The organism is Bathymodiolus japonicus methanotrophic gill symbiont (assembly GCF_019721995.1).
Lineage (GTDB): Bacteria > Pseudomonadota > Gammaproteobacteria > Methylococcales > Methylomonadaceae > Methyloprofundus.
In genome coordinates, this window is record NZ_BLYC01000029.1 from 1 (window position 1) to 41741 (window position 41741).

Below are 41741 nucleotides of genomic sequence, written 5' to 3' on the forward strand. Positions count from 1 at the left end.
CACATCTTTTCATTACTTGTGTACACCCCTGCTACCTTAATAATACTAGGGTTAGTAAGGGCATCTTGATTTCTTGAACTAGGCCAGCCAGGAATAAATTCGAGAGAACTTTCATTTATGATTACATTGTAAACATATTGAATACGTCCAGTATTTGCATCAGCCCAACATGGGGGGTGATCTAACCCATTACCTTCTTTAATAAGTTTAGCCCTTAAATTTTTATTTTGGCCTCTGAAGTTGTTGTTGTTTCGTAATAATTCTTTCACTTTCTCTAATAGCTCTTTTTCTCCCTCTTCACCTCCAAGTAATTCGTTTATATCGATCAACTCGGTTAACTTTTTAGTAATATCTTCCGGTGAATATTTTAGTTTTTCCTCTAGTTCTTTCAGTGAGTTTAAACGATCACTTAGTATTTTATTATCTGCTAAAGTCGTTTTAAGTTTTTCCTCAGCTTTCCGTCCTCTCGTTAACTCCTTAAATATTTCTTTAGGGTCAAAGTCTTTATCTCCTGTAAATACTTCAGCTGCAGTATCTAAACTAGCTTGAAGAAGTTTAACCTCTTCTTCCAGTTCTTTTTTTTCAGAATGTGCTTTATCAACTGTAAAGACTGAAAAAATCAATAGAATAAAAAAAAGTGAGAATGCAAGTTCAGCTAGAGATGTTTCAATTATCGAGTTATTGGGCTCATCGATGAGGTCACTCATTAAGAGTCATCTCTAATTTTTTGAATTTGGATAGTTAATTCCCCATAAACCTGCGTAATGTCCTTTGCAAGTTGCTTACTAGCTTCCTCTGTAGACTTTGCAGAACCTTCCATGGAAAAACCAGCATTTTGGCTTTGAGTAATCGTTTGATTCAATACTTCATTTAACCTTGTCATAACTTTCACTAAGTCAACCGCAGTTTCATTCATAGAACCTAGGCCTGTCATATTTTGTTGTGAACTAGCTATAGTTTGAGAAAGTTCTTTCGAAAGCGATGAAAAACCAGAGATGTTTTTTTTCATTTTTTCATTACTATCGCCAAGTAATTTACTTGATTCTTGAAGTGGCATACATGCCCTAGATAAGAGGCTAGATATTTCACTTATTCGTTGCCTTAAACCTTCGAGTTCTACAGATAAATTCTGTTCAGAATCAACCTGAAGAACCTTAATAGTATCAAAACTAGCCACTATTTCTTTACTTGTAGATCCTAGCGACTTTTCATAGGCTATCATTTGGCGATCAACAGCTTCAATTAACGCTACTTCTACTTTATCAACATGCACCTGGATTTGTGATCCAGAATTTTCAAGTTGTTTTGAAAGTTTCGCATTGGTTTTGGTCATTGTTTTACTCAACTCTCCGTAGCTTTCATTGTGGCTTTTTAAGGTTTCTAAAATTTCATTAAATGATTGTTTAATTGGATCTGAAACCATGTCAGGTGATACCTTAATTCCATCAATTCTCTCCGCTAACGATTTGATTGACTTTGATATGGTTTCCTCACCATTACACATTGATTTCCTGTAATTTTCTGACATTTCTTCATTAACATTCTCGTAAGTTTCAAGAACCTTTATTAATGTAGCTTCGGTATGTGTATGCACTTTAGTAAGTGATGAAATACTCATTGATGTGAGTGTTTCAAGTTGCTCTGAAAAGGTTGCTAACGATTTTTCTATACTGTCTTCTAAGCGCCTTCGTTGTCCAGTCGCTTTAAATGAAAATGATGTGGTAATTAAACGAGCTACTAGCCCTATCACTGTAGTAACCAAAGCTGCACCAAAACTTCCTACAATAGTATTTATATCAACATTATCATTTATGGATAAATAAAAGAGTGCAGAACCTAATGAAACAAGAGTGAAAACAAACCCCATATAATAATAGCTGTCACCAATTATAGATTGCGACAACTGAGTATCCTTATTTGCTACACCAATATAGAGCAGCATTACTGTTACAGGAGCTATTACAGCAAGTAATGTCGAGTTAAATAGTACTCCTACGCTTATTAGTGTACTGCCGATAAATAGCGCAATAATGAAATGAGTCGTAATTGATGCATATTTATGTTGAACAGCCGTACGTCCGCTAACTAAACCTTCATTTTTCATGTTTACCTCAGTTAACAGTTTTAACGGATGAAACGAATCCATTATTTACTAATATATGTTGGTTCCAAAATTCGATATGCCCTCGATTTTGAAGTGAAATATTTTTTTCTCTAATGAGATAAAAAATCTGAACATCAACCCCTTCAAGTAATGGTTGCATTGCCAGCGCATAAGATGTTTTTGAGAACTTTGTATAATCCATACTGCCTAGATAATGCGAGTATTGTTGTGTATGGTGGAGCATATCTGAAACAATTATTAAACGTTTGTTAATTGCTGGGCTATCTAAAAAGGTATTCACTGAAACAAACTTTATCATCTCAAGAATTGGGGATTGAATAGCTGTATGAGCCACCGTCAATTCATCGACAGCAGTTGTAAAGCGGTTATAAAACTGATTTTCCCAGTTCTTTTTTATTCTCCTCTTATTAGATGTTAGTTCACTTTTATTACTTCCATCTCCAGGATTACAAACACTAAATTTTTGGCTCCTCTGACCAATGGTTTCATCAAGAACATAAAGTGAGAAACGTTCATCAGTAATAGCCGAAGATAACATGAGTTCTATTTGTTTTTTAATCCTTAATGCTTGTGTCTCATTAAAATTATCAGTTGCATCAATAATAACAACTGTCTCCCTGGGTACCTTTTTATCTATTCTGCATGCAGTTTCAGAGTCGCGTTTTACCGTAGGCTTAACATAAAAATAAAATACAGAAATTCCGACTACTAATAATAAAATAACAGACCCTAGTAAAATAATTCCTTTTCGGTCTGCTTCTTGCTGTCTCTTTCTACGACTCATACACTTGCCTTTTTATTTACGATGTCTTGGTATTGCTCTCTAATTACAAGTAATTTTTGCCTGATTCCACTCAAATCTTCGGCAAGTCTCTCTCTATCTTTATGTAGTTCATCACGCTTACATTTATAATCAAACTCTAACTCTTTATAATCCAAACTTGCATCAATCGGTTGTTTGAAAATTATAGGTTTATCTGAACTTCTATTAGCCACATTTACATCTCTATAAAGTGTAATGATGTATTTTAGAGCCTTTTCTAAGTGCTTATGATATGACTTCAAAATTGTTTTTTGCTGTTCAAAACCACTAGCAAAATCGTTTACTTGCTTGCTTTTTAATTGGACTGATTTAAAACAACTAGCGAGATTTTCTACAAAATATTCATGCGCCTCTTGTATAGTGTCATCAGCACTACTCTTATCATCAGATAAATAACCATATTGCTTATCTCGCTTTCTTGCCAAAGAACCGTATCCAGGATAGACATCATCAGCCTTATAGCCTTTATATACAGCACCTAAGTAAAAAAGAATACCTAAAAGAAATAACAACCATGATTTCACATCCGAGATAGATAGTATTCCTTCTCTAAATGTTTCCACTGCCTGTAAAGCTGCGTTGTCAGGGTCAAGTATCATAGCTGTTCGATAATGCGAAACTAATAGATTAAGTATAACGGATATTATCATTCCAGAAGAAACTCCAATCCAGCCGACTACTACTTTCCAGTGTTGGTAATGGTTCTTATATCGTAATGCAAATGCTCCAACAGCCCCACCAAAAAAAACATTAAAAAGAGATATTATTAGTGCGGTACTAACACCGCCAATAAGTCCCGCATCACTACCTTCTGCAAAAAAAACTCCGTTTAAAATCGATTCTATGATGATTGCTATGATAAAAAAAGCATACGTTGAATATTGGCTATCGGGATAGTGATGCATTCGCCTAAGTTCATTTTTTTTCTTAAAAGAATGTAAATCATCACTTACCGACTGATACCTTTCCTTTTCTGCGCTAATACCCTCCAGCTTAGTACTTAATTTAGAAGATAAATGTTTGTCAAATTCATTAGATAGCTCATAAGCTGCATTTATTTCCTCTTTAGCGCTTAACATTAAAATAGCATCACGAAGGTGTCCCACAGATTCTTCTGCTCTATTTTGTGCTTGAAGCATGTCGTTTTCTAGTTTTGAACATAAATTCAATTCATTTGAATCCGGTTCACGGGCTGTTGAATCTGGAATATTTTGACGAGCGGCTTGTTTAGCAATGGCTTCTACATCTAGTTCGAGTGCTAATTCATCATTATTATTTATAGGTAATTCAACTGGCTTATAGATTGATAAAACCGTTTTATTTGCATTATTTTTGAACACTAATAAAGTCTCAATTTATTAAAATTTAGAGTAAATATTACACAGCATAAAATATTTCTTGAAGATAAACCCTCATTACTTAATTGTGTAAACCCTAGTATACCTATGTAGCAGACTATGTAAGTAGCTAATTAATTGAATTAGCTACTCTCAGTATACCTACACCCATTTTTTGAGTAGTTACTACACCCATAAAAATCACCGTTTTTCCCTTTTTTCAAATTCATAAACCCACCACATCGAACACATATCCGAGGGGAAAAATCACATAAGTGACATGAGTGATCACCTGTCGTTTTATTTGTCTGAATAATACCTACGAAACACTCAGGACAAGAATTAACAGGCTTAGTATAAGTACACCCTGATTTAAAATTAGAGCAACCGTAAAAGAGGCCATAGTTTCCTTGCCTGATACTGACCAACCCACTGGAACAATTAGGGCAATGCTCAGGAAGAATTTTATTAGACGTTACATGTAAAACCTCTTCTTCATATTCATCACTTAGAATTTCTTTGCTAAAAGGGGAGACGTTTGATTGGTCACCTAAAATGAAAATAGTCTTTTTTGCCCTGGTTAGCGCAACATAAAATAGCCGTCTCTCTTCTGCTTGCTCAAACTCTTCGCCATCAGATAACACTAAATCAATAACGGGGTCATCTTCTATATTTGATGGAAATCCATATTTACCACCTTCTAATCCTAATATAACAACAAAATCAGCTTCAAGGCCTTTTGATCCATGTACTGTCATTTGTCTTAGCGTTAGGTTGGTATGCTTATCTTGTAGTGTTTTAAAGTTTTCTAATAACTTAAATCTATACCTGGCTAGAATTAATACACTAGCATCGTCTTGTTTCTCTGTAATTCGCCGTAAAATATTATCGACAGTGTTATGAATATCATTTACATCCCAAAACAGTAAAACAGGCTTTTCTACAGCCTTTGTTAGTGTCTTAATTTCCTTTTTTATTTGATATGGATTTGTTTCTACAAACTTCTGAGATACGTTAGATATTTTATCGCTATATCGAAAAGAGTAATCCAGCTTTACGACCTCTGAAAATCCAAAGAACTCAGAAAAGTCTCTAAAAATTGATATATCACTACCTGAAAATCTATTGATAGATTGCCAGTCATCACCTACTGCAGTTAAAACACAGTCCTCTTTTTGCTTTAACAATGACTGTATTAGTTCTGCTCTTGCCACTGAAATATCTTGAAACTCATCAGCTAAAATAAACTTATAAGGCGACTTGTACTTACCTGACTTTACATAGTTTGTTGCAAGCTCAATCATGTCATTAAAATCTATAACGCCCTTTTCTTTTTTAATCTGTTCGTATCGTTCTAGTGTTGGTTCAGCAATATCTATAAATAATTGTGACCGCTCATCATGCAAAGCCCTTTCGCGTAAAGTAGCAAAGCTATGCTTGTTAGACCTCACATGATTAATAAAGGTTGCCATAATCTTAGCAAATGTTGAAACTCGCCCTGAATCCTTTAACTGCTTAAGTGCCTCTTCATAAGGCATTGGGTTAAGCGCTATATCATTTTCTTTTAATATTCTCTCTAGACTTTCAAGTAAGTGACCTTCACTTCTCATCCAGCTAAATGTTTCGATTAACGTCGTATCATTTTCTTGGTGTAAATTACGTTTCCACTTAATTCCTTCATTATATTTTTCTCTATCAATGAATGGAGCGGTATTTCCTTTCTTATCTATTCCAAAATGCTCTAAATATATTTCATACTCTGGCAAGTAAAAATCAGGGTGATATTGGCCATACTGCTCAGTCGCGGTATCAAACTCATAAGCACGCTCGTACTCATAGTCGATTCCATTTATAAATAAGAAATTTGCTATTTCAAGTTCTTCAAAACTTTTTACTCTTTCCGCATTCTTCAGCGTAATTAAAGTTTCTCTTATGGGCAGTAGATTACTATCATAAATATAATTATTGTATTCGACTTCATTCTCAAAATCGAAGTCACTTTTATACGTTGAAACATGATAAACAAAGAATTTAAGTAACTTTGCATACAACTCAACATCTGTTACTTGTTCTTCAATAATGCCCCAAATCAACTTTTCTAGTGCTAAGGAGCTTTGTTCCCAAGGTGCTAATGATGGCTTTTTATTCGTTGATTTAGCAATGATTTCTAAGCCTAAAGAATGAAATGTTTTAGCCTTAATATCCTCTAGTTGTAATTTCTCATATACTCGCTCTTTTATCTCAGTGGCGGCTGATTTGTTAAAGGCAACTAATAATATTTCATCCTCAAAAGCTAAGCCTTTTTTGACTAAATACCCTGCTCTGGCAACCATGACACTTGTTTTTCCTGACCCCGCACCAGCAATAACTAAATTAGCCGTTTCATTAATAATTGAAGCCTCAACCTGACGTTCTGTTAGAGGGTTCTTTTCAACCTCGGAAAAAAAAGAATGGTACTTATTTTTCTCATCTTGCATAAAAAGATGATTGTGCTTACCTCTAACAAGCTCTCCTTTACTTTCAAGCAAGACTACAAAATCAAAAACATTACTACAAACTTGATCTTCTGGTGGTCTGTCGAGATAAGTAAATGAATGACCAAAACTAGAAATGTCTATGAGTACCTTATCTAGCGTTATTTTTTTGAAATACTGATCTTTTTTAGGGTAGTTATGAAAAGCTTCACAAGCCTCTAAGAGTTTTTCATAGTAATAAATTTCAAATAAGGATCGTGATAATAGCTCATGAAATTTCCGTGAATGCTTTTTCGGAATCCCTGTGAAGTTTAGATTTTCACCCGTATTGAGAGTTATTTGTAACCTACTCCAAATGATCCCTTCGGATAAAGAAACATCATCTATTGCACTCAATCCAATTAAATTATTTTCCCCATTTTTTGTATGGCTGGATAATTTTGTTTTATCGAGATTGATCTCTTTATGTTTAGTGACATTAAATAATTTCGAAAAATACCCTGGAAACAATGATTTCTCATACCGTCCAATAAACTTAACTTTTGCTAAAGATTTAAAATTTGGGGTTTCCGGTAATTTTTCATATTCTTTAAGTAAGATCCGTTTGTCTTCTTTAGAGATGATTTGCTTACTTATATTGGGTATTCCATCACCCTGCTTAGTCACCGTAAAATTATCTTTATTTAACCAAGTTCCTATTACTACGGTTATAAGTAATACGTGTGGCATTGCTGCAATTAAACAGATAGGGTTTAAGCAAAAACCAAAAAACAAAAACTGATTTAATACCATAACAACAACAAAAGTACCCGTATACATTGAAGCCACTTCTTTTGTTTTTTCTGATAGTTTTTTAAACCACTCCATTACAAACTACAATTCGCAATTTGGTTTGTATTCATTACCAAGATAAGTACATTTACCGTTGTATTTAGCATTACATCTAGCCCATGCAGCCTTATATTGATTTGCACAATCTGAATTTCTTTTACCTTCTATATTTAGATCGCAAGTAGGCTTATATTTTTTACCTAAAAACTTACATTTTCCATAATAATCAGCATTGCATTCAGACCATGCATCTTTATACTGTTGTTCACAACTTTTCCCAAAATAAGATGTGTCTGCATTTGCATTGCTAGCTATTCCTATCAGAATAACCATAATTAATTTGTTCATTACTTATTGCCTTTTATATCTAGATAGCTGACTCAGTATTTTAACTTAATTTGTACCAATAAACCTTAGAAATGGTACTAATACCAATCCCAGAATATTCATGCTGTAATTAGATTATAATTAATCTCCCCCTTACTATTTAGATAAAGAGAGCCAAGAAAATAGCACGTCCAAGAAAGTTACCAATAGAACTGCAAGATTATGATTTTCATGATTTTGCACGAAAAGAAAAACATTCCCGTACTCGTATTCGCTGGTTAGGAATGGCACACCTACAAGAGGGGCGAGAATACTACGAGGTTGCACAATTTTTATGTGTCAGTACCGAAACAGTTCAAAAATGGGTCAAACGATTTAAAGTCTCTGGACTTGATGGGCTTAGAGAATCACCCCGAAGCGGGGCAAAGCGAAAGCTTAAGGAGAATCAAGAAATTGATTTTAAAAATGCAGTGATTGCACTTCAAGAAAATCGTTCCGGTGGTCGAATAACGGGACATGATATACAGCAGTTACTTGCAGACCAGTTTGAAGTTAAGTGTTGTCTCAATAGTGTATACAACCTTCGGGGAGTCGCTATTTTTGCGAAAGCTTGTTTTGGGCATCCCAGCCCAAGCAAGCAGCAAAAACTTAACGCGACCACTTATGCCTCCGGCGGCCCCGATTCGTCCTCGTCACCTCGTCCCGACCCAACAAGGGGTCGGAACATAGGCTCCAAATGACTTGACGCCGTGTCGGATGGCCTTTTATTTTGTCTCCACCTTCGCTAACGCTCAGACTCCGACAAAACAACGGCCCTACGGCTATCGCGGACTAAAAATCATCACTTCGCTTAGGCTACGTTTCCCTGATTTTCAGCGAATGAATCGATTAGATTTAGTTTGGATAACCGTTCGATCAAAACACCCGCAGCAAAGCCAAGAAAAACAAGATGATTTTAAAAAAAATTTAGAGACAGTGCAATAGACTTATTACCAAACGATATTGATTTAACTCAGATCGAGGTATGGTTTCAAGATGAAGCGCGAGTCGGACAGCGCGGTACAGTCAGTCGTATTTGGGCAGAAAAAGGCACACGTCCGCGTATTGTTCAGCAACAACAATTTACAGCCGCTTATATTTTTGGTGCCGTCTGTCCAGAGAATAGCAAAACGGCGGGGTTAATTATGCCAAAAGCGAATACTGAAGGTATGCAGCACCACCTTAATATTATTTCAACGACGGTAACATCAAGTAAACATGCTCTACTTATTGTTGACCGCGCTGCTTGGCACCTCACTGAAAAACTTGATATGCCTACTAATATAACGATAATGCCGTTACCTCCTTATTCACCAGAGCTCAACCCAGTCGAGCAAATTTGGCAACAATTACGACGGTCAGACTTTTCAAATCGGTGTTTTGAAGATTATGATGAAATTGTATCGGTATGTTGCCAAGCATGGAATAAGTTTGCGAAATGTGCTGAGGCTGTTCATAGTTTATGCTCACGTAAATGGGCATTGTTGGAGTAGGAATTTATTGGGATTGGTATAACCTACCGTCTCTCTTTTATTCTTTTTATTAGCTTCTAACTGAGTTGACCTTGGTTAACGCTTACAAAATCACTATCACAACCATTATGGTATTTTTAACAAATTATTTATTTAAAAAACATTCTATTTTATTCCCTCTAAAATCTCTGCAACCCACGTTACAACGGACTCTTCCGTGTGTCGGTCTGCATCATAATTTACGCGATAAGTATGATTTTTACCAGGTATTTTAATGTCTTTTAACGCTTTAATCTCTGGAAATAAATGCTGATTAAAGTTAATCTCTTCCCCTGGTTTACTTGCATCACTCAATGCTTTGCAGCATTGAATATCCCACTCACTCATCGGTAAAATGTATTGCTTGTTATCGTTCTTGATTCGATTGGCCCAGCCATCCTGAGAACAGCTGTCATCTAATTCAGATAGCACCTTAGCCGCCCGTAAAAATCTGCCATCATGTTGTGTGTAACAATTAATCACATCTGTTTGCTGATTTTTTACATCCAGTTCTTGCCAGGTAACAACACGATCTATTTTTAAATCAATAGCAAGTGATCCTAAAATAAGTACTTGTTTATGATGCGGTGATCTAACATCTCTTATCCGTGCAATGGCTTGTGTTATTTCATGCTCTCGTGTCTGAGCTAAAATAGCATCTGTATATGGGTTATTAAAATATCGACCCTTTCCTCTCGATCTTTCTCTATCTATAATCCCCCAGCAAATCCAGACAAGAAATCAAAGCAATCTTATTCCAAATTAGTTACTATTTGTAAAAAATTGGAGTATTAAAATGAGCAGAAAAAGAACGGTCTACAGTGCTGAATTTAAAAGCAAGTTGGTATTAGAAGTTTTAAAGAATGAAAAAACACTGCAAGAAATTGCCAGTGCAAATAACATCACACCTAAGAACCTACAAAACTGGAAAAAAATATTCTTAGACAATGCAGAAATAGCAATGGAGCCCTCCAAAGCCGTTAAAGATTACAAAGAGGATCTATTAGCAGCTCAAGAACAAAATGAGATGCTCACAAAAATCGTAGGAAAAATGACGGTTGAAAAGGAGTGGCTCGAAAAAAAGCTAAAAAGCTTGGACTCATCTGATAGAAAACAGTTGATTGAGCCCAAGCTTAACACTCTACCTCTAACACAGCAGTGTGCATTATTAGGATTAAATAGAAGCAATCTCTATTACAAAAAAAGAGAGAATAAAAAGAAAGAAGAGATCAAAACTCAGATTAATCACATTTTTAAAGACATCCCTATTTATGGTGCGGCTAAAGTACACCAGCAGTTGCTTGAGGATGGTTTTAAAGTCAGTTTAAACACGGTGGCGAGTTATCGGCAGCAGATGGGCTTGAAAGCCGTATTAGCGGTAAAACAAGTCAATACAACGATCCCCATAAAAGAACATAAAAAATATACTTATAAGCTTAGAGATCTTGATATATCACACGCTAACCAAGTTTGGAGCACAGATATAACCTATATTAAAACCAAAGAAGGGATGGTTTATTTAGCGGCGATTATTGATTGGCACTCAAAAGCAGTGCTCGCCCATAAAATATCAAACACAATGGATTCTTTTTTAGTTATGGATGTATTAGATGAAGCGCTTTCTCTCTACGGAACACCTGAAATTTTTAATACGGATCAAGGTAGTCAATACACCAGTGAAATTCATACCCAACGACTAAAAAACAAAGGCATCACTATTTCTATGGGTGGAAAAGGACGAGCAACGGATAATATTTGTATTGAACGGTTTTGGCGAAGTGCAAAATGTGAGCGTATTTATTTAAATGAATATGGTTCAATTAGAGCGTTAATAGAAGATGTTGATGACTATATTGAGTTTTATAATCATCAACGGTTTCATGAAACCCTGGACTATAAAAAACCAATGAATGTATATAGAGAAAGTATTTTAGCTAATGAACAGCAGAATGAAGCGGCTTAGGAATATGGAATAAGGATTGTTGAAAAATCTGTCTTGACTCTTTGGGGTGCTATACAACGTACTTTACCCGACCTTAGACAAGTTCCAGATCATGTACCATTAAGTTCTGATTTCTTTGCCGTGCTTGATGATGTGCTTCGTAAGCAGGATTGGTATCTTGAATACCTGCAGGAACAAGGTGCTGAAAAACTGGCTTTTGTCGGCAAATATCCCTTTAGTCGTCAACTAGAGGTAGAAGCCATTGCGACTAATATTGTAGAAACTTTAGATTTAACAGAGCAGGAGAGGAAGCAGTGCAAAGATTCTAAAGACTTCTTTTCCTTACTCAGCAGAAAGGCGGAAAAAATCGGTATTCTGGTTTTTAAAAGTAGCATTGTACAAAGTAATACTGGAAGAAGTTTATCTGTCAATGAATTTCGGGGTTTTGCTATTGCTGATCCTTTAGCACCTTTAATTTTTATTAATGGTAAAGACAGTGAGGCCGCCTGGATATTTACCTTGGCGCATGAAATTGCCCATATCTGGTTAGGTGAAAGTGGTGTGTCTGATATACCTGTAAAAAAGCAGCCTGACAATAATAAAGTAGAAGTATTGTGTAACCGTATAGCTGCTGAGATACTCACTCCTCGTAAACAGTTTTTAAAATCCTGGAATGAAACCAAGATGCCGGATTTTACGCAACTGAGTAAATATTTTAATGTCAGTCAGTTAGTGATTGCCCGTCGCGCATTTGATTTGGGAAAAATTAACTGGCAAACATACCAGGATATTGCCGAAAAGAGCAAAGCACGCAAGACTGCAGGTGGTGGTGACGCTTATAGGAATTATCCTATCAGAAACAGTAAGCGTTTTACTAAAGCAATTGTCACCCAGGAGATGAGTGGTCATACCATGCTACGAGAAGTCGCTAGTTTATTAAATGTTAAGCCGGATACTGTGATGGAACTCAGCAAACGTTTAAGTTTACAATGATTGAAAAGACTGGCTACACCCATGAACTAAGTAATCCACAATCCAAAAAACGCATTTTAATACCGGATGCCGCTAATGCTATGCAGGTTGATAGTATTCAGATATACGATTTACTCAGCCAACACGCAAAAGACAACTTCACTTTTAGCTTATAAACAACCAATATCAGGGAAGATGATGTCAGATAAAAAAGTCACTGCCTACCAAGGACAGACAGAGAAAATAAGGTTCTGTCGCAATAACTATCCTGCTAAAGCGATAAACTGCTTATAAGCAGGCGTATTTTCCTTAGACAATTTGATAACTCTACAATTTGACACTCACTAGATAGGGAATATCTACGCTGTTTAGAGATGTAAAAAAACAAGTGTATTATTAACTCCGTCATAATCACCAATAATCTTCTTCAAATTGCCATGATTCTACGTAAATAGAGTTAATAAACGCTGTAAAAAAACTAAAGGGCTGAAATTGTTAATAAATCCCCTGTTAAAGAATGGCTTTAAAGATCAGGGTACGGACTACGGCAGATTTTAGAGGTAATATTTAGTTTCCATTTTGCCACCGCTTACCTCCGGCAATGAAAAAGGTTCTGTCGCAATAAGGTATATACCAAAACTACTTGAAGGTGCAGGAATTACCCCGACCGTCATTCCCGAGGGTTTTCCCGGGAATCCATGTATATTCAATAGATCCCTGCTAAAAGCATGCAGGGATGACGAGATAAAATAACCTGCATCTTGATTTCGTTTGGGTATAGGTACAAAAATAGTTTCTAACCAGTTTTTTTTAAAAAGGGTTACAATATTTTAAAATTTAATATCACAATAGTGTAATTACATAATTACACTTGTTATTTTAAGCCTGGGTTAATACAGACTAATGATCTAAGTGGTTTGGTACGTCCATTTTTTTATGCAAAATACGAACAACGGTAATAGAATCTTCATTGCTTAAATAAATAATCAAATGCTGCTTATGACCGTTAATTCTAATAGGCGGTGTAAGTTCTCTTCTCTCATGAGAAAGTTTGGGGTTAGTCGCTAAGAACTGACACTTTTCTTTTAAGCTCTGAAGGTATTGTTCTGCTTGATGTTTACCATGCGCTAGAAAACCAGAGCGATAAATATCAATAAGATCTTTCTCAGCTTCTTTAGAAAAGAAATACTGACTCATAACGCATGAGACTTAAGACTCTTACGCGCTACCTCAATAATTTCATCAAATGACTTCTCACTTATTCCACTATCTAATCCTTTAGTAATGGCAGCCTGTAACGCCAGTGTCTTATCGTTTTTGATTTGATCTTGTCGAATTAAATCACGAACATAATCACTGGTGTTTGCATAAACTCCAGTACTCACTTGAGATTGAACCCAGTTTTTCATTAGATCGGGAACCGAAATATTCATCGTAGCCATTTCATTACCTGCTTTAAAATAAGATAGTGCTATTTATGACATACTTTGGCAATCTTTGTCATAATTTTTTTAAAAATAACTAATTTGCAACTAAGCCTATTAAATGGTTCTGTCGCATAACCCAGCCCTGACGCATGAAATAAAACCCGCATACAATACCAAGGTATTGGCATAAAAAGCCATTTTATATTTGCTATATAATGCTTTCCTATCCTAAATACTACCCCCAATAGAAATCATGAGTAAAGTTAGCAAACGGCCTAACCGAGAAGCGCGCAAAGCGCATAAAAAAAGAGACGGGGAGTCGCTATTTTTGCGAAAGCTTGTTTTGGGCATCCCAGCCCAAGCAAGCGGCAAAAACTTAACGCGACCACTAATGCCTTCGGCGCCCCAGACGTCCTGCGTACGTGCCACTTCGCCATTACCATCATAAACTCGGTGCTGGCTTCGTAACACTCCCTCAAATGACTGGACGGCGTTTCGGAATGCCTTTTATTTTGTCTACACCTACGCTAGCGCTACGATTCCGACAAAACAACGGCCCTACGCCTTCTGGGGACTACCAGCCCTCGCGTTCGCTCTCCATGGCTGGCAGCGAGGGCGAAGTGCAAGAAAGCTTTTTGAAGAATTTCCAGAATTAAAAAAGCGGTACTGGGGGAAGCACTTTTGGGCTAGGGGTTACTTTTGTGTCACGGTAGGGCAAATGACTGAGGAAATGATAAATAATTATCTTGAGCATCATTTTGAAGCTAACCCGAATGACAATTTTAAAACAGAGTATGGAGAGCTGAAATAACAGGGCTATTTGCCCTGTATCCCGACTTTCAGTCGCCAGTCTCTCTAACCCACCCGCTTTTAGCGGGTGGGTGTTTAGTTTTATCATAGATGTTATATTAAATTAAAATATATAAATTCTATTCTAAATATCTAAAAAACTAGAATTTTTAAGTAAATGCTCAAAGGTTTTGTAGACCGTTTCTCTTTTCTCAATAATTGCAATTAGTAAGATTTCTTCTTGGAGAGTGTAAATCAGCCTAAATTTACCGACACGGATTTTTTTGAATTTACTGTATCCTTGTAAGCTTTCACCACTGATTAAATCTTTTCTTAATTGAATTATGACATCTTTGAGCTTTTTTGCTGTTTTGATTTCATTTTTTGCAAGCAATTTTAACTGTTTTAAAGCTTGCCTGGTTAATTTGTAATCTCTCATTTTTAGATGCTATCAAGTAAATCCTCTGTTTCTTTTTGAGAAGCGAACCCCTCTTTTATAGCTAATTCCGCCGCTTTTCCATATAAAATATCTTCTAGTTTTTTAAGTTCTTTATATCTAGCAAAAGAAATAACAACAGCAACTTCCTTATCTTGTTTAGAAATACTAACTGGCTCATGGGATACAGTAGAAAGCATAGTGCTAAAGCCCTGCCTAGCTTCTGATGATGTCATTGTTTTCATTGTCTGCATACTCTTTTAAATAATAGACTAAATGTACAAAATACCTATCGGTTTGTACATTTAGTCTATTCTATTTCTTGTTTATGTCAATTTAATTTTCTGAAATTCAACTGTCTTGCTACAAGGAGCCAGTTGAATTTATTTTCCATTCGCAAGGTTAAAACCTTCGCCTTTCAGGCGAACAGATTTATCTCAAATATTACAATCTAAAGATGGATTATCATTATGGCAGTCATACAGTCTACAATATTGAATATCATTTTGTTTGGGTAACAAAATACAGATACCAAGTTTTAAAAGGTGATATCAGCTTGGGTGTAAGAGAGTTGGTAAGGAAAACTTGCGAAGCATTTGAAATCAATAGGTACTAGGGGAAGCACTTTTGGGCTAGGGGTTACTTTTGTGTCACGGTAGGGCAAATGACTGAGGAAATGATAAAGAATTATCTTGATCACCATTTTGACGCCAACCCGAATGACAATTTTAAAACAGAGTATGGAGAGCTGAAATAACAGGGCTATTTGCCCTGTATCCCGACTTTCAGTCGCCAGTCTCTCTAACCCACCCGCTTTTAGCGGGTGGTTGTTTAGTTGAAAATAGTTACAATGTAAGTAACTACTCAGCGTAAATAATTAAAAAAGTTCTTGACAGAGTTTTAGCCTTATTTTTGTGGTTTTTAGTCTCCTGCAGAATAGCCCTCAAATAGGCCATTTATTGGTCCTGTCTTAATAGTCAGCCGCATGATGCTTTTAAATGGTTCTGTCGCAATAATCATCAAAAGCGCAGACCTCCTAGTATTCAGGCATAACTATCCTGCTAAAGCCATAAACTGCTTATAAGCAAGAATATTTTCCTCAGACAATTGTCCCTTTCGGATCATATGTGCCGTTTCAATTCCATCAATGTTGCTTGAGCGGAGTGAAACGCTTTAAAGCCCATCATTGGCTTTGTTATTTTTTTGATAAATCGATGATCCTGTTCGATGATGTTATTCAAATATTTAACCTGTATTATGTCGATCATAGTGGCAAACCCAGCGAGGATTAACAAGAGGTTAATATTGGCTAATCCTGCATAGTTAGCGCCACTTTTATCCATAACGACCTTCGCTGCCAGCCATGGAGAGCGTTAGCGAGGGCTGGTAGTCCCCAGTAGGCGTAGGGCCGTTGTTTTGTCGGAATCTAAGCGTTAGCGCAGGTGGAGACAAAATAAAAGGTTTCCCGAAACGCCGTCTAGTCATTTGAGGGAGTGCTACGTAGCCTGCGCCGAGTTTACGATGGTGTGGCGAAGTGGCACGTACGCAGGACGGCTGGGGCGCCGAAGGCAATAGTGGTCGCGTTAAGTTTTTGCCGCTTGCTTGGGCTGGGATGCCCAAAACAAGCTTTCGCAAAAATAGCGACTCCCCTAATCAGGAAAGCCATTATTGTTAATCGTTTGTTTGAAAAATGCGGTTGCAGCCTCTTCATCACGGTGCTCAGAAAGCATGAAATCAAGCGTATCACCGTGACTATCAACAGCTCGGTATAAATAGGTCCACTGTCCCTTAACTTTGATATACGTTTCATCCATGCGCCACGATTTATTGGTTTCTCGTTTCTGAGATTTAGCGTTTACAGCAATGTCAGGAGAATAACGGATAACCCAACGATTGAGCGTAGCATGATCCACTTCAACACCTCTTTCTTCCATAATTTCTTCAAGGTCGCGATACGAAACACCATACCTGACATAAAAGAAAACAGCATAAAGAATGACATCTTTTGGAAAGTGAGTGCCTTTGAAGCTGAGCATATGATCCACCTTTATATTGAAATTGAGAATTATGATAGCAGATAACGTCGGGAAGGTGGGAGTTATGCGACAGAACCCCATTGGCTGGTTTGTTGAGCTGACGAACAGGACGAACTGAATTTCTTTTTGTAATAACTAAAGATATGCGGCTTGATATCATGCGCTTTGCAATACTCGGACTGCGTTAAACGGCTGGCTCGCCATTGCGGTATGTGCTCTTGCATAGCTGCCATATTTTGAGATGGACTCATAAATACCTCTGGAGTTAATTGGAGGTATTATCTTGCCCTTTTTTAAAGGGGTTTAGAATGTGTGGTTTAATTGACGCTTACAGACATAAAACATTGTAGGTTTTTAAAACCATATTGAATGACAAATAGTATTAAACACACGCAATTACCCAGAGTTGGATACACATACCAAGATTTTATGTGTATCCAACTATTAGTGGAATGGTTTCATAATCCGGATAAATATCAGTGGGTCTGTATTGAAGGAACAAAAACTGAGGGCAATTTCAAAGGTCTTGACGATATTATTGCTCTCAATAAAGAGGGGTATTACGAACTTTTTCAAGTAAAGTTTACAATAGATTCTAAACGGGAGGACTTGAAACTTAGTTTTGACTGGTTATTAGATAAAACTAAGCGGGGCACATCATTTTTACAAAAGTGGGAAAGTGATACTGCAAAATATAATGCAGAAAATCTTTTATCTATTGCAGCCTTAAAAACTAATCGTATTCCTGACAATGAAGTTGCCAAGTCCCTCCATAACAACAAAATTAATATTGATCTAATCCCAGAAAGGTATTTAGAAAAGATAAAAGAACAGCTCGAAGGGTACCAAAAAGCCAAGAAATTTTTTGATATCTTTACATTTGATCATAGTCAGCCAGAAATAGAGGATCTTGAAAACAAATTAAAAGATGAGCTGATACCAGATCACTGCCCTACTGAAGAAGGATGGCTCCGCTTTTTAAAAGCTGTTGAAAGATGGGCTACACGAAAAAATGAACCTGCCCCTGTTGGAAAAATTAAAATTGACCATATACGAGAGCTTCTAACAGCAGGTGTTTCTCGTTCAATATCTCAGTTTTTTGAAATCCCAGAAGGCTATACGCCTCCTTCGGAAGAATTTCATTTGGATATTCTTGAGAAAATAAAATCAACTGGTTGTTGGGTTATTTCAGGACTCCCTGGTATGGGGAAAAGCACTTACCTCTCCTATTTGACTGAAAAAATAATAGAACAAGACATTCCTGTAATTAGACATCATTATTCACTATCTGCGCAAAGCGTGATTGATAGAGTTTCTTATCCTAATGCAGCACGCTCTTTGCAAAACCAATTACAGCTATTGTTCTCTTCACTGTTCATTTCTCGTGATTATGATCTGGAAAATCTCGACGAATGGATAAGAATGGCTTCAGATGAAGCTAACCAACAAAGCAAAAAATTAATTGTAATTATTGACGGGCTGGACCATGTAGGAAGAGAGCGTCCAAACATTAGTCAACTTGGACATTTGATAAATAGACTCATACCATTACGTGACAAAATTTGCCTAATTTTAGGAACACAGCCGGTCAGTGACACGCATCTTCCCTCCTCACTGACCTCTAATGTGCCTAGAGATCAATACTGGCTAAATTTACCACTAATGGATCTGAGTGCAATTAAATGCTGGATAGAGGGCCTATCAAATAGCAAAAAAGTCACCTTAATCGGAACGGAGGATTATAAAGCAAGAGAACTGGTCGAAATATCTGAGGCATTTCTTAAAGTTTCGGGTGGGTATCCTTTGCATTTAATTTACTCAATAAAAAGCCTCACATCATATAAGAAACATTTAAATAAATACGACATAGAAAGACTTCCAACTTGTCCAGATGGAGACATTCATAACTATTACGCAACTTTGTGGTCTAACTTATCCGCAAGCGCAAGAGAAATACTTTTATTAATTGCCTGTGTCGAATTTCCTTGGCCTAACGAGAATAGTATTGGTTCCTGCTTTCAAGATAGTCTGCTTTTTAAAGAAGCTTTTCACGAGATACAGCACCTAGTTGAAAAAAGGCGCAGTGGAATTATTCCTTTTCATGGAAGCATCTTGGTTTTTCTTAAAAACAAGCAGGAATACCAAGATTCCCTCAATGAACTATTACTAAAAGTACAAAAATGGTTGGCAGAGTCCGCACCTGAGTATTGGCGATGGGGTTGGGAATGGATAGTTGAAGCAAACTTGGAAGAAGTAAAGCCTCTGATCAACGGGATTAACCGTGAATGGTTAGTAGAATCTTTTTGTAAAGGTTATCCCTTACAGCATATTGAACATATTATCTCAATGGCTGAAAAAGTTGCGCTTGAATATAATATGTTTCCGGAATTGGTTGGCCTACGCCTTATTAAGATCAGGCTAATAAATGGTCCAGAATACCAGCTACAAGAATATGATGAATTTTTAAAATGTGCGCTTAAATGGAATCCTGAAAGCTATGGGCTTTTATGGAGAGCAGATAACTTACGGCTACTTGATGATAAAGAAATTCCAGTTGTATCTCTTCTCTTTAAAGACAGAGATAACTTAGTAGCTGAAGATTGCCTAGAAGAAGTTTTGAGACGGTTAAAATTTTACGCCCGGATCAGGGATTCATCACAAAGTGACAAAATTGATACATTAACCAATGCCGTTATTGACATTCTGGTTAATATTTCTAGTCTGGATATAAGAAGGATACTCGCCTTTCTAAACCAGCTGAGAGACAAAGAAACTTTCTTTAAAAAAACACTCAATCAGTTAGTTGTAGCTGGAAATGGCCATTTAATATTGGAGATTCCATCATCCGTAGTACCTGATGGATTTAAATATCTGTATTGGGATTATTTCGTATTGGCATGCTGTAACGAAGGGATAGAGCTTACCAATCGTCCTGAAAAAAATCAGATTGGATCAAGCGCACTGGGAGTTATCGCTCTATTGTTAGAAAAGCAGTCTATAGATACCAAGCTTCTGGAAAAACCTTCGCTTCCAGATAAGCATGAAAATGCCACTGATGACTACTTTTATAACCTTTTCTTTATCTCTTTAGCTAAACAGTTAGAGAAAAAGGTCAATATAGAGAACCCCGTCAATGTGTCAGTTGATAGCGTAGAATTATTTATCAGTAAGGCCTCATCCGCTTTCAAATATGCGGCACACTATATTGCCACAAAAGTAGAAAAAGAAGATGGCATAGATATTTTTGAAATATATAAATTAATCAAGCAGGCAAAATTACCTGCTCGTAAGGAATGCGATTTTGATAGCACAAGAATTTGGCATTTTATTTCCAAAACACTTACCCGCATATCCTTGGATATGTACCTCTTGCTAAGCAATACCAGAAGCCTTAAAAAGCTAAATTCGGAATCTTTTGAAACATTGAAAGATAATAGCTGGTGGCATTCTCAATCTTGGCTGGAGCAGGCAAACTACAAATCCATACATATTATTCCAAAAGAGGTTTCAGAACAGGAAATCCGAACCTCTTTATCTTCTTTAGTTGCCAAACAGGACAACACCTCAAGGTTGGCAAACGATAGCCTTGACCTTGCAAAGTTATCCTGCTTACTAAGTTTAAACAAAGAAACGCAACAGTGCCTAAAGTGGGCAGCTCAACATACATTAGGATATGGGTGGAGAAAAGATACTACTTTCAGTGAACTATACGAAGCCATGGAGGCATGCTCTGAATATGGTGTAGGCAATATCCCTGATTGGTTACGCCGTGTAGCCCCCTTTACAAACGATATATTTGATTATACAGAGAAGGAAATCAGGCATATTCCTGGCTGGTATATAGACTTATTGGCAAAGCACTCTCCTGAAAGATTAGTTGATGAGTTTGACTATCACTTAAGCAACCAAAACTGGTCTATAGCACACGATATTTTAGAAAAATTTGTTGAACATTTCCCCCTAAACACTCCTGCCGAACATGCTTTTTTACGATGCCTTACTTCTTATGAAGCTCTATCAAAATTAAGAGATAGAGCGGAGAAAAACCCTTCGTTGTCGCCACTCTATAAATCACAATGCGATTTTCTTGGAGGGTTTCCTCCCGCACCAAAAGAACATTCTTCAAATTCTTTTGAAGAAAAGAATATCGATATAAAACCAGAAACTTACCCGCCAGAGCAGTTAGATGATCTAGATGAAGAACTTAATGATAGAGGTCTCTACTTGGCAGATGAGTTTCTTGAGTCTTGGATATCCTATTGGGTAGAACAAGATCGTGGCCTCGATGTCATTAAAGCGTTTGAAAAAGTTTGGAATGACGAACATAGCGACTCAATACGTTTGGGACGCAGCCTGCATGTCATATTCTCAATAAGCCAGAAGCTTCAAGGAACAAAAAAAGCCTATCAATGGGCTATTCGGGATATACGTACAAATAACCATTGGGGACGATGGTCGGGGTCAAGGGCCGAAGAATGCTTAAATAAATATGCAAAGATTTATAAATCCGATTGGAAAACTCTTTTAATTGATACAACAAAGGGAGAGCTCATAACACTCAGAAGAAACGAATGGGTTGTTGTTCCTACGAGCCAATTAGTGAGCTATTTGCTATCCGCCGAACAACCTGATTTAGCTTGCCGCATAACTGAGGTGATGTTAGAAAGCCTGGAAAATGAAATTGCACACCTTCCTATCTCATCCCTTCATTGGTATGAACAGCCAGTGCTATCAGATCAAGTCGCTTCCCGTTTGCTGCTTCTGTATTCTAAATGGCCCGACCGCTTAGCGCGTTTAAGGACAGCAAATGAATTTTCTCTTCTGCTTAATAGTAGTCCTGACTTTAGAAAGCTGTATTTGGAACATCTAGGAAAGCAAAATTACGAGATTGAAATAACAGACTTACTATCAATTCTTCTTTTAACAGAAGGGCAGATATTTTCAGATGAGGAGTTACTGGATTTCATTAAATACCCTTCCATTCTTTCTGATGAAATATTACGCAGGCTTGGATATAAAGATGACGATCAAAGAGAAATAGCTTGTTATCACTCTAAGTTAACTTCTGATAGTTACGTTGAGTCAGACAGGTTTGAAAAATCAAAAGACGGAATGGCTCCAGTTTACTTTGGTATTATAAATGAATTGGGTGACCGCTTGGGTTATCCTCTCTACCAGCATATGTCATCTGAGTGGGATATAATTTCTACTAGACAAGATTTCTTTTATTTTAATCCTTACGATTTTTGTGGTGATCAGTTTTATCGGCAAGACAGGATTTCATGCAGTTTTTCTACTCAGATAGAAAGTGTTGTACTATCAGCTTATCTAAGAACACTTTCTTTTGCCTATACTAACTTAAAAGCATCGTATGATGAGGTTTCCGCCTTAGGACTTCAGGTGGCTCCTTTTGGTGGGCTTTGTAGCTCATTATTACCGTCATCTAAACCTGATAATTGGCCTATTATATCAAAGTTAAGTAAAGAAGATGAGCTTCCAACTAACTCGGACCTCTCAAACTACCTAGATGGCTTGATAAATTGTGAACCAATCATTCTAAGAGCAAATGGCCCAGTTTTACACGATCTTTCAGGAGTTTGTTATGATCTTGAGGTTAGTTTTGTTTTTGATGTAGATACCCCAGTGGCACAATCGGTGTTATCTTGAATGGGGGTGTTTTTATGTAGTTTATTCATACTTTTTAGCAGAACAACTAGACTTTCTTGAAATACATGATATAATGCACTTGTAGTATTGGAAAATCTTGTTAGATGCTCTGTGTTGTCCTCATAGTTGTCTAGCAATTAAAGCCCTATAAAGAATCTCCCGGCTAAAGGTTTCATCTTTATAGTGCGTAGTAAAAATAAGTCCTGCTCCCCATTAATTTATTTTGATGGGGAGCAGGACTTATTCCATATATCTATCTGTTTCTCACAGCTATTATATAATATAATAGCTACTTTATTTTGGATTGCAAGTCTTTTTCAAGATATTTTAACACTTATCCCAAAACCAAGCCTCCTGCCCCACTTATATAAAAACAGACACCGGTCTAACCCATGCCGGCTTTGCGGTTCTGATGTATTGAATTAATAATCCCCCGATTAGATCTCTTCACCTGCTCTACCCACTCAAAAAATATAGTGAAGCCTGGAGTCCCCTCGTGTTTGCTGGAAAGGGGGACAGATGAATAAGTTGTGTTATATAAACAGTTTATCTGTCCCCTGTTTTTATAAATACGTGGGGTATAGGCTCTTGCTCTGTAATAAACTCACAGATGAACCTTACGGCATAATTAAGTCTGTACGACAAAGCCACCAAGGACACCTGTTGGGATGTAAAGCTAGAGTGAGATATGCTCGGATAGCGGGGGAGAGTAGGTCTTGCTTTATGACTCGAGTGAGCGGCATACCTAAGGGAGGGATAAATAAAGTATGCTTCAAAGATTCGGGGACTGCTCTCGATAGAGTGGCAGAGGTTATCGAGATAGCTACATTCGCTGAAAATCCTGGAAACGGAGCTTTAGCGAAGTGAAGATTTTTAGTCCGCGATAGCCGTAGGGCCGTTATTTTGTCGGAGTCTGAGCGTTAGCGAAGGTGGAGACAAAATAAAAGGCCATCCGACACGGCGTCAAGTCATTTGGAGCCTATGTTCCGACCCCTTGTTGGGTCGGGACGAGGTGACGAGGACGAATCGGGGCCGCCGGAGGCATAAGTGGTCGCGTTAATGTTTTTGCTGCTTGCTTGGGCTGGGATGCCCAAAACAAGCTTTCGCAAAAATAGCGACTCCCCGAAAGACTATTTATTTCCTTCGCTGAAAATCAGGGAAACGTAGCCTAAGCGAAGTGATGATTTCTAGTCCCCGATTATCATTCAACAATACTCTTCGCTGTTGATACGTACCATTTGCCACCGCACCTAGTTTATTCATTCTTTAACTACGCATCCCCTTGGCAGCCCTAACAATCGCTGTCAGCCCCGGACGGGCTGATAGTCTCCAGAAGGCGCAGGGAAATTTGCCAATCCGAAGTGCGCGATAGCGCGCGAGGGAGGCTAAAATTTTATCCCGAATAGTTGTAGAGCCATTTGTGGTAGCCATGACTGAGCTGCTTTGTGCTCAGTCTGTGGCGGACGCAGGGCGGCTGGAGCATCTCCTATTCGCTGCGTAGGTGAACGAATTACGGCGACAGGAGTCCCGGAATTTCGTGAGGTAGCATGGCGCGCCTGTTGTTGGGTCGGGACGAGGTGACGAGGACGAATCGGGGCCGCCGGAGGCATAAGTGGTCGCGTTAAGTTTTTGCTGCTTGCTTGGGCTGGGATGCCCAAAACAAGCTTTCGCAAAAATAGCGACTCCCCCGCTGTCAGCCCCGGACGGGCTGATAGTCTCCAGAAGGCGCAGGGAAATTTGCCAATCCGAAGTGCGCGATAGCGCGCGAGGGAGGCTAAAATTTTATCCCGAATAGCCGTAGAGCCATTTGTGGTAGCCATGACTGAGCTGCTTTGTGCTCAGTCTGTGGCGGACGCAGGGCGGCTGGAGCATCTCCTATTCGCTGCGTAGGTGAACGAATTACGGCGACAGGAGTCCCGGAATTTCGTGAGGTAGCATGGCGCGCCTGTATGTCAGGTATGGCGTTTCGTATCGCGACCTTGAAGAAATTATGGAAGAAAGAGGTGTTGAAGTGGATCATGCTACGCTCAATCGTTGGGTTATCCGTTATTCTCCTGCCATTGCTGTGAAAGCTAAATCTCAGAAACGAGGAACCAATAAATCGTGGCGCATGGATGAAACGTATATCAAAGTTATCGGGGAGTCGCTATTTTTGCGAAAGCTTGTTTTGGGCATCCCAGCCCAAGCAAGCAGCAAAAACTTAACGCGACCACTTATGCCTCCGGCGGCCCCGATTCGTCCTCGTCACCTCGTCCCGACCCAACAAGGGGTCGGAACATAGGCTCCAAATGACTTGACGCCGTGTCGGATGGCCTTTTATTTTGTCTCCACCTTCGCTAACGCTCAGACTCCGACAAAACAACGGCCCTACGGCTATCGCGGACTAAAAATCTTCACTTCGCTAAAGCTCCGTTTCCAGGATTTTCAGCGAGGGTCAGTGGACCTATTTATACCGAGCTGTTGATAGTCACGGGGATACGCTTGATTTCATGCTTTCTGAGTACCGTGATGAAGAGGTTGCAACCGAATTTTTCAAACAAACGATTAACAATAATGGCTTTCTTGATAAGGTCGTTATGGATAAAAGTGGCGCTAACTATGCAGGATTAGCCAATATTAACCTCTTGTTAATCCTCGCTGGATTTGCCACTATGATCGACATATTACAGGTTAAATATTTGAATAACATCATCGAACAGGATCATCGATTTATCAAAAAAATAACAAAGCCAATGATGTGCTTTAAAGCGTTTCACTCCGCTCAAGCAACCATTGATGGAATTGAAACAGCACATATGATCCGAAAGGGGCAATTGTCTGAGGAAAATATTCCTGCTTATAAGCAGTTTATGGCTTTAGCAGGATAGTTATGCCTGAAGACCAGGAGGTCTGTGCTTTTGATAATTATTGCGACAGAACCAGGTATATTAATCACCATCGCAGGAGAAAACCATTCTCACCACATTGTTAAAATTACGATAACCTAGTGTTAAAGCCAAGTACCATGTGGTATTTAGAAAAGCAATGGCTTGAAAAATAGAACCATTTTTAGATGAACATGCGAACCTTATTTGGCTTAAATTTAATCTTATGATCGTAGGTAATATGGTGATTTGTTTTTTGCGACAGAACCAAAAACGTGCTAAATTATAATTTTATTGGTCCCAGATAGCTAGTCAAAACTATGCACTTTAGTGCAAAGTGCTTTAGCTGCTACACACTTATGTTAAACCTTGTTCTATGAATGAGCAAAGGCGAAGTGGTGATACAGTTACGCGATTCACGGCTCACGCCTCACTTGGTATGGGTAACAAAGTATCGATATCCGATATTAAAGGGCGATATTAAAAAGCGTTGTCGTGAATTGATAATTCAGGTATGTGATGCAGAGGATGTCCAGATCTTAAAAGGAGGGTAAGTAAAGATCATGTCCACATGCATATAGAATATCCTCCAAAATTATGTATCAGTTATTTAGTAAAGCGGTTGAAAGGTTGTACTTCTCGCATGTTGCAGTAGGAATATCCTGCCTTAAAGAAACGCTATTGGGGGCGGCACTTTTGGGCGATAGGTTATGGAGGTTGGTCGACAGGAAACATTACTGAAGAAATGGTTCAGGAATATCTTGAGCACCACCGCGATCCTTCAAACAAAGATAGTGGAAGCATGATTCTTGAATAGTTAGTTTTGGACTTTCAGTCCAGTCGCAACCTATGCACTTTCAGTGCATAGTGGTTGAGTAAAATATTTGTAGAGTAACGTCAAAAGAGTTTCTGTACATAGGAAATTGTAGAAACACGTAGAAGTAAAATCACGATAAAACATTTGACGAGAATAGTATGAAAGCAACCTTTATTGGCCATCAGTCATGGCTTATATCATCTAAAAAAACATATATTTTGATTGATCCCCTACTAAAATCCGTTTTTGGTGCGAGCGAAAGATCATTCTGTTCAATTTTTCCATTCAGGAATATAGATATTGCGGAAATGCCGAAAATTGATGCTATTTTTTTAAGCCACGAACACGCTGATCATTTTTGCATCGAATCACTAAACGAAATTTCCCCAAAGCCTCCAGTCTATGTTGGAGCATTAATGCTAAACAATGTTAAGTATGCATGCAAGAAGATGGGGTATGATGTCAAAATTGTTAATGAGTTAACACCAATTACTATCGGATCTATCAAAATAACACTATTTCATGCGGATCAGAGCACGCCTTACTGGGAAAACAGAGTTTATCAGCTATTATTTGAAGATTTGAATTCAGAGGCTAGCTTCTTTTTAGCAGTAGATGCAGCTATGTCGTCGAACTATGAAGGAATGATCGAACGAAACGACAAAAAAAAACCAGATATTGTTGCAGTTTCTAATAATGCACAAATAACAGACTATGGTCGAAGATCAGCATTTGAGAATGCTTTGTCCTTAGAATCCGAAGTTCCTGCTAAAAATGGCCCGGCTTTGTTGAATGTTTATGACCAGTTATTAGTTTCTTACTTGAAAGGTCTCCCAGAGATTGAAAATATTGCGATTTGTGGTGGTGGATTTATAAAAGGTACAGAGGACTTGAGTCCCCCACCTTTTTCGGACGGTGCTTTGATTGTGGAAAAATTGAACCACGTATTCAGTTCAGGAAAAATCTGGAATTTAATACCAGGCCAGGTGATATCAATAAAAAACCACATTGTCTCTACGGCGCAGAGAGTATCTTGGATCACTCTAACGACGAAAGATAAAATCATCGAAGATTTTGGATTGCCTAAACCAGTATCCACTGAAAAATTATTTTATCCTTATATTCAAGAAGAAATAACCGAATGTGAATTAAGCGATGCAAAAATCAGGATACGCCAATGTATTGAAGATATGCTCCCAGGGATATTATTGTCTGAACCTGGAAAATTTGCTTTCAATCGATACATTATTTCTAATAACTTTTCACCGCAGATTGATTTCATTTTTTCCACACCTGATTTAAATATATCTTTTAAACTTAGTGTCGACCTATGTACTGGCTCTATTAGCGAAAGCCACTCATCTTGTACGGCACCGAGTAAAGTAACAATGTTTATTTCTGATTTCATCGCGGTTTTGGATGGTGCCGTAGAAATATGGGACCTTACAGGTTCTTCAGTTAAGATTGAATATGAAAATGAAAACTGCAACCCAATCCCTTTTTTCTACGCATATTTCGGTGAGCACAATCAACAAAACCTTGCAATTAAGATGGTAGATAAAAAAATTTCGATGGGAGGTCGAAAATGAAACTAACCCATCTAGGACATGAGAGTTGGATCATTGAGTTAAATGGAAAAAATTATTTACTAGATCCTTTGTTACGTGAAACATTTGGAACGTGCGACGAACTACCTTTTTATGTAACTCCTGGCAGATCGATTGAACACAAATTATATGAATCAATCGACGGTGTATTTTTAACAACTGAGTATTTCCAGCATTTCGATTTAAAATCCCTAGAACTGCTTCCTAAAAGGGTAAATTATTTTTTTCCTAATACTTTTTCAAAGGAAGCACAGAAGGCACTTTGCCGAATCGCAGGCTGTGAGAAAAGACTGAAAGCTCTAAGAATCGCTGAAGAGTTCAAGAGCGAATCCATGGGGTTGAAGTTCGTTCCGCCAAGCTCAGATACTGTTTTTTGGGATAGTCGGGTGTGCAGCCTGATGGTTAGTGAGTCTAACGTTTTGACAGATTCACAAGACTGGATATATATCCAGTCAGACACAGCTATTCCAGATAGTATTCTAGAATTCATACCTAAATCTTGGAACTCTATTCCGGCAGGAATAATTGTAGTGAACCATTTCCAGAAATGGGAGGAAGTAGGATATTCGGCGAATGATAACTTTATTGGTGATCAATTACAGCACTGGACACCACAATCATATTTCCGGTTCATGTCAAATGTCTTTCCTCTGCATATCAACCCATTGAATGCAACCAAAGCTTATTTCTTAACTGGCGGTCAATACGACTTAGTAAATGTTCAGAGACCTAGATCGACATTCAGTAATTTACTCCTAGCTAAGGATGTGGAATCGATGAGTTTGAATGTACTTGTAGATGCCCCAGAAGCTGGACACTTCTACTCTTGGAATGGAATTAGGTGGTTAAGAGAGGTTGATTCAGAATTCGTCATAAAATGTGATGCACCATCAGGGGATGTTAGAAAACCATTTAGCATTACACAGCAGATTAGTGCCAATCGGGAAGAATCGGATGATACAGATTTAAAGATCACACAGTGGCTTGCGTATTTGAAACAAATTCTTCTATTTTCTAGCTGTGGGCACCGACTTATATTTACTGACTCGTACATTAATGGTGCATTAGGCCCCAGAAGATTTTGTGTTCAGCTAGTAAACGGATCTCAATCGTGTCAATACGTATTCGATTTCTCAAAATCTGAATTTGAATACGAAGAATTCACTGATCAACTAGCTTTGATTCAATATCCATCTGGATTCAAGATTCACACACATGATTTAGTAGCAGCTATAAATGGCAAAGCTACAATCGCTGAGATAGCCCATGCTGGAATCTTTCAATGGTACGTGGGAACGCCAATAGATTCTGTTATCGGAATGCTCTACACCGCTTTTGCTGAATTTATGCCGAATGGAATAGCAGCTAAGAAATATGATACATATTTATGAATGTCGACTAAAAAAATAGATAATAGTATTTTTTGTACTCTGCTAAAAGGGCGCTTTATCGAGGGACTAAATAATTTACCTTCTAAATGGAAAATCGAAAAATTTAAAACCATTGCTGATCGCTATCTAGGAACCAAGAGCGAATCACTCACCGCGATTAAATTCAGTAATGAAAGCGGTATTTTCAGAATCGGAAATAGTGCAGTGATCAAAATTTTCTCATCACGAAAAGAATATGAGCGAGAACTTCTTGCAAATTTGATCCTGTCAGGTGAGGGTATTTGTCAAATGTTAGATTCGTCGGATGATCTGTTAGTTATTAAGTTCGAGTTTCTCGAGACGGAAAAAATAAAAGCCAATGATATAGAAAATGCTTTCTCCTTACTGGGGAGATTACATTTTCGAGGGATATCCGCACTGGTTGAAAGTGCTAATGTCATCCCCCCTGATTTTGATGAAGCAGGTCTCCCATTAATAAAGGCTGCCCTTGATGATTGGAATATAGAGCCATCATTTTCTATAAATGACCATAAAGCCGAAAATTATAGAATGTCTAACGGTGTGCTAACAAGGATTGATTTGGGCACTATAAATTTTCGATACCCCCGATGGATTGACCTATTTACAATTGTTGATTTTGTATCAGATACTTCTTCTTTATCTATAGATATAAAAGAATTATGTGGTGTATATTTCGATTCCTGTAAAATTTCCTGCTCAAAAAGGAAATATGCAGTAGAAATATTGGATGCATTAGCGAGCGACTTAGGGTTTGAGTCACTTGAACACTTTTGGAGCAAGGGAATTGAATTGATTGAAATTAATGGTTCTGTCGGACAGTGATTGAATTTGTCGATTCTGTTGCATAAAGTTAACTTCTCCACGTTATCTGCTATCATAATTCTCAATTTCACTAAACAACCACCCGCTAAACAGGCGCGCCATGCTACCTCACGAAATTACGGGACTCCTGTCGCCATAATTCGTTCACCTACGCAGCGGATGGGAGATGCCCTGAACGCCCTGCGTCCGCAACGACTACGCACAAAAGCCGCTTCGTCATTACTACCTCACTGGCTGTTTACTTTACACCTATGTCTTGTCTTAATTCAACTGGTATATTGCTAGCTACTACTTCCAGAGGGTTATGCACTTATTATACGAATTCAGGGGTATTGATAATTGAAAAATTTTAAAATAACGACTTTAAAAATTCTTCAACGTCAGGCTGACCTATGGGTCCTTTTGCTTTTTATAGCTAGTATTGCCTCATCTTCAATTCCTGTTGCAATGGGTTTTAGTTTTTCCAGGTTGGTTACTGAAGAAACTTTTAACACGCAGGATATATATTTTGTAGCATTTCTTACATTTTTAGAAGTTCCGATTACCCTAGCTAGACTTTTCGCATCAAGAAAAATACTAAATCGATCTGGAGAAATTTTCAGAAAACGATTTACATACAGGAATATATCAACCCCTGGGTCAGGAAAAATTATATATCGGAATTACAATCTTTACACCGACCACCTTATTGAAAGTTACCAGTTTATTTTTGATTGTTTTTTTATTGTTGTCCTAAGCATTTTATCCACTATTGAATTCGGCTTCTTACCAACTTTGGTAATACTGGGGTTAGTTCCTTTTGTTCCATTTATAAACCAATTGGTGAAAAAATCTAATTTCTACTACCGCCACGTTCAAAAACTGACAGACCTAAGAACAGGAAAACTTAATTCGTTTACGAAATTTCGCACCAGCTATCAAGGCGTCAATAAACGTTCGGGCGCACAGTTTCGCCAACTATCAAAAATATTTAAATTTGAAATGTTTTGTCGTAATGCCGATTCTTTTCTCAAGTCACTTGAAATATACGTTAACGCATTTTCTAGATTTGCTCCATTTATAGTGGTTTCGATCATCCACTCTTATGTAGCCCCGGACGAGCTTCTCAATTCCAAGCAACTCTTCTGGGTCGGTCTTCCCATAGTATCGAGTTTTTTTCGGCTTCCAAGGGGAATTGTGGCTCTAAAGATGCTAAAAAGAATCAAATTGGAGATGGATAACCGGTTGGGTTCTTTAATCAACTCGAAACTTGACCAACCTGTGATAATAGGTGATAGTCAGGAGCTTTGGGAAGGAACTCTTACTGATAATGTGATTTTCCCAAATGCCGATGCAAGAAATGTAATTAATCACATGGGGCTTTGCGTTGAACTTGAGTTGGACGACCCTTTTTCAAATGATTACATAATACACAAAAAGGGAGGCAATATATCTGCTGGTCAAAGAACGCGGTTAATATTTGCTAGGGCAGTAGCAATTGCTGGTGAATCAAATATTCGGGTTGAATTAGATATCAGTTTTGATTCGCTAGACAACAATAACAAGTTATTGATAAAAAAATGGCTTGATTCAAATTTGGTTGCTAGATTTATTTATTTAACAAGACGTAGTGCCGACACACTCAGAACTGACTCCGAATCAGAAGCGACTTACTCGGATTTACAAAAAGATAAATACTATACAGAAGGAGAAAGTTCCGTTTCGGAAAAAGAAGTATTTGGTGGATTCAACAAATTTATATTTTTCGCGAAATTAGTAAAATATACTTTTTTTCCAGCCATTTTGGCGGCAACCCTCAATGCTTTTATTTATATGCAAGCTGGCTCAACCGATAACCTTTCAGCTAAATGGATTACAGCTATTACTGCAATGTTTTTTGGTATACTTCTGATTTTAATTTCAGGGTGTTTAGTTGAGATGAAAATACGGAAAATTTCCGTTGCAAATATATTTTCTGGACTAACATCGACAAGCACTACCGAGCAGGATTGGAACACATCATTGTTTGTTGAACTCAATTATGTCGTAGAAGCATTCGCCTTCTATTGCCATGATTTAGTTTGGATAATTTCTTTATTTTCTGTGGCAGCCATAATGATGTACTGGAATATCGGAATTATAGGTCTTTTTTTTGCCACCGCCTTGCTTATTTTCTTTACTATGATTTATTTGTTTATATACCCTGACTTATCAAAAGCAAGGCAGCTTCTCGTCACCTCTTCCTCTAAATTCATCGAAGACCTTGATAACGTAACGTTGATTCAATCTGCTCCAAATACCACACCTATTCATTTAGTAACACTGGCTTTAAGAGAACAAATTTTATTAAAGGGAATTGTCTCTTGGACAGAGGCTAAATTCCACCTAATTTCAGTGAAGGAAAAAATAGGCTTATATGGAAATATAGGTTTAGGAATCATATATGTTTGTGTTTTTATTTCATTTGGCATCGTTGAAGTTAGCAGCCCTATCCGGGCACTAATTTTAGGTTCTCTACTGGCAATTGATTCTGAGTGTATTCGCCTGTTTGCCGCAACTTCTGGATTCTCGGTTCAATTTGACGCATACAAAAAAATTGAATTATTTAGCAAAGATAGTGAATCTAATCATAAAATTAGTACATTTTCCCAAAAAGATTCAATTCAAATAGAATCAATGCTTATTGAAAATATTCAATGCCAATCAAAAGAATTTTCTCTTAATCAAGGACTAAACAAACTTGATGCCCAGTCTGGAGCTGGAAAAAGTAGCCTAATGAAACAAATATTCTTAAATAAAAACAATGGGGTATTGTATTCGGCACAATATTATGATTGCGAATTTTTACAAGCCATCAAATGGATCGAGTGCCAACAGTTTGGAACTAGTGTTGATGATGTTTTTGAAATCATTCGTGAAGAATCGGGAAATACCAAGCTTCTTTTATTGGACGAATGCTTTTTGCAGTTTGATAGGTATAGCAGTTCAGAATTATACGACAAATTGGAAAAATGGGCCATGGTTACAGGCAAGTCAGTGCTTTATGTCGATCATCGCATGACCAAAGGAATTGTTTTGAAGCTTACTGATCTTCTGTTAATCTGAATCAGATAACTAAAAAAATATGGCTCTATGTGAATCCTAGTGGGTAGTGCGATAATAATACCATGAATAATGAATCTTTATTTAGTATGGCTTTAGGCTCATCTCCTTACACACAAGTCTGATATAAGAGTGTAAAATCTCATTATTTTAGTAACGATGACTGAGACTTGGGCAGAAATGGAATTTTGTAATTTAGATTTAGGTGATTCACGGCTTAATAAAAGAGCAGTTAAATTGATAGAAACTTTTGTAAAAGCGCCTAAACTAAGCATTCCTCAGGCTTGCCAAGGCTGGGCTGAAACACAAGCGACTTATCGATTTTATGCAAATGAAAATGTGACATGGGAAAAGTTGTTAGTCGCCCATACAGATCAAGTTGAACAGCGCATTATAGTCAGTGAAGAGCCCGTTATTTTATGCTTACAAGATACGACAGAATTAGATTTTAATGGACAAGAAACTGAGGATTTAGGTCGCTTATCTTACGATGCCCAAAGAGGCATGTACTTGCATCCGACACTCTGCATTACACCAGACCGGCTCCCTTTAGGGGTTAGTGATGCGTGGATGTGGGCAAGAGGAAAAAGCAAAGCAGAAGATCAAAATAATCCCACGATAAAAGAAAGTGATCGCTGGATAGAAGGTTATGAACGTGTCGCTGAAATGGCCGAACGTTGCCCTAAAAGTCGGCTCGTTTATGTGGCCGATAGAGAAGGTGATATTTTAAGTCTTATGCAGAGAAGTAAGGCGTTAAATACGCCTGCTGACTGGCTAGTAAGAGCCAGGCATAACCGTAAATTATCAGCGGATGAAACACTGTGGGATAGCGTCGATAAGCAAGAGGTTATGAGTCGCGTTAGTTTTATTAAGCCACGAAAAAAAGGCGAAAAATCGCGACAAGTTCAGCAAGAAATTAAAGTGTTACGCTGCACTTTCCCCGTAAAAGGGAAAGAAGGTATTGAAGTAACTTTGGTTCAGGCAAAAGAAATCAACCCGCCTAAAGGGAAGTCACCGCTCATATGGCGCTTATTAAGCAATCGAAGGGTAGAAAGTGAAGATCAAGCCTGTGAGTTGATTGACTGGTATCGCTGTCGCTGGGAAATAGAAATGTTTTTTGATATTTTGAAAGTGGGCTGCAAGGTTGAAAAGCTTCAATTATCCAGTAAAGAGCGCATTGAAAAAGCCTTAGTCATGGCCATGGTTATTGCTTGGCGGGTGATGTATCTTATGCGCTTAGGTCGCATCTGTCCTGACTTGCCTGCTGAATTAATCTTTGATCCTTTAGAATGGAAATCATCTTATGGTTTATTGGACAAAAAGATACCCAAAAAAGTGCCTACACTGAATGCCGTGTTAAGAAATTTAGCGACATTGGGTGGTTTTTTAGGGCGTAAATCAGATGGTGACCCTGGTGCGAAAAGTATTTGGATCGGTTTTCAGAGGATTCAGGACTGCGTATATGGTATTCAAATGGCCAGAAAGCTAAAAGGCGTATTTTAGGACTTGTGTGTAAGGAGGTGCTTTAGGCTATAGCACCCCAAAGAGTCAAGACAGATTTTTCAACAATCCTTATTCCATATTCCTAAGCCGCTTCATTCTGCTGTTCATTAGCTAAAATACTTTCTCTCTATACATTCATTGGTTTTTTATAGTCCAGGGTTTCATGAAACCGTTGATGATTATAAAACTCAATATAGTCATCAACATCTTCTATTAACGCTCTAATTGAACCATATTCATTTAAATAAATACGCTCACATTTTGCACTTCGCCAAAACCGTTCAATATAGCACCCCAAAGAGTCAAGACAGATTTTTCAACAATCCTTATTCCATATTCCTAAGCCGCTTCATTCTGCTGTTCATTAGCTAAAATACTTTCTCTATATACATTCATTGGTTTTTTATAGTCCAGGGTTTCATGAAACCGTTGATGATTATAAAACTCAATATAGTCATCAACATCTTCTATTAACGCTCTAATTGAACCATATTCATTTAAATAAATACGCTCACATTTTGCACTTCGCCAAAACCGTTCAATACAAATATTATCCGTTGCTCGTCCTTTTCCATCCATAGAAATAGTAATGCCTTTGTTTTTTAGTCGTTGGGTATGAATTTCACTGGTGTATTGACTGCCTTGATCCGTATTAAAAATTTCAGGTGTTCCGTAGAGAGAAAGCGCTTCATCTAATACATCCATAACTAAAAAAGAATCCATTGTGTTTGATATTTTATGGGCGAGCACTGCTTTTGAGTGCCAATCAATAATCGCCGCTAAATAAACCATCCCTTCTTTGGTTTTAATATAGGTTATATCTGTGCTCCAAACTTGGTTAGCGTGTGATATATCAAGATCTCTAAGCTTATAAGTATATTTTTTATGTTCTTTTATGGGGATCGTTGTATTGACTTGTTTTACCGCTAATACGGCTTTCAAGCCCATCTGCTGCCGATAACTCGCCACCGTGTTTAAACTGACTTTAAAACCACCTTCAAGCAACTGCTGGTGTACTTTAGCCGCACCATAAATAGGGATGTCTTTAAAAATGTGATTAATCTGAGTTTTGATCTCTTCTTTCTTTTTATTCTCTCTTTTTTTGTAATAGAGATTGCTTCTATTTAATCCTAATAATGCACACTGCTGTGTTAGAGGTAGAGTGTTAAGCTTGGGCTCAATCAACTGTTTTCTATCAGATGAGTCCAAGCTTTTTAGCTTTTTTTCGAGCCACTCCTTTTCAACCGTCATTTTTCCTACGATTTTTGTGAGCATCTCATTTTGTTCTTGAGCTGCTAATAGATCCTCTTTGTAATCTTTAACGGCTTTGGAGGGCTCCATTGCTATTTCTGCATTGTCTAAGAATATTTTTTTCCAGTTTTGTAGGTTCTTAGCCTATCTTCGTGACATATACAGTCAATTTCCCATTATTTCAATGAGTTGAATTTTTCAATCGGCCCCAGTTGGCACTACAGGTTTCATATCAACGATCGTTTTAACTTTTCCAATCGGGTCGGGGTTAATATTCAACGCAGTGTATATTTGTTTTTGTCTGGTTTCTGCTTTGCTTGTGGTTCGCAGGTGAATGATTGTATCGTTATCCGTGGGTAAAGTAATGGTCATGCGTTGCTGGGTCGACATCCTGTTGCGAATGCTTTCCCAGCTTAGATGGATGTCCTGCAATCTAAGTTGATAACGCAGTACATGTACCAGGTGGTAAGCTAATAATGTGATGAATAGGTGTCCGGTAACCCGCTCTTCTTTTTTGTGATAGACAGGGCGCAAGCCTAGCTCGGTTTTCAGGCTTCTAAAGGTCGCTTCAATCTCAGTCAGCATGGTATAGGTTAGCCATAACTGTTCTTCCGACCAGTCAGGGATATTCGTTCTTAGGCAGTAAACACCACAGTGCTTATCTTTTTGGTCACTTTCAGGTTTACGTTGCCATTCTATACCGATGGCTTTGTTTTTTTTGTCATCCGCGATAACGTTAATGGTGTAATCTGCAGCAACACGGCTATGTTTTTCACGTAGTCGTCCGATACGTTCCAGTATTTTGTCGTATTTTTTAAGGGTGCCTTTTTTGCTCAGACCTGTGTGCAGTTTTTCCAGGGCCTCTTCCAGACGAGCATGGAAGCGATTACGGATACCTTGTTCTTTTTTTGCTTTTTGTTCTGAATGACAATAGAGTCGGGTTTCCCCGGTTTCTTGATCAACTTCACGATAAACAACAACATTGCTGTCCCGGGTATCCCTGACCGCTACCGGAGTTTTCTGATCTCTTGGGTTTTTTACATGTTGTTCTCGACTGACAACGAGATAATGATAATCTTGTTCGATTAACCAGGCAATATTGTCAGCGCTGGCAATGCCGGCATCCATGATAACCACCGGCTTTATTTGATGAAAGGGATCCTTGTCTCGCAGTTCGTCAAGCATCAGTTTCAAGGTCGCGGGCTCACTGGCGTTGCCGGGAAAAACCTGACTACTCAATGGAAAGCCGTCACCATCCAGAACCAGCCCCAGAGTAACCAACGGGCAATCAGTGCGTTTCTCTTTAGAGCGACCGAATTTCGCTTTCGGGTTTCGGGCGCACTGGCCTTCAAAATAAGTATTGGTCAGATCGTACAATACAATCTTGCGGTTTAAATTGAACAACGTCTGCTCTCGGTCAGCCAGAAAATATTCAAGAGTTGCCTGATGTTTGAGTAGCTTGTCACTGACTGTATATAATCGCGTCAGGCTGGTGTTACCGTAGTCATGACCCAGTAATTCGCCCAGGCCTGTTCGATTTTGCAACCAGTCATGTGTTTGCAGTTCACTGCCGGGTGAAACCATACGTCCTATGATAGTGCCCAGGGCCGTCGCCGTATCTACTTTATTAAAGCCCAGCGCCATGAGTTTTTCGTCTAGCTGTAACTGCTGTGCGGCATGCAGTGCCAGGGTTTCAACACCAATACTACGGGCATTAATGGCTTCGACATGATTAATATCGACATGATGAAAATCTCGCGTTGTTGTTTTTGAATCTAGCGGTTGTGACAGTTTTGCAGTCATCAGTGAGCTATAGCGCTGGGCTGTTGCTTCCAGAAGTTGATTTAAATCATCGGCTAAATTGAATAGCTCTTCCTGATGTGGTTCCAAACCTTGCTGTAATTGTTCGATTCTGGCCGTCAGCAAGGGCCAGTACTTTTTATCAATCGTAAAGTCCGCACCTATATTGAGCAATGTACGTTGCTTGACTTGTTTTCCTATACGCACAGATTCTACAATGCGGTAAGTGAAATAAGCTGAGCCGTCTTCAAGGCTTTTTGTTTTGGTTCTTCGAATATACATACCACTAGCATCGGTGAAAAATCAGGGAAAATCAAGGGTCAGAGCAAGTTAAGATGGCACTACAGAGACCCTCAAAAAAACACCATTGATTCTAAAGGGATTTTTACGATGAATTTTTAATGCGAATTATAAATCAATGACTTGAAGGGTATAGCACCCCAAAGAGTCAAGACAGATTTTTCAACAATCCTTATTCCATATTCCTAAGCCGCTTCATTCTGCTGTTCATTAGCTAAAATACTTTCTCTATATACATTCATTGGTTTTTTATAGTCCAGGGTTTCATGAAACCGTTGATGATTATAAAACTCAATATAGTCATCAACATCTTCTATTAACGCTCTAATTGAACCATATTCATTTAAATAAATACGCTCACATTTTGCACTTCGCCAAAACCGTTCAATACAAATATTATCCGTTGCTCGTCCTTTTCCATCCATAGAAATAGTAATGCCTTTGTTTTTTAGTCGTTGGGTATGAATTTCACTGGTGTATTGACTGCCTTGATCCGTATTAAAAATTTCAGGTGTTCCGTAGAGAGAAAGCGCTTCATCTAATACATCCATAACTAAAAAAGAATCCATTGTGTTTGATATTTTATGGGCGAGCACTGCTTTTGAGTGCCAATCAATAATCGCCGCTAAATAAACCATCCCTTCTTTGGTTTTAATATAGGTTATATCTGTACTCCAAACTTGGTTAGCGTGTGATATATCAAGATCTCTAAGCTTATAAGTATATTTTTTATGTTCTTTTATGGGGATCGTTGTATTGACTTGTTTTACCGCTAATACGGCTTTCAAGCCCATCTGCTGCCGATAACTCGCCACCGTGTTTAAACTGACTTTAAAACCACCTTCAAGCAACTGCTGGTGTACTTTAGCCGCACCATAAATAGGGATGTCTTTAAAAATGTGATTAATCTGAGTTTTGATCTCTTCTTTCTTTTTATTCTCTCTTTTTTTGTAATAGAGATTGCTTCTATTTAATCCTAATAATGCACACTGCTGTGTTAGAGGTAGAGTGTTAAGCTTGGGCTCAATCAACTGTTTTCTATCAGATGAGTCCAAGCTTTTTAGCTTTTTTTCGAGCCACTCCTTTTCAACCGTCATTTTTCCTACGATTTTTGTGAGCATCTCATTTTGTTCTTGAGCTGCTAATAGATCCTCTTTGTAATCTTTAACGGCTTTGGAGGGCTCCATTGCTATTTCTGCATTGTCTAAGAATATTTTTTTCCAGTTTTGTAGGTTCTTAGGTGTGATGTTATTTGCACTGGCAATTTCTTGCAGTGTTTTTTCATTCTTTAAAACTTCTAATACCAACTTGCTTTTAAATTCAGCACTGTAGACCGTTCTTTTTCTGCTCATTTTAATACTCCAATTTTTTACAAATAGTAACTAATTTGGAATAAGATTGCTTTGATTTCTTGTCTGGATTTGCTGGGGGATTATACTTTATCTTTCTAAGCTATTGATTCATCGGTTTAAGCGATTTTTTGTCGAAAAATTCTCTTTAAAATCAATGGTGTTTTTTTTGAAAGTTTTATAGTGCCATTTATATTATTTTTGTCGATAAATTCATTGACTTTTGTCAAAAAAATCATCATTATTTGAGTGTAATTTACATTCGACAAAAATACTCTAAAAAATTCAACATTTTATACAAAAAACACAAAATCTGTAGTGCCAACTGGCTATTTTTAAAATTTCAACCAATTGATTTATAACAACTACATCATCAATAGTGACGAAGATGGGTTAGGGCCAACAGCATCATTAAAGTATTGTTCTGCTGGGTGAAGGTAAGAGTTTGATGGCAATGGGATGGAAAAACTTGAACATCGAGTGTTAATTTATATAGGCGTAAGATTGTCATTTTTGGCTTAAATTTAACTTTGCGAAGGTATTGTGCTATAGTAAAATAGAATTTTTTTAAAATTCTATTTATAGTGAGTGAATCTATTCCCTCTTAAATCTTAGACAATTTTTTTGTAAGGAAAAGAAAATGAAAACTGAAATAAATTTTCAAAAAAAGACTTAGAGAAAATTCGTGGCCTTGTAAAAAACATACAGGCGAAAGAACGTAAAAATGGCATTGGACCAATGTCATATACACGCTAATTATTTCCAATAACTGAAGTTTCCCAATTATTGAGTAGCTGAAATACACAATGCTGGTGTATCGAGGTTTATTTTAGGTGGTTTTGCCATGTTTATAGCAAACCCCTACTTAATTCCCCTTAGGCAATAGCATTTGAAACGAATGAAAAGACTATTTTTTTCATATAGTTGTAGCATAGCTTCAATTTTACCATAAATAATTATTGGGAAACTTCAGTTTCCAATAATATACGTGATGAAATACAAATTTCATCACGTATATTATTGGCTCTATGTGAAATACAGTGGGTAGTCGAATTTTAACTTACCACAAAGAAAGTAAATCATATTGATAAAATTATTAATATTACGATAACCTCTTGCTCGCCGTTTGGCCAGTTGGACCTTGCTATTAATTCCCCAAGAATTCCATTTGTAATCTTCGTTTCAACGAAATGAATAATGCCAGACCAATGGCTCGAACGGTCTTTACAAACTTCATAAATGCTGAGATTTTAGGTTTTTCTACTTCTTCACACCACTGCTTTAGAAAGGCTTCAGCCGATACTTTATCGGGCATTGACCATAAATCATTAAAAAGCTCTTTCAATCGATATGCCTGCCCTAACGTAGGATATATACTCAAAATTATTGAAGGTGCTTGAAAAATTAATGAAATCAATGCAAGCTACAGATCATGAAAATTACACTGAGTTCAAAGGATAAAAAAGCGTTAGAGTTACATCACAGTAAAGTGCGTGATGTGCGCGAGAGCGACCGAATTAAAGCGGTCTTATTAAGCTCAGAAAACTGGTCAGTTTCTCAGATTTCTCAAGCATTACGCAAACATGAAACAACGATTCTTCGTCATCTCCGTGACTTCCAAAAAACACAAAAATTGAAACCTGAAAATGGTGTTTCAAAGAGTTATTTGTCATCAGAGCAAACCGATGAATTAACAGGTTATTTATTAGGTATTACCTATGTCCATGTACACCATATTGTTTGATTATGTCGTCAAGACGTTTGGGGAGTCGCTATTTTTGCGAAAGCTTGTTTTGGGCATCCCAGCCCAAGCAAGCAGCAAAAACTTAACGCGACCACTTATGCCTCCGGCGGCCCCGATTCGTCCTCGTCCCTCGTCCCGACCCAACAAGGGGTCGGAACATAGGCTCCAAATGACTTGACGCCGTGTCGGATGGCCTTTTATTTTGTCTCCACCTTCGCTAACGCTCAGACTCCGACAAAACAACGGCCCTACGGCTATCGCGGACTAAAAATCATCACTTCGCTTAGGCTACGTTTCCCTGATTTTCAGCGATAGCGTTCAATACAGTGTCTCTGGCATGACTCAATGGTTACATCAGAATGGATTTAGTTATAAACAGCCTAAAGGAGTTCCACGCAAATTTAATCCTGAGAAACAGGCTCAATTTATCCATGACTATAAAAAGCTCAGGCTGA

General features: G+C 37.8%; 37 protein-coding genes and 10 pseudogenes. 24 read left to right on the forward strand and 23 right to left on the reverse strand.

Annotated features, from left to right (window positions below):
• The 6 genes from K6984_RS22825 to K6984_RS22850 form a co-directional block, all read right to left on the reverse strand.
• Positions 1-707, reverse strand: a 707-nt coding sequence (locus K6984_RS22825; protein WP_221897563.1) for a hypothetical protein, incomplete at its 3' end; no start/stop codon positions are given.
• A complete protein-coding gene (locus tag K6984_RS22830; protein ID WP_221897564.1) occupies positions 707-2104 on the reverse strand; it encodes a hypothetical protein in 1398 nt (465 codons plus the stop codon). The genes K6984_RS22825 and K6984_RS22830, both read right to left, overlap by 1 nt.
• Positions 2105-2111: 7 nt before the next feature.
• A complete protein-coding gene (locus K6984_RS22835; RefSeq protein WP_221897565.1) occupies positions 2112-2909 on the reverse strand; it encodes a hypothetical protein in 798 nt (265 codons plus the stop codon).
• Positions 2906-4288 carry a hypothetical protein gene (locus K6984_RS22840; RefSeq protein WP_221897566.1) on the reverse strand — a complete coding sequence of 461 codons (1383 nt, stop codon included), beginning with the start codon at positions 4286-4288 and terminating at the stop codon, positions 2906-2908. Before K6984_RS22840 ends, K6984_RS22835 begins: the two co-directional genes overlap by 4 nt.
• A gap of 140 nt (positions 4289-4428) precedes the next feature.
• Positions 4429-7626 carry a UvrD-helicase domain-containing protein gene (locus K6984_RS22845; protein WP_221897567.1) on the reverse strand — a complete coding sequence of 1066 codons (3198 nt, stop codon included), beginning with the start codon at positions 7624-7626 and terminating at the stop codon, positions 4429-4431.
• A 6-nt stretch (positions 7627-7632) separates the two neighbouring features.
• Positions 7633-7938 carry a hypothetical protein gene (locus tag K6984_RS22850; protein ID WP_221897568.1) on the reverse strand — a complete coding sequence of 102 codons (306 nt, stop codon included), beginning with the start codon at positions 7936-7938 and terminating at the stop codon, positions 7633-7635.
• 248 nt (positions 7939-8186) lie between these two features.
• Between K6984_RS22850 and K6984_RS36530 the strand changes: the two are divergent.
• The 4 genes and pseudogenes from K6984_RS36530 to K6984_RS22865 all read left to right on the forward strand — a co-directional run.
• Positions 8187-8486: pseudogene (locus K6984_RS36530) on the forward strand (helix-turn-helix domain-containing protein); the annotation flags it as partial.
• Positions 8487-8517: 31 nt separating this feature from the next.
• The gene (locus tag K6984_RS34605; protein ID WP_263458596.1) at positions 8518-8646 is read left to right on the forward strand and encodes a hypothetical protein; all 129 of its coding nucleotides are present in this window, start codon (positions 8518-8520) and stop codon (positions 8644-8646) included.
• 27 nt (positions 8647-8673) lie between these two features.
• On the forward strand, positions 8674-8901 hold the full coding sequence (locus K6984_RS22860) for a hypothetical protein (protein ID WP_221897570.1): 228 nt from the start codon (positions 8674-8676) through the stop codon (positions 8899-8901).
• A gap of 32 nt (positions 8902-8933) precedes the next feature.
• Entirely contained in the window at positions 8934-9449 is a 516-nt protein-coding gene (locus K6984_RS22865) for an IS630 family transposase (protein ID WP_230988258.1), read from the forward strand.
• 144 nt (positions 9450-9593) lie between these two features.
• Here the strand turns inward: K6984_RS22865 and K6984_RS22870 are convergent, their stop codons facing one another.
• Positions 9594-9950 carry a hypothetical protein gene (locus K6984_RS22870; RefSeq protein ID WP_221897571.1) on the reverse strand — a complete coding sequence of 119 codons (357 nt, stop codon included), beginning with the start codon at positions 9948-9950 and terminating at the stop codon, positions 9594-9596.
• A 313-nt stretch (positions 9951-10263) separates the two neighbouring features.
• Between K6984_RS22870 and K6984_RS22875 the strand changes: the two genes are divergently transcribed.
• Together K6984_RS22875 and K6984_RS22880 are read left to right on the forward strand one after the other, a co-directional pair.
• Positions 10264-11430: an IS3 family transposase gene (locus K6984_RS22875; protein WP_221897572.1), complete on the forward strand. Its 1167-nt coding sequence runs from the start codon at positions 10264-10266 to the stop codon at positions 11428-11430.
• 33 nt (positions 11431-11463) lie between these two features.
• Positions 11464-12402, forward strand: a complete 939-nt coding sequence (locus K6984_RS22880; protein WP_230988255.1) for an ImmA/IrrE family metallo-endopeptidase — start codon at positions 11464-11466, stop codon at positions 12400-12402.
• Positions 12403-13281: 879 nt separating this feature from the next.
• Here the strand turns inward: K6984_RS22880 and K6984_RS22885 are convergent.
• A complete protein-coding gene (locus tag K6984_RS22885) occupies positions 13282-13578 on the reverse strand; it encodes a type II toxin-antitoxin system RelE/ParE family toxin (protein WP_221897573.1) in 297 nt (98 codons plus the stop codon).
• Entirely contained in the window at positions 13575-13823 is a 249-nt protein-coding gene (locus K6984_RS22890) for a type II toxin-antitoxin system ParD family antitoxin (protein WP_087870275.1), read from the reverse strand. The genes K6984_RS22885 and K6984_RS22890 overlap by 4 nt, the downstream gene beginning before the upstream one ends.
• A 595-nt stretch (positions 13824-14418) precedes the next feature.
• On the opposite strand from K6984_RS22890, the pseudogene tnpA (K6984_RS22895) reads away from it, so the two are divergent.
• Positions 14419-14619: pseudogene (gene tnpA, locus K6984_RS22895) on the forward strand (IS200/IS605 family transposase); the annotation flags it as partial.
• Positions 14620-14742: 123 nt separating this feature from the next.
• Here the strand turns inward: tnpA (K6984_RS22895) and K6984_RS22900 are convergent.
• Both K6984_RS22900 and K6984_RS22905 read right to left on the reverse strand, forming a co-directional pair.
• Positions 14743-15036 (reverse strand): type II toxin-antitoxin system RelE family toxin, encoded by a 294-nt coding sequence (locus tag K6984_RS22900; RefSeq protein WP_263458843.1) that lies wholly within the window; start codon positions 15034-15036, stop codon positions 14743-14745.
• Between the two features lie 2 nt (positions 15037-15038).
• Positions 15039-15278 (reverse strand): type II toxin-antitoxin system Phd/YefM family antitoxin, encoded by a 240-nt coding sequence (locus tag K6984_RS22905; protein ID WP_221897575.1) that lies wholly within the window; start codon positions 15276-15278, stop codon positions 15039-15041.
• Between the two features lie 212 nt (positions 15279-15490).
• On the opposite strand from K6984_RS22905, the pseudogene K6984_RS22910 reads away from it, so the two are divergent.
• Positions 15491-15790: pseudogene (locus K6984_RS22910) on the forward strand (transposase).
• A 296-nt stretch (positions 15791-16086) separates the two neighbouring features.
• Here K6984_RS22910 and K6984_RS22915 read toward each other — a convergent pair.
• From K6984_RS22915 to tnpA (K6984_RS36535), 4 genes and pseudogenes are all read right to left on the reverse strand, one after another.
• Positions 16087-16385, reverse strand: a pseudogene (locus K6984_RS22915) (DDE-type integrase/transposase/recombinase); the annotation flags it as partial.
• On the reverse strand, positions 16369-16668 hold the full coding sequence (locus K6984_RS22920) for a hypothetical protein (protein ID WP_221897576.1): 300 nt from the start codon (positions 16666-16668) through the stop codon (positions 16369-16371). The gene K6984_RS22920 and the pseudogene K6984_RS22915, both read right to left, overlap by 17 nt.
• 17 nt (positions 16669-16685) lie before the next feature.
• Positions 16686-17069: pseudogene (locus tag K6984_RS22925) on the reverse strand (IS6 family transposase); the annotation flags it as partial.
• A 62-nt stretch (positions 17070-17131) separates the two neighbouring features.
• On the reverse strand, positions 17132-17320 hold the full coding sequence (tnpA, locus tag K6984_RS36535; RefSeq protein ID WP_420831702.1) for an IS66 family insertion sequence element accessory protein TnpA: 189 nt from the start codon (positions 17318-17320) through the stop codon (positions 17132-17134).
• A 118-nt stretch (positions 17321-17438) separates the two neighbouring features.
• Here tnpA (K6984_RS36535) and K6984_RS22930 point away from each other — a divergent pair, with 118 nt between their 5' ends.
• On the forward strand, positions 17439-22736 hold the full coding sequence (locus tag K6984_RS22930) for an ATP-binding protein (protein WP_221897577.1): 5298 nt from the start codon (positions 17439-17441) through the stop codon (positions 22734-22736).
• Positions 22737-23870: 1134 nt separating this feature from the next.
• Here K6984_RS22930 and K6984_RS34610 read toward each other — a convergent pair.
• The 3 genes from K6984_RS34610 to K6984_RS22940 are packed head-to-tail and all read right to left on the reverse strand — an operon-like array spanning position 23871 to position 24556.
• Positions 23871-23999: a hypothetical protein gene (locus tag K6984_RS34610; protein ID WP_263458844.1), complete on the reverse strand. Its 129-nt coding sequence runs from the start codon at positions 23997-23999 to the stop codon at positions 23871-23873.
• A gap of 3 nt (positions 24000-24002) precedes the next feature.
• Entirely contained in the window at positions 24003-24167 is a 165-nt protein-coding gene (locus tag K6984_RS22935) for a hypothetical protein (protein ID WP_221897578.1), read from the reverse strand.
• A complete protein-coding gene (locus tag K6984_RS22940; protein WP_221897579.1) occupies positions 24122-24556 on the reverse strand; it encodes a hypothetical protein in 435 nt (144 codons plus the stop codon). Before K6984_RS22940 ends, K6984_RS22935 begins: the two co-directional genes overlap by 46 nt.
• A 116-nt stretch (positions 24557-24672) precedes the next feature.
• Here K6984_RS22940 and K6984_RS22945 point away from each other — a divergent pair.
• From K6984_RS22945 to K6984_RS22985, 11 genes and pseudogenes are all read left to right on the forward strand, one after another.
• Positions 24673-24903 (forward strand): annotated as a pseudogene (locus K6984_RS22945) (IS6 family transposase); the annotation flags it as partial.
• The gene (locus tag K6984_RS34615) at positions 24889-25017 is read left to right on the forward strand and encodes a hypothetical protein (RefSeq protein WP_263458596.1); all 129 of its coding nucleotides are present in this window, start codon (positions 24889-24891) and stop codon (positions 25015-25017) included. The pseudogene K6984_RS22945 and the gene K6984_RS34615, both read left to right, overlap by 15 nt.
• Before the next feature lie 27 nt (positions 25018-25044).
• Complete coding sequence (locus tag K6984_RS22950) at positions 25045-25200, forward strand: hypothetical protein (protein WP_221897580.1); 156 nt, start codon at positions 25045-25047, stop codon at positions 25198-25200.
• Positions 25166-25603, forward strand: a pseudogene (locus K6984_RS22955) (IS6 family transposase); the annotation flags it as partial. The gene K6984_RS22950 and the pseudogene K6984_RS22955, both read left to right, overlap by 35 nt.
• A gap of 373 nt (positions 25604-25976) precedes the next feature.
• Positions 25977-26417, forward strand: a pseudogene (tnpA, locus tag K6984_RS22960) (IS200/IS605 family transposase).
• A 158-nt stretch (positions 26418-26575) separates the two neighbouring features.
• The gene (locus K6984_RS22965) at positions 26576-28006 is read left to right on the forward strand and encodes an MBL fold metallo-hydrolase (RefSeq protein ID WP_221897581.1); all 1431 of its coding nucleotides are present in this window, start codon (positions 26576-26578) and stop codon (positions 28004-28006) included.
• Positions 28003-29415, forward strand: a complete 1413-nt coding sequence (locus tag K6984_RS22970; RefSeq protein WP_221897582.1) for an MBL fold metallo-hydrolase — start codon at positions 28003-28005, stop codon at positions 29413-29415. Before K6984_RS22965 ends, K6984_RS22970 begins: the two co-directional genes overlap by 4 nt.
• Positions 29416-30258, forward strand: coding sequence for a hypothetical protein (locus K6984_RS22975; protein ID WP_221897583.1), 843 nt, complete (start codon positions 29416-29418; stop codon positions 30256-30258).
• Positions 30259-30417: 159 nt separating this feature from the next.
• A complete protein-coding gene (locus tag K6984_RS34620) occupies positions 30418-30543 on the forward strand; it encodes a hypothetical protein (RefSeq protein ID WP_263458822.1) in 126 nt (41 codons plus the stop codon).
• 54 nt (positions 30544-30597) lie between these two features.
• A complete protein-coding gene (locus K6984_RS22980) occupies positions 30598-33342 on the forward strand; it encodes a hypothetical protein (protein WP_221897584.1) in 2745 nt (914 codons plus the stop codon).
• Positions 33343-33498: 156 nt separating this feature from the next.
• Positions 33499-34842 (forward strand): IS4 family transposase, encoded by a 1344-nt coding sequence (locus tag K6984_RS22985; RefSeq protein ID WP_420831625.1) that lies wholly within the window; start codon positions 33499-33501, stop codon positions 34840-34842.
• Between the two features lie 127 nt (positions 34843-34969).
• On the opposite strand, the gene K6984_RS22990 is transcribed toward K6984_RS22985, so the two are convergent.
• From K6984_RS22990 to K6984_RS34625, 5 genes and pseudogenes are all read right to left on the reverse strand, one after another.
• Positions 34970-35140, reverse strand: coding sequence for an integrase core domain-containing protein (locus tag K6984_RS22990; RefSeq protein ID WP_221897585.1), 171 nt, complete (start codon positions 35138-35140; stop codon positions 34970-34972).
• A 41-nt stretch (positions 35141-35181) separates the two neighbouring features.
• Positions 35182-36219: pseudogene (locus K6984_RS22995) on the reverse strand (IS3 family transposase); the annotation flags it as partial.
• A 72-nt stretch (positions 36220-36291) separates the two neighbouring features.
• The gene (locus tag K6984_RS23000) at positions 36292-38175 is read right to left on the reverse strand and encodes an IS1634 family transposase (protein ID WP_221897586.1); all 1884 of its coding nucleotides are present in this window, start codon (positions 38173-38175) and stop codon (positions 36292-36294) included.
• A gap of 203 nt (positions 38176-38378) precedes the next feature.
• A complete protein-coding gene (locus tag K6984_RS23005; protein ID WP_087870166.1) occupies positions 38379-39545 on the reverse strand; it encodes an IS3 family transposase in 1167 nt (388 codons plus the stop codon).
• Positions 39546-40568: 1023 nt separating this feature from the next.
• A pseudogene (locus K6984_RS34625) lies at positions 40569-40911 on the reverse strand (ISL3 family transposase); the annotation flags it as partial.
• 63 nt (positions 40912-40974) lie between these two features.
• Between K6984_RS34625 and K6984_RS23015 the strand changes: the two are divergent.
• From K6984_RS23015 to K6984_RS23025, 4 genes are all read left to right on the forward strand, one after another.
• On the forward strand, positions 40975-41286 hold the full coding sequence (locus K6984_RS23015; RefSeq protein WP_221897587.1) for a helix-turn-helix domain-containing protein: 312 nt from the start codon (positions 40975-40977) through the stop codon (positions 41284-41286).
• Positions 41287-41320: 34 nt separating this feature from the next.
• On the forward strand, positions 41321-41464 hold the full coding sequence (locus K6984_RS23020; protein ID WP_221897588.1) for a hypothetical protein: 144 nt from the start codon (positions 41321-41323) through the stop codon (positions 41462-41464).
• Between the two features lie 11 nt (positions 41465-41475).
• Positions 41476-41601, forward strand: coding sequence for a hypothetical protein (locus K6984_RS34630; RefSeq protein ID WP_263458605.1), 126 nt, complete (start codon positions 41476-41478; stop codon positions 41599-41601).
• Positions 41588-41741, forward strand: a 154-nt coding sequence (locus K6984_RS23025) for a helix-turn-helix domain-containing protein (protein WP_420831703.1), incomplete at its 3' end; no start/stop codon positions are given. The genes K6984_RS34630 and K6984_RS23025, both read left to right, overlap by 14 nt.

Excerpts from the sequence above, each read along its gene's own strand:
- K6984_RS22900 (WP_263458843.1), bottom strand. The coding sequence starts at position 15,036 with ATGAGAGATTACAAATTAACCAGGCAAGCTTTAAAACAGTTAAAATTG.
- K6984_RS34630 (WP_263458605.1), top strand. The coding sequence starts at position 41,476 with ATGGCCTTTTATTTTGTCTCCACCTTCGCTAACGCTCAGACTCCGACA.
- K6984_RS22835 (WP_221897565.1), bottom strand. The coding sequence starts at position 2,909 with ATGAGTCGTAGAAAGAGACAGCAAGAAGCAGACCGAAAAGGAATTATT.
- K6984_RS34620 (WP_263458822.1), top strand. The coding sequence starts at position 30,418 with ATGGGAGATGCCCTGAACGCCCTGCGTCCGCAACGACTACGCACAAAA.
- K6984_RS22935 (WP_221897578.1), bottom strand. The coding sequence starts at position 24,167 with ATGGCTACCACAAATGGCTCTACAACTATTCGGGATAAAATTTTAGCC.
- K6984_RS22860 (WP_221897570.1), top strand. The coding sequence starts at position 8,674 with ATGGCCTTTTATTTTGTCTCCACCTTCGCTAACGCTCAGACTCCGACA.
- K6984_RS23015 (WP_221897587.1), top strand. The coding sequence starts at position 40,975 with ATGAAAATTACACTGAGTTCAAAGGATAAAAAAGCGTTAGAGTTACAT.
- K6984_RS22885 (WP_221897573.1), bottom strand. The coding sequence starts at position 13,578 with ATGAGTCAGTATTTCTTTTCTAAAGAAGCTGAGAAAGATCTTATTGAT.
- K6984_RS22930 (WP_221897577.1), top strand. The coding sequence starts at position 17,439 with ATGACAAATAGTATTAAACACACGCAATTACCCAGAGTTGGATACACA.
- K6984_RS22890 (WP_087870275.1), bottom strand. The coding sequence starts at position 13,823 with ATGGCTACGATGAATATTTCGGTTCCCGATCTAATGAAAAACTGGGTT.
- K6984_RS22845 (WP_221897567.1), bottom strand. The coding sequence starts at position 7,626 with ATGGAGTGGTTTAAAAAACTATCAGAAAAAACAAAAGAAGTGGCTTCA.
- K6984_RS22965 (WP_221897581.1), top strand. The coding sequence starts at position 26,576 with ATGAAAGCAACCTTTATTGGCCATCAGTCATGGCTTATATCATCTAAA.
- K6984_RS22850 (WP_221897568.1), bottom strand. The coding sequence starts at position 7,938 with ATGAACAAATTAATTATGGTTATTCTGATAGGAATAGCTAGCAATGCA.
- K6984_RS22940 (WP_221897579.1), bottom strand. The coding sequence starts at position 24,556 with ATGGCTACCACAAATGGCTCTACGGCTATTCGGGATAAAATTTTAGCC.
- tnpA (WP_420831702.1), bottom strand. The coding sequence starts at position 17,320 with ATGAGTCCATCTCAAAATATGGCAGCTATGCAAGAGCACATACCGCAA.
- K6984_RS34610 (WP_263458844.1), bottom strand. The coding sequence starts at position 23,999 with ATGAATAAACTAGGTGCGGTGGCAAATGGTACGTATCAACAGCGAAGA.
- K6984_RS22975 (WP_221897583.1), top strand. The coding sequence starts at position 29,416 with ATGTCGACTAAAAAAATAGATAATAGTATTTTTTGTACTCTGCTAAAA.
- K6984_RS22985 (WP_420831625.1), top strand. The coding sequence starts at position 33,499 with ATGACTGAGACTTGGGCAGAAATGGAATTTTGTAATTTAGATTTAGGT.
- K6984_RS23000 (WP_221897586.1), bottom strand. The coding sequence starts at position 38,175 with ATGTATATTCGAAGAACCAAAACAAAAAGCCTTGAAGACGGCTCAGCT.
- K6984_RS22905 (WP_221897575.1), bottom strand. The coding sequence starts at position 15,278 with ATGAAAACAATGACATCATCAGAAGCTAGGCAGGGCTTTAGCACTATG.
- K6984_RS23005 (WP_087870166.1), bottom strand. The coding sequence starts at position 39,545 with ATGAGCAGAAAAAGAACGGTCTACAGTGCTGAATTTAAAAGCAAGTTG.
- K6984_RS22830 (WP_221897564.1), bottom strand. The coding sequence starts at position 2,104 with ATGAAAAATGAAGGTTTAGTTAGCGGACGTACGGCTGTTCAACATAAA.
- K6984_RS22875 (WP_221897572.1), top strand. The coding sequence starts at position 10,264 with ATGAGCAGAAAAAGAACGGTCTACAGTGCTGAATTTAAAAGCAAGTTG.
- K6984_RS22950 (WP_221897580.1), top strand. The coding sequence starts at position 25,045 with ATGGCCTTTTATTTTGTCTCCACCTTCGCTAACGCTCAGACTCCGACA.
- K6984_RS22970 (WP_221897582.1), top strand. The coding sequence starts at position 28,003 with ATGAAACTAACCCATCTAGGACATGAGAGTTGGATCATTGAGTTAAAT.